This is a genomic window from Flavobacterium plurextorum (assembly GCF_002217395.1).
In the GTDB taxonomy this organism is placed as follows: domain Bacteria; phylum Bacteroidota; class Bacteroidia; order Flavobacteriales; family Flavobacteriaceae; genus Flavobacterium; species Flavobacterium plurextorum.
The window spans coordinates 1-42,554 of record NZ_MUHD01000050.1 but is presented as its reverse complement, the minus strand read 5'-3'; the positions used below and the strand labels follow the sequence as shown (position 1 = coordinate 42,554).

At 34.0% G+C, this 42,554-nt stretch carries 28 protein-coding genes; 24 read left to right on the top strand and 4 right to left on the bottom strand.

From position 1 onward, the window contains the following. Positions 1-501: 501 nt before the first annotated feature. The 8 genes from B0A81_RS20915 to B0A81_RS20880 all read left to right on the top strand — a co-directional run bounded on the left by B0A81_RS20915 (position 502) and on the right by B0A81_RS20880 (position 13,976). Positions 502-3,687 carry a SusC/RagA family TonB-linked outer membrane protein gene (locus B0A81_RS20915; protein WP_089059811.1) on the top strand — a complete coding sequence of 1,062 codons (3,186 nt, stop codon included), beginning with the start codon at positions 502-504 and terminating at the stop codon, positions 3,685-3,687. A 34-nt stretch (positions 3,688-3,721) separates the two neighbouring features. Beyond that, positions 3,722-5,194 (top strand): RagB/SusD family nutrient uptake outer membrane protein, encoded by a 1,473-nt coding sequence (locus B0A81_RS20910; RefSeq protein ID WP_089059810.1) that lies wholly within the window; start codon positions 3,722-3,724, stop codon positions 5,192-5,194. A 201-nt stretch (positions 5,195-5,395) separates the two neighbouring features. Beyond that, positions 5,396-7,096, top strand: coding sequence for an amidohydrolase (locus B0A81_RS20905; RefSeq protein WP_089059809.1), 1,701 nt, complete (start codon positions 5,396-5,398; stop codon positions 7,094-7,096). 173 nt (positions 7,097-7,269) lie between these two features. Further along, complete coding sequence (locus tag B0A81_RS20900; RefSeq protein WP_089059808.1) at positions 7,270-8,436, top strand: LLM class flavin-dependent oxidoreductase; 1,167 nt, start codon at positions 7,270-7,272, stop codon at positions 8,434-8,436. A gap of 20 nt (positions 8,437-8,456) precedes the next feature. Continuing rightward, positions 8,457-9,890, top strand: coding sequence for an APC family permease (locus B0A81_RS20895; protein ID WP_089059807.1), 1,434 nt, complete (start codon positions 8,457-8,459; stop codon positions 9,888-9,890). Between the two features lie 252 nt (positions 9,891-10,142). Beyond that, the gene (epsC, locus tag B0A81_RS20890) at positions 10,143-10,955 is read left to right on the top strand and encodes a serine O-acetyltransferase EpsC (RefSeq protein ID WP_089059806.1); all 813 of its coding nucleotides are present in this window, start codon (positions 10,143-10,145) and stop codon (positions 10,953-10,955) included. 182 nt (positions 10,956-11,137) lie between these two features. Continuing rightward, a complete protein-coding gene (locus tag B0A81_RS20885; RefSeq protein ID WP_089059805.1) occupies positions 11,138-12,058 on the top strand; it encodes a family 2A encapsulin nanocompartment shell protein in 921 nt (306 codons plus the stop codon). After that, complete coding sequence (locus tag B0A81_RS20880; protein WP_089059804.1) at positions 12,042-13,976, top strand: family 2A encapsulin nanocompartment cargo protein cysteine desulfurase; 1,935 nt, start codon at positions 12,042-12,044, stop codon at positions 13,974-13,976. Before B0A81_RS20885 ends, B0A81_RS20880 begins: the two co-directional genes overlap by 17 nt. Before the next feature lie 337 nt (positions 13,977-14,313). On the opposite strand, the gene rocD is transcribed toward B0A81_RS20880, so the two are convergent. Continuing rightward, positions 14,314-15,564 carry an ornithine--oxo-acid transaminase gene (gene rocD, locus B0A81_RS20875; protein WP_089059803.1) on the bottom strand — a complete coding sequence of 417 codons (1,251 nt, stop codon included), beginning with the start codon at positions 15,562-15,564 and terminating at the stop codon, positions 14,314-14,316. A 194-nt stretch (positions 15,565-15,758) separates the two neighbouring features. Between rocD and B0A81_RS20870 the strand changes: the two genes are divergently transcribed. The 5 genes from B0A81_RS20870 (at position 15,759) to B0A81_RS20850 (ending at position 21,436) form a co-directional block, all read left to right on the top strand. Next, complete coding sequence (locus B0A81_RS20870; protein WP_089059802.1) at positions 15,759-16,211, top strand: Lrp/AsnC family transcriptional regulator; 453 nt, start codon at positions 15,759-15,761, stop codon at positions 16,209-16,211. Then, entirely contained in the window at positions 16,198-18,423 is a 2,226-nt protein-coding gene (locus tag B0A81_RS20865) for a penicillin acylase family protein (RefSeq protein ID WP_244281448.1), read from the top strand. Before B0A81_RS20870 ends, B0A81_RS20865 begins: the two co-directional genes overlap by 14 nt. A gap of 101 nt (positions 18,424-18,524) precedes the next feature. After that, positions 18,525-19,298, top strand: coding sequence for a dienelactone hydrolase family protein (locus B0A81_RS20860; RefSeq protein ID WP_089059801.1), 774 nt, complete (start codon positions 18,525-18,527; stop codon positions 19,296-19,298). A 50-nt stretch (positions 19,299-19,348) separates the two neighbouring features. Next, on the top strand, positions 19,349-20,413 hold the full coding sequence (locus B0A81_RS20855) for a DUF3667 domain-containing protein (protein WP_089059800.1): 1,065 nt from the start codon (positions 19,349-19,351) through the stop codon (positions 20,411-20,413). A gap of 6 nt (positions 20,414-20,419) precedes the next feature. After that, positions 20,420-21,436 carry a M28 family peptidase gene (locus tag B0A81_RS20850; protein WP_089059799.1) on the top strand — a complete coding sequence of 339 codons (1,017 nt, stop codon included), beginning with the start codon at positions 20,420-20,422 and terminating at the stop codon, positions 21,434-21,436. Between the two features lie 241 nt (positions 21,437-21,677). On the opposite strand, the gene rho is transcribed toward B0A81_RS20850, so the two are convergent. After that, positions 21,678-23,516, bottom strand: coding sequence for a transcription termination factor Rho (rho, locus tag B0A81_RS20845; RefSeq protein WP_089059798.1), 1,839 nt, complete (start codon positions 23,514-23,516; stop codon positions 21,678-21,680). A 183-nt stretch (positions 23,517-23,699) separates the two neighbouring features. Here rho and B0A81_RS20840 point away from each other — a divergent pair, with 183 nt between their 5' ends. The 3 genes from B0A81_RS20840 to B0A81_RS20830 all read left to right on the top strand — a co-directional run bounded on the left by B0A81_RS20840 (position 23,700) and on the right by B0A81_RS20830 (position 25,895). Beyond that, entirely contained in the window at positions 23,700-24,116 is a 417-nt protein-coding gene (locus tag B0A81_RS20840) for a DUF4293 domain-containing protein (RefSeq protein WP_089053251.1), read from the top strand. Between the two features lie 163 nt (positions 24,117-24,279). Then, on the top strand, positions 24,280-24,942 hold the full coding sequence (locus B0A81_RS20835; RefSeq protein ID WP_089059797.1) for a response regulator: 663 nt from the start codon (positions 24,280-24,282) through the stop codon (positions 24,940-24,942). A gap of 35 nt (positions 24,943-24,977) precedes the next feature. Further along, the gene (locus tag B0A81_RS20830) at positions 24,978-25,895 is read left to right on the top strand and encodes a sensor histidine kinase (RefSeq protein ID WP_089059796.1); all 918 of its coding nucleotides are present in this window, start codon (positions 24,978-24,980) and stop codon (positions 25,893-25,895) included. Positions 25,896-25,900: 5 nt separating this feature from the next. Here the strand turns inward: B0A81_RS20830 and B0A81_RS20825 are convergent, their stop codons facing one another. Both B0A81_RS20825 and B0A81_RS20820 read right to left on the bottom strand, forming a co-directional pair. Next, on the bottom strand, positions 25,901-26,395 hold the full coding sequence (locus tag B0A81_RS20825; RefSeq protein WP_089059795.1) for a metallophosphoesterase family protein: 495 nt from the start codon (positions 26,393-26,395) through the stop codon (positions 25,901-25,903). A 228-nt stretch (positions 26,396-26,623) separates the two neighbouring features. Continuing rightward, positions 26,624-28,546 (bottom strand): SPFH domain-containing protein, encoded by a 1,923-nt coding sequence (locus B0A81_RS20820; protein WP_089059794.1) that lies wholly within the window; start codon positions 28,544-28,546, stop codon positions 26,624-26,626. A gap of 510 nt (positions 28,547-29,056) precedes the next feature. On the opposite strand from B0A81_RS20820, the gene truA reads away from it, so the two are divergent. From truA to B0A81_RS20780, 8 genes are all read left to right on the top strand, one after another. After that, positions 29,057-29,791 carry a tRNA pseudouridine(38-40) synthase TruA gene (gene truA / locus B0A81_RS20815; protein ID WP_089059793.1) on the top strand — a complete coding sequence of 245 codons (735 nt, stop codon included), beginning with the start codon at positions 29,057-29,059 and terminating at the stop codon, positions 29,789-29,791. Between the two features lie 81 nt (positions 29,792-29,872). After that, positions 29,873-31,627, top strand: a complete 1,755-nt coding sequence (locus B0A81_RS20810) for an ABC transporter ATP-binding protein (protein WP_089059792.1) — start codon at positions 29,873-29,875, stop codon at positions 31,625-31,627. Positions 31,628-31,854: 227 nt separating this feature from the next. Continuing rightward, the gene (locus B0A81_RS20805) at positions 31,855-33,420 is read left to right on the top strand and encodes a sensor histidine kinase (RefSeq protein WP_089059791.1); all 1,566 of its coding nucleotides are present in this window, start codon (positions 31,855-31,857) and stop codon (positions 33,418-33,420) included. A gap of 86 nt (positions 33,421-33,506) precedes the next feature. Then, a complete protein-coding gene (locus B0A81_RS20800) occupies positions 33,507-36,101 on the top strand; it encodes a zinc-dependent metalloprotease (protein ID WP_089059790.1) in 2,595 nt (864 codons plus the stop codon). 16 nt (positions 36,102-36,117) lie between these two features. Next, positions 36,118-39,456, top strand: a complete 3,339-nt coding sequence (locus tag B0A81_RS20795) for a SusC/RagA family TonB-linked outer membrane protein (RefSeq protein WP_089059789.1) — start codon at positions 36,118-36,120, stop codon at positions 39,454-39,456. Between the two features lie 12 nt (positions 39,457-39,468). Next, complete coding sequence (locus B0A81_RS20790) at positions 39,469-40,788, top strand: RagB/SusD family nutrient uptake outer membrane protein (protein WP_089059788.1); 1,320 nt, start codon at positions 39,469-39,471, stop codon at positions 40,786-40,788. A gap of 139 nt (positions 40,789-40,927) precedes the next feature. After that, positions 40,928-41,692, top strand: a complete 765-nt coding sequence (locus B0A81_RS20785) for a LytR/AlgR family response regulator transcription factor (protein ID WP_089059787.1) — start codon at positions 40,928-40,930, stop codon at positions 41,690-41,692. 236 nt (positions 41,693-41,928) lie between these two features. Then, positions 41,929-42,513, top strand: coding sequence for an NUMOD4 domain-containing protein (locus B0A81_RS20780; RefSeq protein WP_089059786.1), 585 nt, complete (start codon positions 41,929-41,931; stop codon positions 42,511-42,513). Positions 42,514-42,554: the final 41 nt, after the last annotated feature.

The following is a 42,554-nucleotide window of genomic DNA, read 5'->3' as shown; positions in this document are numbered from 1 at the left end:
TTTTGGTTTTTATTATATTAAATTTAACTTTGTCTATAGAATTAGTAGAGTTTAAAACTATAAACAACTGTATTTTGAAAACAACCGTTAGCATATCATCTTTTATTCTTCCTAAAAAGTATACCTATAACACTTTTCGTTATATGTGCTTCTGTTGTTAATTCTTCATAAACATTTCGTTTTCAATTGTTTTTTCCACAAAACCTTAAAAACGATTTTCTTAAAACCTTAGGTTTCTTGCTGACATAATTTAATCGCTTTGATTCAATTTTTTTTGCATCAATAAGGATTACTGTATCATAACCATAAATCATCAAAATAATAACTAACACCAACAAACATGACGAAAAACAACCATTTCAACTACACGTAAACACGTTTCTGCGGCAACAGAAATGAGACGGAATTAAAGAATATTTATCACTAAAATAAAAGAATGAAAACAAGGGTTTAAACGAACCTCTTTGTGCATTTTTTAATTACAAAAACCTATTACCAAGAATGAAAAAAAGTACAAAACTTATTTTATGGATTAGCATTTTGTTTATCTCAGTTGGAATTAAAGCTCAAAACACAGAGCCTACAATTCAATCTAAACTAAATGGAACCATAGTAGATCAAATAACCAATCAGCCTGTTATAGGTGCTTCTGTAAACATTAAAGGAACCACTCACAGCGTAGAAACAGATTTAGACGGAAAATTTTATTTTCAAACAGGTCAAAAATTTCCTTACACATTACAAATCAGCTATATCGGATATCTTTCTAAAGAAGTTGTAGTAGACGGAAGTCCAATTGTAATCAAACTGACGGAACAAGTCGAGAAATTAGACGAAATTGTTGTTGTAGGATATGGAACTTCGGCAAAAAAAACCTTTACAGGTTCTACTGCAAAAATCGACGCCAAACAAATAGCAAATCGTCCTGCACAAAGTTTTGACCAGTTATTGGGCGGTCAAGCATCTGGACTAAATATTGTACAGCCAAGCGGTTCGTTAAACAATACTCCAGTTATTAGAATTCGAGGAATAAACTCTATAACCAGTTCGTTGTATCCGCTTATTATTGTTGATGGAGTAACTGTATTTACAGGAACTGCAGGCGGAGCAATTGGCAATAATCCATTGTCAGATATTAATCCGAATGATATTGAATCTATCGATGTTTTAAAAGACGCATCGGCGGCGGCAGTTTATGGTTCGCGTGCAGCAAATGGAGTTATTGTAATTACTACTAAAAAAGGAAAGAAAGGAAAAGTAAATATCAATTATGATGTTTGGGTAAGCTGGAATAAGGCCAATAATTTACCAAAACTTTTAAATGCTCAGGATTATGTAACCATCAAAAATGAAGCTAGAACAAATGCGGGACTTACACCTGGTTTTGCTCTAGGACAAAATGCGGATGGATCTACGCAAGAAACCAATTGGTATGATGTTGCTTATCATACAGGAGTTTCTCAAAACCACAACTTAAGTTTTTCTGGTGCTACAAATTCTACCAACTATTTTGTATCGGCTAACTATTCCGATCAAAATGGTATTTTGAAAACAAACGAATTTAAGAGACAGGGAATTCGACTAAACTTTGAACAAAAGGTAACTAATTCGTTTATTGTAGGAACTAATTTCTCGTATAACAACACCCTGAACTCAGGACCAAATTCTGGTTCTTCGACTCCTAATTCTGTTGCTTCTTCATCGGGAAATAGTGTTAATACACAATACATAGGATTACAGCCGCTTGGAAGACTTACTTATATTTTGCCATCAAACGTTTCAGTTTATAATGCTGAAGGTTCATACAATATAAATCCAGCCAACGGAAATATTGGATACGGTCCAAATAGTCCTTCATTAGGCGTTTTTAATGCTTACAACCTGCAGACGATTTTAGATTTAGACAAAAATACTTCTGAGAACAATACTTTTATCGGAAGTGTTTATGCGGAACTTGAAATCCTTAAAAACTTAAAATTTAAGACTGTTTACGGCATTAATAATTTTGTTGTCGAAAACAAAGAATTTAGAAACCCTTACAGCGGTGACGGTTTTTCAACCAAAGGAGGAGCTACCAATTCGAACACAAAATACCAAAGATCAAACTGGACAAATACGCTTACCTACTCTATTGTATTTAACGAAAAACATAATTTAAAAGCGCTTTTAGGACAGGAAAAAAATGTTAGAACAATTGATGGATGGGGAGCAATAAAAACAGGACTTACAGATCCGTTTTTTACGAGTTTTCAAGGCGGATTTACAACTATAACCCCAGGCGTTTCTGTTCAAACTGAAAATGTACTGCTTTCTTATTTCAGCAGTATTGCTTACGATTATGACAAAAAATATTTATTGAATCTTAACTTCAGAAGAGACGGATTATCAGCATTGGCAAGCGGCAATAAATGGGGGAATTTTGGAGGTGCTTCTGTGGGATGGAATATATCTGAAGAAGATTTTTATAAAAACTCGTCTATCAAAGAAGTGCTGAATGCGTTTAAAGTGCGTGCCAGCTACGGAATTGTGGGTAACAGCGAATTGAACGATTATGCTTCGCTATCACAATATACAGCAGGAACTTATGCAGGAGTGCCTACTCTTAACTTCTCTCAATCTGGAAATTCTAACTTAAAGTGGGAAACCAGCAAAAAGTTTGATTTTGGAGTTAATTTGGCTTTATTCAATAATCGTATTACTATTGAAGCAGATTATTATAAAAACAATATCAACGATTTAATTTTAAATGCTCCTCAAGCGTTATCACAAGGAATCCCAAATAACTCTATTGCTGCAAACGTAGGTTCTCTTTACAATAAAGGTTTTGAACTTACTGTGAATGCGAATATTATTGATGATAATGATTTTCAATGGAATGCGAGTTTGAATTTATCTACGATCAAAAACAAAGTTACTTCTCTTGGAGGATACGGTGATATTTATCCGACAGCTTTAAGCACTTTCGGAATCCAGAATATTACTAGAGAAGGTTATTCTGTAGGTTCTATTTTTGCGGTTCCAACAACTGGCGTAAATCCTGAAAACGGAAACCGAGTTTATGTAAATGCAAATAATGAAGAGGTGCAATACAATGCACTTACAAAGGCTTTTACCTATTTAAACGGCACTGCAGCTCCTGCAATCGACAACTATCGTGACGGCCGCATTCAAGGCCCGTCTTTGCCAACTTATTATGGTGGTTTGAACAATAATTTGTCTTATCGAAATTTCGATTTAACGATTGGACTTACTTTTTCTGGAGGAAACAAATTGTACAACGGTACACGATCTACTTTATCAGATCAGCGCTTTTTTAACAACGGAACTTTCATAAAAGACCGCTGGACAACACCAGGACAAGTTACCGATGTTCCAAAGTTAGTGTATGGCGACAGTTTTTCTGGAGGTTTCTCATCAAGCAACTCAGCTTATGTTGAAGACGGATCGTATTTAAAACTTAAAAATATCATTTTAAGTTACAGAATTCCAGTTAAAAATGAATTGATTAATAAATACATCTCATCTGCAAAAGTATATGCTCAAGGATCAAATTTACTGACTTGGACTAAATACAGAGGTTCAGATCCTGAGATTTCAATAAACGGAAATTCAATTAATTCTGGAAAAGATCAAAACGTGCCAGCCAACTCATCTGTGTTTACATTAGGTCTTAATGTAGGTTTCTAGGCGCTAATTAATTATACCATTAAATAAAAACATCATGAATTTCAATTATAAAAATTATAGAAAAAGCATCACAAAAGCCTTTATTATTACTCCATTTATAGCCCTATTATTGGCAGGATGCAGTGATGATTCTTTAGATACGGTGCCGGAAACAAGTATTTCTACGGAAACTGCTTTTAGCACGCCTGCAAAAATTTTAGCACAGGTAAATGGACTTTATGCGCAATTCAGCAATCCGTCATTGTATGGCGGCCGATTCATTATTTTTAATGAGCAGCGAGGAAATGAATTTAGCCAAAATGACGGAAACAACTCAACTGGTGCCAATGTTTGGAATCAGTCTATAACCTCATCGGGAGATTTTGTAAACTCTGTTTGGAGTGTTGCTTATACGGCGATTAATTTTTCGAATATTCTAATCGATAATTTAGCAAATACAACTGTTGTTACCGATGATTTACGCAAAAATTATATTGCTGAGGCCAAGTTTATCAGAGCCATTTCGTACTTGAGTTTAGTGCAGACTTATGCAAAACCTTACGCTCAAAATAGTGCTGCGCCAGCGCTTCCGCTGCGCTTAAAAGGAAACACATCTGGCGGACTTAATGACTTTGCTTTTAGCTCGGTTTCCGATGTTTACACTCAAATACTAAAAGATCTTGACGAAGCCGAAGCCGATTTGCCAGAAAGTTATTCAACCGCAATTCTTAACGCTTCGAGAGCACATAAAGCCACAGCGATCGCCTTAAAAACAAGAGCCTATTTAAGCAAAGGCGATTATGCAAAAGTAGTTTCGGAAGCAAGTAAAATTGTACCGCAATCGGCACCATTTCAATATGTATCAGGAAGTTTAACGCATCGCTTAGAACCCAATATTGCAACTGTTTTTGGAGGTCTTTACGTAGGCAGCGAAGCCCTATTTACCATTCCGTTTACAACTGCCGCAGAAGCACCGGGTTTACAAAGTGCTCTTGGACCAAATTATTTAACTCCAGTTCTTTATTTTAATAGTGCAGGAATTATTGCAAATGATGTTTTTGCCTCACCAACCTCAACAGATGCAAGAAAAGCTCTAGTAATTACCAATTCAACTGGTCAGAAACTGCTAAACAAATTCAAGAAAAACAGCGCTCCTTTTACTGATTTTGTACCTGTTATTAGATACGCCGAAATCATATTAAACTATGCCGAAGCCGCGGCGCAGAATAACAATCTTCCTTTGGCTAGAACTTTATTATCTGCTGTACGAAATCGTTCTGATGCTTCTTATGTTTTTACAACTGGTGTTACGACAAAAGACGAATTGATTGCTACTATTTTAACGGAAAGAAGAATAGAATTAGTTGGCGAAGGATTCCGTACACCAGACTTATTACGACGTGTACAGACTCTTCCAGGAAAAACAGGAAATGCAGGTGTAGCTCCAGAAGTGCTGCCAACAGCAGGCAATTATGTTTGGGCAATTCCTAGTAACGAATTGGCTTATAATAAACTGGCGCCGAGATAAAATAGTACAACCGCTAAGTACAATTAAAAAAAAAATTAACACATAGAAACATAGCATCAAACTTTTAGATAAGGGAACAAAAAGAAGTGAAATGCCAATTTCAACAGAGCAAAATCTATATTTCTATGTGTTAAAAAATATTTGAAGTCAGCAGATTACTATTGACTTTATCAAAAAAATAAAAACATAAAAAATAACGAAATGAAAAATAATTTTAAATATCTGGCTTTAATCTTCGCTTCGACGATTATTACCGCTCAACAAAAAAATACCGCTGATAAGGTTTTTATCAATGGAAATATAATCACTGTTGACGCCAAAAACAGCACAGCACAAGCCGTTGCAGTAAGTAATGGAAAAATTCTGGCAGTTGGCAGCAATAGCGCAATTGAGAAACTGAAAGACAAAAAAACAATTGTTGTTGATTTAAAAGGCAAAACTGTGGTTCCCGGGTTTATTGACGGACACAGCCATTTTATGGGATTGTCAAGATCGACAACCGTAAATGTAGGTTCACCGCCAATGGGTACAGTTAAAAACATTGCCGATTTGGTAAGTCGTATTCAGGATTTTCAGAAGCAAAAAAATATCGCTCCAGGCGAATGGATTGATGCCTACGGATACGATCAAGATCAATTAGAAGAAAAAAGACATCCCAATAAAGAAGATCTTGATGCTGCTTTTCCTAATAATCCCGTAACGATCACAAATATCAACGGGCATATGTCTGTTTCAAATTCTTATGCTTTAAAAATTTCAGGAATTGATGCAAGTACTCCAAACCCAGCCGGCGGTGCCATCGAAAGAAAAAAAGGCACTAACGAACCTACAGGTTTATTACAAGAAAATGCCAGCAGATTATTAAAGAGACCTGCAAAACCAGCACCATCTTTAGAGGAGCAGATAAAAAGCTTAAATGAACAGCAATTATTTTATGCAAGTAACGGTATTACCACAGCTCAGGACGGATATACAAGTTATGAGTCACTGCAATTATTGCATAAAGCAGCCGAAAAAAATGCTTTGTTTATTGATATTGAAGCTTTGCCCGGTTATCCAACTTTAGAAAAGGTACTAGAAAATCCTGATTTTAAGTTTGGTGTACTAAAAAATCACTTAAAACTAGCAGGAACAAAAATGATTGCCGATGGTTCTCCTCAAGGTAAAACAGCTTTTTTTAGTAAATCATATTTAGTAGAAGTGCCAGGTTGTAATCATGATCAATGTACAGGTTTCCCAAACATTACACAAGATCAATTTAATGACCTTGTAATTAAAGCTTTTCAAAACAATGTTCGTCCGTTTGTGCATTGCAACGGAGATGCGACCATAGATATGTATTTAAAAGCAATCGAAAATGCCAATAAATCTTTAAATACAAACAGTAATGATCGCAGACCCGTAACTATTCACTCACAATTTGTACGTCCAGATCAATTAGACAGCTACAAAAAACTGGGTATAATTGCCGCTTTATTTAGTAATCACGCCTTTTTTTGGGGAGACGTACACGTTCGCAACTTAGGTCCAGAAAGAGCAAACTTCTTAAGCCCATTAAAAACAGCAATTAAAAAAGGAGTTGTCGCTACAAACCATACTGATTATCCTGTTACACCGCTAAACCAATTGTTTTTGTTATGGACTTCTGTAGAAAGAAAATCACGTTCTGGACAAGTTATTGGTCCTGACGAACGCCTTACTCCTATCGAAGGTTTACGCGCTATTACTATAAACGGAGCATATCAATATTTTGAAGAAAACAGCAAAGGTTCTATCGAAACTGGAAAACTAGCCGATTTAGTAGTTCTTTCTGATGATTTAACAAAAGTTGAGCCTTCTAAAATAAAAGACATAATTGTTTTGGAAACGATTAAGGAAGGAAAAACAGTTTTTAAAAAATAACCATTTAAAGCTTAAAAAAATGAATCAGATCAACATTAATCCTGCGCCAGCTGTATCAATGAGAACACCAAAAAAGTCTTCTGAATTTTTCTGGTTTAGTGAAACTGATACAGTAAACTCACAAGATAAAAAGAATACAAAAATAAAAAAGGGCTTAAAAAAGAAGAAAAAAAATGATTGAGGGAAAAATTGAAACTGTCGCTATAAGAACACCCGAAAGAGTCGCAGAGATTTCTTGGTTTAATGATATTATTGGCGGTGATACAGAATATTTAGGCGTTCTAGACAATGATCGTCGAAGCAGCTACGAGCATTGCCGTGACATTACGCTGGAAGCAGAAAAATTAGGTTTTAGCAATATTTTATATCCATCTGCTTATACTGTAGGTCAAGACGGATTGGCTTTTGCGGCAAGTGTTGCGCCCGAAACCAACAAGATTACATTTTTGCTCGCAATTCGTACCGGCGAAGTACATCCACCTATGTTAGCGCGAGCCATTTCTTCGCTGGATCATATGCTGAAAGGAAGATTGATTTTGAATATCATAAATTCTGATTTACCTGGAACACGCGAAGATCCTAATGTAAGATACCAAAGATGTTCTGAAGTAATTCAGATTTTACAGCAAGGCTGGACACAAGACCGAATCTCTCACAAAGGCGAAATTTATCAGTTTGATCTGCCTTCTGATCCTGTAAAATCATATCAGCAAAATGGTGGTCCGTTATTGTATTTTGGAGGAACTTCACCTGGTTCCAGAGCTGTTTGCGCCAAACATTGCGATGTGTTTTTGACTTGGCCGGAATCTGAAGAATCGATGTATGCCACTCTTAAGGAAATGAGCGAACGCGCTGCTGCCGAAGGAAGAACTATTGATTTTGGATTAAGAATACATGTAATTGTTCGCGAAACACAAGAAGAAGCAAGAGCTTACGCGAAAAAACTGATTTCAAAGTTTGACGAAAAACGAGGTTTAGAAATTAGAAGCCGCGGTGAAGATTCACGTTCTCTAGGCGTTTTAAAACAAGACGAATTAAGAGAAACGGCTGACGACGATGGTTATGTAGAGGATATTTTATGGACAGATATTGGTAAAGTTTTTTCCGGCTGCGGAAGCGGTCTCGTAGGAAGTGCTGATCAAATTATAGAAAAACTAAATCGCTATATGGATATGGGTTTTCGCTCTTTTATTTTCTCAGGATTTCCTTTAATTGAAGAAGCCAATTATTTTGCAAAACTAGTTTTACCACGTTTACCAAATGCCTCTTTACCGCATTTGCAAGGAAGAATTCCGCAAGAAACACCTACAACACCTTTAACCAATGCTGAATTGGTTTAGTTATAAAAATAAAATTTAGAATGTCTGAAATAGAAAAAAAACAAGAATACAAAAGAGAACTCGGTCTTGCCGATGCAGCCTTATTGGTTGCCAGCGGAATGATTGGTTCTGGAATTTTTATTGTAAGTGCTGATGTTACCCGAAACGTGGGATCAGCAGGATGGCTTATTTTAGTTTGGCTCATTGGCGGTTTCATGACTTTGATCGCTGCGGTAAGTTATGGAGAATTAAGCGGTATGTTTCCTAAATCAGGAGGTCAATATGTTTACTTAAAAGAAGCCTACAATCCGCTTGTGGCATTTGTTTACGGCTGGAGTTTATTTACGGTTATTCAAACAGGAACAATTGCCGCGGTTTGCGTTTCGTTCTTTAAATTTCTGGCTTACTTTTTTCCGTTTTTTAGTGAAGATTTGATTGCTTTTAGAATTGGAGAATCATTTACAGTATCTCCGGCACAGCTCTCCTCTATTGTCTTGTTATTTATTCTGACTTACATAAATACCAAAGGTGTAAAACTTGGAAAAGTGATTCAGAAGTTTTTTACGGGAACTAAGTTAATCAGCTTATTAGTATTGATTATTTTCGGATTTATATTTTTCAAACCCGAAATCTGGCAGGCAAACTGGACAAATCCGTTTCATTTACAAAAGCTAAATCCTGATGGTACTTTTTTACAATATACGAATACACCAGCTTTTTGGGGCGCAATAGCTTCGGCATTAGTGGGAACCGTAATTAGTTACGACGCATGGAACAATGTAACTTTTGTATCTGACGAAATAAAAAATCCAAAACGCAATATTGGTTTGAGTTTACTTCTAGGAACTGCAGTTGTAACCCTAATTTATGTTTCATTAAATGTAATGTTTACCGCAGTTTTACCTGTTGAAGCCATTGGAACGCCAGAAAAAGACCGCGTTGGAATTGCTGCGGCGCAGGCTATTTTTGGTTCAAGCGGTACTTCGATTATTGCCTTAATGATTTTAATTGCTTCGTTTGGTTGTGCTAACGGAATGATTTTATCGGGCGCAAGAGTTTATCAAAGTATGGCAAAAGACGGTTTGTTCTTCAAAAAAACAGCGATTTTAAACAAACATTCGGTTCCTGCAAATGCACTTTGGATCCAGTTTTTTATGGCAGTAATTTTGAGTTTAAGCGGACGTTACGGCAATTTATTGGACATGATTTCTTTTGTTGTGGTTTTGTTTTACGTTATCACTATTGCTGGAATTTTTGTGCTGCGTATTAACAAACCTAAACACGAACGTCCTTATAAAGCTTTTGGATATCCGTTTTTGCCCGCCATTTATATTCTTTTAGGATCAGCTTTTTGCATTTTATTAATCATTTACAAACCTACTTACACTTGGCCTGGATTGATCATTGCAGGAATTGGAATACCTGTTTATTATATAAGAGAGAAATTTTCGACACCAAAAAAAACAACGCTTTAACCGTTGGATGTAATTATTTTAAAACATAAAAACATAGATTTTATGCCTAGCGAAGGAGACAAAAAAGAAATACATTTCTTTTACATAACTCCTTATGTTTATTTTAAATAAATGAAACACTTTTTTTAATCTATGCTTCTATGTGTTTTAGAATTTTTATAACAACAGATTAATTTAAAATGTTTTAAAAGTACAAATTCAGATTAGTTGATTTCTCGTAAATGTTAGTTACTAACCAAAAAACACTTTATTATGAATTCATTTTATCAAGAAATAGCAAAACAGCATCAGGAATTACTAATACTTCCAGAGAAGAAATTAATACATCTATTTATTGATGACTTATTTGTCATTTTGTTTTCAAATACGTCAAAATCACACGAATCTGAAGCTACAATTAAATACAAATTCAATCAGCTTAAAAAGCGTTTTGATGAATTGGTTCAAGATTTTTCGCAAAAAAAAGATCATGATAAAGAGCAGACACTGACTTTTTTTAATGCCATACCGCATTTGCATAAAAAGACGATAAACGATGCTTTAAGCATTTTTACAAAAGATCCAGCCGCAAAATCGCTGGAAGAGGTATTGTATTCTTATCCCGGTTTTTTTGCTATTGCGATATACCGCTTTTCACATCAATTATGGAAACAGGATTTAAAACTTTTGGCGAGAACTATTTCAGAATATGCGCATATTAAAACCAGTATAGAAATTCATCCAGGCGCACAAATAGGAAATGATTTTGCAATTGACCACGGAACTGGAATTGTTATTGGCGAAACCACAATTATCGGCGATAATGTGCAGCTGTTTCAAGGTGTTACGCTGGGCGCTTTGAGTGTAAAAAAAGAAGATGCTTTTATTAAAAGACATCCAACTATTGAGGATAATGTCATTATATATTCGAATAGCACCATTTTGGGCGGACAAACTGTTGTAGGAAGCGATTCGATCATTGGCGGGAATGTCTGGCTTACTTATACTGTCCCGTCAAATTCAATAGTATATCACAAAAATGAAATTAAAATAAAAGACAACAATGCGATCGTATTTAGTGAGTAATCGATTCATAAACACTGTATATCAATAATTTAAAAACAACTTTACTATAAATTAAATCCAATTTACTTTGAGTGTTTTTATTTTTAATCTAAATTTATATATCAAATTAAAAAAAGGCTTCTAAATATCTAGTAATAAGCACTTTTAATCAAAAACAAATTAACCTTTTAAACCTTTAAATCATGGCGGAATCAAAACAACAGCAGACCGCATTAGGAGATGTAGCTGCAAGACAATTAGCAATAGCAACCCGTACGGTTCCACAAATAGGAACTATCAGTCCGCGCTGGCTGACACATCTTTTACATTGGACACCTGTAGAATCAGGAGTATTTCGTTTGAATAAAGTAAAAGATGCCAATCATATACAAGTAGACTGCTCTGCGCGAGACGAAAGAGTTTTACCAAATACTTTTGTTGATTATATCGATAATCCTAGAGAATATAATCTTGCTGCTGTACAAACAATTGTCGAAGTACATACTCGTGTTTCTGACTTGTACAGCAAGCCTTATAATCAAATTTCAGAACAGCTGCGACTGGCAATAGAAACCATTAAAGAACGTCAGGAAAGCGAATTAATCAACAATAAAGATTATGGTTTATTGAGTAATGTTGCACCCTCTCAAATTATAAAAACCAGAACCGGCGCGCCAACTCCAGATGATCTAGATGAGTTATTGACCAAAGTATGGAAAGAACCTGGATTTTTCCTGCTGCATCCCTTAGCCATTGCAGCATTTGGCCGTGAATGTACACGCCGCGGTGTACCGCCGCCAACGACGTCTTTATTTGGATCTCAATTTTTAACTTGGAGAGGTATTCCGCTGATTCCATCAGATAAACTGCCAATTAAAAACGGAAAATCAAAAATCATTTTATTGCGTACCGGCGAAAGTCGTCAAGGTGTTATCGGTCTTATTCAACCGGGACTGCAAGGCGAGCAGTCTCCAGGATTATCAGTTCGTTTTATGGGGATAAACGAAAAAGCAATTGCCTCTTATTTGGTATCTCTTTATTGTTCATTAGCCATTTTAGTAGATGATGCAATCGCGGTTTTAGAAGATGTAGAAATAGGCAAATATCATGAGTACAAATACTAACGATAACGGTTTACCAAACATTGACGATTTGCAGCTTTTAGCTAACGAATTGTTCAAGACGCTGCCTAACGAATTTCCTAAAGAAATCTCGTTAAGTCCAGATCGTAATGAACATCCTCGTGCCGCAAAAGTTGCAGAAACGTTCTTGCAAACTGGAAATTTAGGCAGCAGCGACACTCCTATTTCATCACAAAATGCAGTAAATACGCCTTCGTCTTTACCAGCGTTTAGTGGTTTAGGAGCTTCTCCTACAGTTGCAAATTATGGTTCAGGAGCTTCTGCATTATATCCTAATGCTGGAGCGGGATTTGATCCTAAAAGCGGCGTTACAACATCGGGCATTCAGGAAGATTATAATCTAAACCTTAACAATCCGCATACTGGTTTTTATGATACTAATTTAAAAAACGCCGCTACCCCGCAATTAAACGAAGAGAGTTTTTTTTCTCAATTACTCTTAAACAATGAATATCTGCCATTTCAAACAGAGAATTCTTCTTTTGAGACTGAGTTAAAAGCAGCTTTAGCATTTGTTGATACACAATTTACAAAACGTGAAGCTTTCCCTTTGAATGGAAATGATGCTGCAAACTCGTATTACTTTTTAGATCAAAATCCGTTTGCTTTTGATAAAAGAAATACAAATGCAATTGTTGGAAACACTTTTGACTCCAAAGAAATAAGCGGTTTTACAACTTCTCATTTTGATGCCAATCTAATCAAAAAAGATTTCCCAATTTTAAGCGAAACAGTAAACGGAAAGCCATTAGTTTGGTTGGATAATGCCGCTACCACTCAAAAACCAAAATCGGTAATTGAGCGTATTGCTTATTTCTATGAACATGAAAATTCAAACATTCATCGTGCAGCACATGAGTTAGCCGCTAGAGCTTCTGATGCTTATGAAGCAGCTCGTGAAAAGGTAAAAACTTTCTTGAATGCATCTTCGGTAAACGAAATTGTTTTTGTGCGAGGCGCAACAGAAGGAATTAATTTAGTAGCGTGCACTTGGGGTGATCAAAATTTAAATGCCGGCGATGAAATTATCGTAAGTAATTTAGAACATCACGCCAATATAGTTCCGTGGAAACGACTAGCAGACAAAAAAGGCTTAAAACTTCGAGTAATTCCTGTTGATGACGATGGTCAGATTTTACTGGATGAATATGCAAAACTGCTCAACTCAAAAACACGTTTGGTTGCTTTTACACAAGTTTCGAACGCACTTGGTACCGTAACTCCTGCTAAAAGAATTACTGAAATGGCGCATGCAGTTGGTGCCAAAGTTCTAATAGACGGCGCACAATCCGTTTCGCACATGAAAGTTGATGTACAAGATTTAAATCCAGATTGGCTGGTATTTTCTGGACATAAGCTTTTTGGTCCAACCGGAATTGGCGCTTTGTATGGTAAAGAAGATTTATTAAATGAAATGCCTCCGTATCAATCTGGTGGAAACATGATTCAGGATGTAACTTTTGAGGAAATAAAATACCACAAAGCTCCTAATCGTTTTGAAGCTGGAACAGGAAATATTGCAGATGCTATTGGTCTTGGCGCAGCAATCGACTATGTTACCAAATTAGGTATCGATGCAATCGGACAATACGAGCATTATTTGCTGGACTACGCAACAAATCTTTTAAAAGAAATTCCGGGCGTGCGATTGATTGGAACTGCAAAAGATAAGGCGAGTGTATTGTCTTTTAACTTGCAAGGTTACAGCAATGATCAGGTTGGACAAGCTTTGAATAAAGAAGGTGTTGCGGTACGTACCGGTCATCATTGTGCACAGCCTATTTTGCGACGAATGGGAGTTGAAACTACAGTTCGTCCTTCATTGGCTTTTTACAATACCACACAAGACGTTGATACTTTTATCAAAACATTGTGGGAACTTAAAAAAGTAAGATTTTAATATAAATTATCATTGTGCTTAATTAAACACATAGGAACATAGTGTTTATTGAGAGTCTAAGAAGCGTTTAACTTGCATATATATAGCTATGTTTAGAAACTAGTGTCTTTTTACATTCTTTAATATCCCTGGAACCTATGTTTCTATGTGTTTAAAAACATTCCTATTTCGAGGAAAAAAATAATGAAACAAGCACAATCAATGAGTTAATTAAGAGTAAATGTCTCACACATCTATTCGAAGAGATAATTACTTTTTTTGATATTTTAAGTAATTATAAACAAAAGGCGTTCGTCGCGGCGAACGCCTTTTTATATAATAAAGTAAGCTGAATTAATTACTTAAATTCATTCAATGATTTTTCGATTATAACCAGACATTCTTGTATTTGAGTTTCTGTTATTACCAAAGGCGGTGCTAATCTAATTTTATTACCATGAGTTGGTTTTGCAAGCAGTCCGTTATCTCTAAATTTTAGACAAATCTGCCAAGCTAAATCAGAATCTTCATCACAGTTAATAACAATAGCATTCAAAAGTCCTTTACCTCGAACCAGTGTGATTAAATTATTTCTTTCAGCGATTTCGTTTAATCCCTTTCTTAAAATAACACCTAAACGTTCGGCATTTTCAGCAAGATTTTCTTCTTTTACAACTTCCAAAGCCGCAATTGCAACGGCAGCTGCAACAGGATTTCCTCCAAAAGTAGATCCATGCTGACCCGGTTTAATGACATTCATAATTTCGTCATTACATAAAACAGCTGAAACTGGATAAACTCCGCCCGAAATTGCTTTACCTAAAATCAAAATATCAGGTTGTACATTTTCATGGTGAACCGCTAGTAATTTTCCAGTACGAGCAATTCCAGTTTGAACCTCATCGGCAATAAATAAAACATTATGTTTTTCACACAATGCTTTTGCTTTTACTAAATATCCTTCAGACGGTACATAAACACCGGCTTCACCTTGAATTGGCTCTACTAAAAATCCTGCAATAGTTTTTGATGATTCTAAAGCTTTTTCAAGTGCTTCAAGATTATCATATTCAATTTTTATAAATCCATCTGTAAACGGTCCAAAGTTTTTACGAGCCGATTCATCATTAGAAAACGAAATAATTGTAGTCGTTCTTCCGTGAAAATTATTCTCGCAAACAATGATCTGCGCTTGATTTTCTGGAATACCTTTTACTTCATAAGCCCATTTACGACATACTTTAAGAGCTGTTTCAACAGCTTCGGCACCAGTATTCATTGGTAAAACTTTATCAAAACCAAAATACTTCGTTACAAACTCTTCGTAGTTTCCTAATTTATCATTGTAAAAAGCACGTGAAGTAAGCGTCAATTTTTGAGCTTGATCAACCATTGCTTTCACAATTTTAGGATGACAATGCCCTTGATTTACTGCTGAATATGCTGATAAAAAATCATAATACTTTTTACCGTCAACATCCCATACATAAACGCCTTCTCCTTTTTCTAAAACCACAGGAAGCGGATGGTAATTGTGGGCTCCGTATTTGTTTTCTTTCTCGATTAAAATTTCAGATTTTGCCGAAAGTATTTCTTGAGTATTTGCCATCATAATTTCTTTTTTACTTCTGCAAAAGTATAAAAATTATTTATTTTAAATCAAAAAGAAGACAATTTAACTTAAAAATAGCTTTTAAAAAACCAAAACATCAATTTTAAAACACATATTAAGTCATTTTGTTTTTATAATTATCCACACGAATCAGACTTATTTTTATCTTTACAGAAAATAAAAATTTTCGCATGGATATTTTAGATGAGTTTGACGTAAAAATTATCAAAGAATTAGAAAAAGATGGCAGAATAGCTTATTCGACGATTGCTTCTAATTTGAAGATTTCGAATACAATGGTGCATCAACGTATTAATCGTTTATTTGAACAAGGCATAATTACAGGCATCAAACCTATTTTAAATGAAAAGCAAATTGGCTATGACTGGGCTTCTTTTACCGGAATTACGCTCAATAAAGATTCTGATTCTGAAAGAATTATTGAAGCTTTAAAAGCAATTCCAGAGATTACAGAATGTTATTTTGTTACAGGATCTTTTACGCTTTACCTTAAGATTACGGCAAAAAACCACGAACACATGCGAAAAATATTATACGAAAAAATCGATAATATCCCTGGAATTGCAAAAACAGATTCGATGGTTGAATTAGGATGTGCCTTTAAACGAAATGTATCCTTGTAAAAAAAACAATATGATTTATTCTGCTAAATTATTACAAACAACACTTCTTTTTTGCTGCATTTCTATTTTTGCTTTTTCTCAAAACCTAAGTAAAAAAGACATTGCAAAATTGGAAGAAACGGCACAAAAAGTAACCATAATTCGTGATAATTGGGGAATTCCTCATATTTATGGAAAAACGGATGCTGCGGCTGTTTTTGGTTTAATGTATGCACAATGCGAAGACGATTTTAAACGTGTTGAAATGAATTATATAGAAAAACTAGGCCGTCTTTCTGAAATAAAAGGACAATCAGTTCTATATAATGATTTAGAAATAAAACTTTTAATAGATATCAACGAAGCTAAAACCGATTATAAAAATGCCGCTCCATGGCTAAAAAAACTATTGGATAGTTATGCTGACGGAATCAATTTTTACTTATACAAACATCCTGAAGTAAAACCTCTTTTACTAACTCATTTCGAACCTTGGTTTCCGTTACTTTGGACAGACGGCAGTATTGGTGCGATTAGTACAGCCGATCTTTCAGTAGGAGAATTAAAAGCTTTTTACTCGGGCAGCAATGAAAAAACAGCTTACGTAGAAAGAGAAAAAAATGTACAGACCGGCTCAAATGGATTCGCTTTTGCTCCTTCAAAAACGGCTTCTGGAAATGCTATTCTTTATATTAATCCGCATACTACTTTTTATTTCAGACCCGAAGTTCAAGTTTCGAGTGAAGAAGGTTTAAATGCATATGGCGCCGTTACCTGGGGACAATTTTTTATCTATCAAGGATTTAATGAAAACTGCGGCTGGATGCACACTTCTTCAAATGTGGATGTTGCCGATATGTATGCTGAAAAAATTGTATTGAAAAAAAATAAACTGTTCTACGAATACGACAAGAAATTAATTCCTGTAATTGAGAAAGAAATCATAATTAAGTATTTAGAAGATGGAAAACTAGTTCCTAAAAAATTTAAAACTTATTTCACCAATAATGGTCCAATAATGGCCAAACGAGACGGAAAATGGATAAGCTTAAAGTCTAATAACCGTTCAATGAATAGCTTAATTCAAAGCTGGGTTAGAACTAAATCAAAAGATTTTAACGACTATAAGAAAGCAATGGATTTGAAAGCCAATACTTCCAACAATACTGTTTATGCGGACAGTAAAGGGAATATTGCTTATTGGCATGGAAACTTTATTCCGGTAAGAGATAAAAATCTCAATTGGTCAAAAGTAGTTGACGGATCGATTTCTGCTACGCAATGGAAAGGACTGCACGAAGTAAATGAAACGGTTCATTTGTATAATCCAACAAACGGATGGCTTCAAAACTGTAATTCAACACCATACACTGCAGCAGGAACTAATAGTCCAAAAAAGGAAGATTATCCCGCATATATGGCTCCCGATGGAGAAAATTTTAGAGGTATAAACGCTGTTCGTATTTTTAGTCAAGACAAAAAATACACTTTAGACAAAGTTATTGCTGACGGTTACGATTCTAAACTATCTATTTTTGAAATCTTAATTCCCGCTTTGACAGAAGTTTTCGAAAAAAACATAAAACCAACTGATGCAGCCTATATTGAACTTGCTGAACCCATTTCTGATTTAAAAAACTGGGATTATTATGCCAAAGAAAATTCTATAGCAACAACTCTTGCAGTCGAATGGGCATACAAACTAGATCCTATCATTCAAAAGGCTTATGTTAATGAAGGAGAAACTGATCAGGTCGAAAACACTAAAAAATTTGCTAAAAATGCGACTGCAGACCAATTAGTTCCACAACTGCAGGCAGTAGTAAAAGACCTAAAAGCAAAATGGGGAACATGGCAGATTCCGTGGGGAGAAATTAATCGTTTTCAACGTTCTAATGGTGATATTAATTTAAAATATGACGATACGAAACCAAGTTTACCAATTGCTTATGGCCCTGGTTCTTGGGGAAGTCTTCCTTCTTTTAAAAGCAGTTACCAAAATGGTTCTAAAAAACGTTACGGCTACAATGGTAATAGTTTTGTATGCGCCGTTGAATTTGGGTCAAAGATAAAAGCGAAATCATTATTAGCGGGCGGAAATAGCGGCGACATAAACTCAAAACATTTTTTTGATCAAGCCCAAATGTATCAAAATGGACAATTTAAAGATGTTTTATTTTACAAAGATGATGTCGAAAAAAATGCAGAACGCACTTATCATCCAGGAGAATAACCTCTAAAGCCAGCTTTAAATAAACAAACCTCAGAAGAAATGTCTTTTGAGGTTTTTTTTTATTGTAATATTCCTCATATTTGTCTTAAAAATATCATTTTATGAAAATCATACAGCTATTTGTTTTAGGAATTTTACTAAATACTACTCTAATGAATGCACAATTGAAACCAATAAAATATTCTGACGGCAGGCAGGTTTTGAATGGCTTATATATAAAAGCTGCTGAAAAAAGCTCCGAAAATCCAAGTATCTTAATGCTTCCAGCATGGCTTGGAATTGATAATGCTTCTAAAGGAATTGCCGAAAATTTAGCAAAACTGGGTTATAATGTTTTTATAGCTGATATTTATGGCGAAGGAAATGTTCCTAAAAATACTTCTGAAGCTGGAAAACAAGCTGGTTATTATAAAACAAATTATGAAGCGTACCAAAAAAGAATTGATATTGCACTTTATGAATTAATAAAATTAGGCGCAAACAAAGACAATATTGCCGCTATTGGGTATTGTTTTGGAGGAACAGGAGTTTTAGAAGCCGCTCGAGGTGGTTTAAAACTTAAAGGCGTTGCTTCGTTTCATGGAGGTTTAGGAAAAGATGCTTCTAGAAAAATAGAACCTATTACTGCGAAAGTTCTAGTATGTCATGGCGCTGATGATCCGTATGTATCAAAAGAAGAAGTCGCATCTTTTCAACAAGAACTGCGCGATTCTAAGGCCGATTGGCAGATGATTTATTATGCAAATGCGGTACATTCTTTTACAAATCCTGAAGCTGGAAATGACAATTCAAAAGGTGCTGCCTATAATCCTGTTGCAGCAAAAAGAGCTTTTGAGCATTTACAGCTTTTTCTAAATGAAGTTCTTAAAAAATAAACCTTAAAATACCAATCAAAAAACCAAAATCAAAAACAATCAATACACCAATGTCACACAACAAAATTAGAGAAGACAAAACCTGCTTGAACTGCAGACATGTTGTTGAGCAAAAGTTCTGTCCTAACTGCGGACAAGAAAACAGTGATTCCCGTAAAACTTTCCATCATTTATTTATTCATTTCATTGAAGATCTGACGCATTATGAAAATGCATTTTGGAAAACAATAAAAAACCTTCTTTTAAAACCTTCAACTTTAACGAAAGAGTATCTTTCTGGCAGACGATTATCTTATTTGGCGCCTGTTAGACTCTATATTTTTATAAGTTTTGTAACCTTTCTGTTAATCGCAATGTTTCCTATTCATGTAGAAGAAGATACAAACGAACCTACGAAATCAGAAAACATTAAAAAACAAATTTCAAAACAGACTAGTACATTAAAAGAAAATGAAAACGTAAAGGCCTTACTAAATTCTGATTCTGTATCGCCAGAAGATAAAAAAGCGATTCAGGATATGTTAGACAATCCAAAATCAAGTGACGATAGTCTTATAAATTTAGGATACAAATCTGTTAAACAAATCGACTCTATTCAAAAATACGGCTCAAAATCTGAAAAGCTTTCTGATTTTAGTTATTGGATAAATAGAAAAATACAAATCATAAAAGATAAAAATACGAATCAAGAACTTTTCAATAAATTCATAGAGTCTTTTATACATAACTTACCCAAAGTTTTGTTTATTATCATGCCGTTTTTCGCTTTCTTTTTATGGATTTTCCATAATAAAAAGCGCTGGTATTACTTTGATCACGGCATATTTACGCTGCATTATTTTTCGTTTTTACTGCTGATTTTTTTAGTTCTTTTCTCCGTTGGAAAAATAGGAACCTTAATAAACCATCCTATTATTTCTATAGTAATTGACTTTTTCACATTTGTAGGAATTGTGTGGGCATTTTATTATTTTTTCCCAGCTCATCATAGATTTTACGGAGAGTCTAGAATTGTATCCTTTACTAAAAGTGTAGTGTTATTTTTCATAAACTCATTTTTTATTTTATTTTTACTAATTGCTTTTGCCTTTTACACATTTATCAATTTACACTAATACCAAATGAAAAAAATTGTAGTTTTATTATTAATTGCCTCGGCGTTTTCGTGTAAAAACACACAGTCCGCCGCATCAAAAGACAACTCAGATCCAACGAAATACATAAAATCGATTTCTGAAAAAGACCTAAAAAAAATGCTGTATGTTGTTGCATCAGATGAAATGCAAGGACGCGAAACAGGTTCAGCCGGACAAAAAAAGGCGGGATTGTATATGATTGAGCAATACAAAAAAAGCGGTGTTTCGTTCCCAAAAGGAGCAAAAGACTATTATCAGCATATACCAGCATCTTTCTTAAATGCAAGACGCAATGAAAACTTACCAGATTCTGAAAACATCTGGGCATACATTGAAGGATCTGAAAAGCCAAATGAAGTTTTAGTAATTTCAGCGCATTACGATCACGTAGGAGTTAAAGGTCAAGACATCTATAATGGTGCCGATGATGATGGTTCTGGAACAGTTGCTGTTATAGAAATGGCTAAAGCATTTGCAAAAGCAAAAAAACAAGGGCACGGACCAAAACGTTCAATTTTATTCCTTCACGTAACTGGCGAAGAACATGGCTTACATGGCTCACGTTATTACTCTGAAAATCCTTTGTTTCCAATTGCTAATACTATTGCCGATATCAATATTGATATGATTGGCCGTCGTGACGTAGAACATGCTAAAACAAATAATTATGTTTATGTAATTGGAGCTGATAGATTATCATCTGATTTGCACAATGCGGTAGTATCTCAAAATGAAAAATACACTAAAGTAGATTTAGATTTTAAATTCAATGATCCAAAAGATCCAAATCATTTTTATGAGCGTTCTGACCATTATAACTTTGCTAAACATGGTATTCCTTCTGTTTTCTTCTTCAACGGAGTTCACGAAGATTACCACGGAAAAGATGATAATCCTGAAAAAATTGAATACGATGCATTAACTAAAAGAACTAAATTAGCTTTTGTTGTTGCTTGGGATTTAGCAAATAGAGAAAATAGACCTGTAGTTGATAAAAAATAAGGTTCTTATTTTTAGGCATAAAGTTGCAAAGGTTCTGAGGTTCTGAGGTTCTGAGGTTCTGAGGTTCTGAGGTTCTGAGGTTCTGAGGTTCTGAGGTTCTGAGGTTCTGAGGTTCTGAGGTTCTGAGGTTCACAAAAAAAGGGATGAGTTTAAAAACTCATCCCTTTTTTGTATAATAGATATAGAATACTAAAAGAAAAACCTTAGCTACTCAGAACCTTAGTCCCTCAGCACCTTTCCTCTAGTCATTCATAGAAATCAAAAACTCTTCGTTGTTTCTGGTTTTTTTGAAACGATCATTTACAAAATCCATAGATTCTACTGGGTTCATATCTGAAAGATATTTACGCATAATCCACATTCTTTGTAACGTTTTCTCGTCTAATAATAAATCATCACGACGCGTGCTTGATGAAGTAAGATCAATTGCAGGGAAAATACGTTTGTTTGCAATTTTACGATCTAATTGAAGCTCCATGTTACCAGTTCCTTTGAATTCTTCAAAGATAACTTCATCCATTTTAGAACCTGTTTCTGTCAATGCAGTTGCGATGATACTTAATGAACCACCATTTTCAACATTTCTAGCTGCTCCAAAGAAACGTTTTGGTTTTTGTAATGCATTTGCATCTACACCACCACTTAACACTTTTCCAGATGCTGGCTGAACTGTATTATAAGCTCTTGCTAAACGTGTAATCGAATCTAATAAAATCACTACATCGTGACCACATTCTACTAAACGTTTTGCTTTTTCTAGTACGATATTAGCAATTTTTACGTGTTCTTGCGGCTCTCTGTCAAAAGTTGAAGCAATTACTTCTCCACGAACACTTCTTTGCATATCTGTAACCTCTTCAGGACGCTCATCAATCAAAAGAACGATCAAATATACCTCAGGATGATTTGCAGCAATCGCATTTGCAATGTCTTTTAACAACATTGTTTTACCCGTTTTTGGTTGTGCGACTATCATACCACGTTGTCCTTTTCCTATTGGAGAGAACAAATCGATGATACGAGTTGAAACTGAACTTCCTTTTTCGGCCAATTTAAATTTTTCTGAAGGGAAAACCGGCGTCAAATGTTCAAAAGAAACTCTATCACGAACAACTTGCGGATCGTGACCGTTAATTTTAAGAACACGAACTAAAGGGAAAAATTTTTCTCCTTCTTTTGGAGGACGAACCACTCCTTTTACAGTATCTCCTGTTTTTAAACCAAACAATCTAATTTGTGAAGTTGATAAATAAATATCATCAGGAGAAGCTAAATAATTATAATCTGATGAACGCAAAAATCCGTAACCGTCAGGCATCATTTCAAGAACACCTTCACTTTCAATAATTCCGTCAAATTCAAAATCTGAATCTCTGAAATTATTCTTTTTATTTTTATGATTTTGGTTTGGATTCTGATTTGGATTCTGGTTTCCGTTATTCCCGTTTCCATTCCCACTTTGGTTTGGGTTTTGAGCTGGACTTTGATTTGGGTTGGAATTTTGGTTTTTATTCTGATTAGGAACAATCTTTTTAGCTGGAGCAGGAGTTTCAGATTTCTCTGTATTTGCAGCTATTACAGGAGTTTCAGATGTCTCAGATGTTTCTTCGTTTGAAACTATTTCTTTTGCTGCTTCTTTTTCTTTTTGCAGGGCAACCTTTTTTTCGTAAGCTGATTTATTAAACTTGACTATTTTAGGTGCTTTCTTTTCTGCTGTTTTATTCTCTGCCGTTTTACTTTCTGCTTTTTCTTGAACTTGTACAGTTTCCTTATTTTCTACAGCCGCTGGAGTTTCTATTTCCTTTGGAGCTTCCTCAATCTTATCAAATTCTAAAACTGGAGCATTTTTACTGACAATTTTCTTTGTCGGAGCAATTCTGGCTCTTTTTGGTTTATCATCAGTTATTTCCTTTTCTACAATAGTTGGTTCCGGCGCCGCTGAAGCCGCCTCTTGGTGCGCTAATATCTGAGTAATCAGAGTATCTTTTTTAACGCCATTAAACTTTATTGTTTTAGCTAACTTAGCTATTTCTTGAAGCTCAGAAAGCTTCATTTCTTTTAATGCAGAAATATCAAACATGAATGTTCTATGAATTTAATTATTTTAAAGGAAAAACTGTAAAAGAATAGGTAGATATATTTAATTCAATTGACCGCAGTATGAAGTGCTTACGGTATTATGATGCAATAATACGAATAAAATTTAATCATACAATAGTATTTTAAAAAAAGAAAATATATTTTTGTAAAACAATTTTAGATCATGATACAACGAATTCAAACCGTATATTTAATTCTTACCTTTTTAGTAACAGGGGTTTTAATGTTTTTTACGCCGCTTTGGACATTAAATACTGGTAAAGCATTTTACTTTATGCAAGATCAACTTTACACGGTTTTATTAGGACTAAGCACAATGCTTAGCATCGTTAGTATCATTTCATACAAGAAAAGACAAAATCAATTTGTAATGGGCAGATTGAACATAATATTAAATTTAATTTTATTAGGATTATTTGTATATCGTTCTCTAAATTTATCTGGAGAGACAGTAAATGCTGTTTCAGAGAAAGGTATTGGGATGTTTCTTCCTATTGTTGCTATCGTGTTATTAGTTTTAGCTAATAAAGCCATCAAAAAGGACGAAGATCTTGTAAAATCTGTAGATCGTTTGAGATAAACCTATAAACTTAATTTTTATGTGCGAAGAGAACCCGAAATTTTATTTCGGGTTTTTTTGTGCTTTTTTTTTCCTATTGAACTGATAATCTTAAAACGAGGGCCAAAAACAAAATTGTAAGATATTTTTTTCATAAATTTACACCTCTGTTCCAAAAACGATTATGACAAATAAAATAAGGATTCATCTTGCCGACGATCATCAAGTGCTTATTGATGGGCTCACCAATTTACTTCAGACTGTTTCAAATTTTGAAGTTGTCGGCAGTTCATTGAATGGCAATACCATTTATGAAGATATCATACTCGACAAACCTGACATCTTAATTCTTGATATCAGTATGCCTGGAAAAGATGGTGTTGAAGTTTTAAAAGAATTTAGTCAAAAAGGATTTCCCGCAAAAGTAATTATCTTATCAAGTTATGATGATTTAAAAATCATAAAAGAAGTAATGAAATTAGGCGCTAACGGATATTTGACAAAGAAATGTGCAGGTCAAAATATAATCGAAGCAATTGAAGCCGTTTATCAAGGACAAGAATATTTTTGTGATGCTGTAAGAGAAAAAATATTCAACATTTTTTTTCAAAACAATCCAAAAGTAAACAAGGATGTTTATATCGAGAATCCTATTTTAAGTCCGCGTGAAATTGAAATCATAACTTTGATATGTCTAGAATACAGTGGAAAAGAAATAAGCGAACAGCTTTTTATCAGCACAAATACTGTTGAAACACATCGAAAGAATATCATGAAAAAACTGCAGATAAAAAACACCATTGGATTGGTAAAATATGCTTTAAAGAACAATTTAATTAATTCGTAATTCAACAAAGACAACAAGTAACTAGTAGAAATTTTATGGTGTTTATTCGAATTTTCATAGTAACACTTTTCTTTATTTCCAATGGAAACAAAGTCTACGGTCAACAAAATGTTCTTTCTAAAAAAACGAATACTGAATTACAGAATGCCTCTGACAAAAATACTGTTTCTCCGCAGGTCAAACTTGAGCAGTTAAGAAATAAAAAAGTAGTCAGCCTATTTATTGTTCTTATTATAATCCTTTCGCTCTTATTTTATTTTGTTTACCAAAACAATAAACTCAAACAAAAAATCAGAAGAAAAGACATTAAACAAAAGATACTGCTTAATGTTATTAATGCAGGAATTGATAGTCAGGAAAATGAGCAAAAAAAAATCGCATCGTTTTTACACGACAATATCAATTCACTATTAACCTCGGCTTCATTGCATTTAAACGTTTACACTGCTAAACATAATACAACATCAGAAGAAATTAGTAAATCAAAAATGATACTGGCAGAAGCTCACGATTTATTACGTGATATGTCTCATGACCTTGTTCCTACCCTTTTAGTGCGATTTGGATTAATTTATGCTTTAGAAGATTTATGCGAAAAAAACACTACATCAAATATACGTTTTGAGTTTTCGAGTTCAATTCCGACAGAAAAAAGATATTCCGAGAAATTTGAAATGAAGCTTTACTTCATTGTAACTGAATTGTTCAATAATATCATTAAACACAGCGACGCACAAAAAGCTCAAATTTCATTGCAAGAAAAAAACGAGCATTTTATAATAATTATTCATGATAACGGCAAAGGCTTTAAAACACTTAAGTTAAACCAAATAGAAGGTTTTGGACTTAACCGCATTAGAGCTAGAATCAAAAAATACAAAGGAAGTTTTTCTATCACTTCAAAAGAGAATAATGGAACCACAATTAAAATACAAATTCCTTTGTCTCATTAAAAAAATTACTTTTTACCAATCTCTATAATCTCAAGATCCTTTATTTTGTCATCATCGATTACGAAACGAAGCATTGTTCTCATTTGATGAAATCCACTTTTCCCAGCAGCACCGGGATTCATATGCAGTAAATTGTTCTTTTTATCAAACATTACTTTTAAGATATGAGAATGTCCGCAAATAAATAATTTTGGCGGATTTGAAGCCATTTCTTCCCGAATACTAGGATTGTACTTTCCGGGATAACCGCCAATATGAGTTATCCAAACAGAAACGTTTTCACACAAAAACCGATTATGAAGCGGAAATTCTAATCTTGCTTTTGCATCATCAATATTACCATACACACAGCGAAGAGGTTTTAACTTTTTTATCGTGTCGGTCACATTCAAATCTCCAATATCTCCAGCGTGCCACACTTCGTCAGCCTGAGAGACATATTTTAAAATTGTTTCATCGATATGACTGTGAGTATCTGAAAGCAGGAGGATTTTTTTCATTTTTTTTTAAAGAGGCACAAAGGTTCTGAGGCGCAAAGGTACAAAGGTTTTTTTGTAGAGGCGCACAACAGTGCGCCTTTCATATGGTTTTCTTTTATTTTAAAACATAAAAAAACCGATCTGCATAACAGATCGGTTTTTAAACTTTGTGTTAGACGCACTGCTGTGCGCCTCTACGTTATACGACGCGCCTACATTAGACATCGAACGTTTTACATTTTACAACAATTACTGTTTTTTAGGATTTTGATTTTTCACATCCTTTGCCTCTTTCGTATCCATCATTTCCATTAGTTTTAAACCTAACAAACCACTGATAGATCCATCAGAACCAGCATTTCCTGAAATCAAAACATCTGGGATTACTTTTATATTTCCTTTACCAATTTCCTCAGTTACCTTATAGCGGGTAAAATTATCTCCACCCATTGCGGTAACTTGTAATTGATAAGATTCTGCAGTCGATTTACCAATTGCCATGATTTTTTCTGCTTCTGCAAGACCGGTTTTTGAAATTCGCTCTGCCTCTGCACTTGCGTTTAACTTAGTTGCTTCTGCCTGTGCTCCTGCTCTGGCTTTGGTTGCTTCCGCTTCAGCATTTGCACGCATTTTTGTAGCTTCGGCTTCAGCATTTACATTCAATTTCAAACTGGTTGCATCACCTTCTGCTTTCTTTACAGTTGCATCGGCAGTACGTTGTGCAATTTCAACACTTTGAGATGCTCTAACAATTTCTTTCTGCATATCAGCAATTGCAGTTTCTTTTTCCATTCCCTGACGTTGTTCTTGCGCCATTCTTTGGGTTTGATATGTTTTTTGCTCTTCTTCTGCCAGTTTTCTATCTGTTAAAGTCTTCATTAACGAATCTGGCGGAACAATATCTCCAATCAAAGTATCAACCGCATTTACGTTGTATTCATCAAGTACTAACTTAATATGATTTTTAGCTGATTCCTGACGCTCTTTTCTAGTTGTTAAAAACGAAATCACATCGCTGTCCTGCGCCGAGTTTCTAAAATAGTTACCAATTGTAGGTTCTAAAACCTGAGAAACTAAGTTATTCATACTTCCAAATCTTGCGATTACTTTTGGAGCTTCGGCTGCGGGAACGTGAATAATTTGTGCCACATCCAAATTAAAAGGGAAACCATCTTTTGAACGAACTGTAATTGTCGATAAATTTTTATCTAAATCGTGCGATTCACTACGCGCGTTTGCCCAGTTTAATACCAAATTCGTTGTTGGAACTGGTTCTAGTTTGGTCGTATATTTATTCAGTGCATATTTTCCAGGTCCAAAAGGCTCCATCCACACACCTCTTTGCCCTTTTGAAACAATATTTCCATGTTTAAAAGTATCGCCTGTAACGTCTTGTCCATCTTCTCCAATATAAGAAATCACAACTCCAACATATCCAATTGGCACATCGGTCATAGGATTTTGTTCTATCAAAATTCCCCATGTATTAATATAATACGAACCTGCCAGCATAACTTGAGGCTGTAGACCACGATTTCCGCCATGCTCTAAAAACTTATCAAAATCCTGAAAATTATTATGATCACTGACAAATTTACCTGCAATTTGTCCTTGCGGAATAGGCTCTCCATCAAGTGCCGTTACAATACCAATCATATTTTCGTAAATCTTGATTTGATCAGCAATAACAATTTCAAATAAAAATGTATTAATACGATACGATCCCGTCGTAATAAAAGCTGTTTGACGCCCTTTTTGTCCGCCATTATTCAAGAATGCCGTTGCATCTTGAAAATTATCACTTTCGACTTTTCTGGCTAAGATTCTTCCGGTTGGAATTTCTTTTCCATCTTTACTGAAAACTAAACCAATTTTTCCTTCGGGAATAATTGTAAACCCAGTCATATCTATTGAATACTGCCAGATCCACATTCCCCAGTACAAACCTGGAGCTAATGTTTGTGCTTGATAACCAGCCTCCCCTTTTGTAGCGATAATTCGACTGTCTGGTAATGATTTGTCTGCGCCAAACAAAACAAATTTTTTGGTTACTAAACCAATTTTATCTTCGGGAACAATCACCATTCCGAAGAAAACGCGTAAAATAAATTTGTAAAATACGATGGCGAATAAGATTAAAATTATCCACCAATAAGAAGTAATTTCATTCATAGTTTTTTGATATTTAGACTACAAACATAAGAGAAATATTTCCTGTTAAAATCAAATATTTTCAAAAATTAACATTTAGTTATTTCATCTAAAAAACTCGTAAAAAAAGACTTTTTTAAATCGTTGGAATTATCAATTTCTGACACAATTTTTCACCAAACAAACTATGATTGGTATTTTTGGGTTTAACGCTTTTTAACAAGTTCAAAACGACAAAGAAACAAAGATTCAGAGGTTTTTAACTGCTGATTTTTTTATTATACCGCCGTTAACAAATTTTCAGATATATAACATACATTTTTCAAATCTAGCACTAGATGCACAGCAATGCATCTCTACAGAAAAAACTCACTCCGTTAGCTATCAGGATTACTTCTTTGAGCCTCTTAACCTTAACAACTTATAAAAAAAACTTAGTCCCGATAGCTATCGGGAGAGCTCCTTAGCACCTTAGCCACTTTTTTCATACCTTTGCACCTCAGTCCAGAAACTTCGGGACTGCACCTTAAAATGAGATATTTTATTCAATTTGCTTATAACGGAACACATTATCATGGCTGGCAAATTCAGCCCAACGCCTCATCTGTTCAAGAAACTTTAAACAAAGCGCTTTCAGTTTTACTGAATTCGCCTATAATTTTAATGGGCGCTGGACGAACTGATACTGGTGTTCATGCAGAGGAAATGTATGCGCATTTTGATTATGATTCTGATATCGACAGTAAAACTCTGGTTCATAAACTTAATTCATATTTGCCAAAAGACATTGCTATTTTTAATCTGATTAAAGTTCACGATGATGCGCATTGCAGATTTGATGCTACAAAAAGAACGTATGAATATCATATCAATACTTTTAAGAATCCATTTTTGCAGGATTTGAGCTGGTATTTTAATCAAAAATTAGATGTAGCTTTGATGAATGAGGCGGCGAAAATTTTATTGCAGCATACCGATTTTCAATGTTTCTCGAAAGTACATACAGATGTAAACACATTTGACTGCACGATTTTTGAGGCGTATTGGAAAGTTGAAAACAACAAATTAATTTTTACAATATCGGCCAATCGTTTTTTACGCAATATGGTTCGCGCAATCGTGGGAACTTTAGTCAATATTGGTTTACAAAAAATTACACTGGCAGATCTTGAAAATATTATTGCCAGTAAAAACAGAGAAAAAGCAGGTTTTTCAGTTCCTGCGCACGGTTTATATTTAACCAAAATTTATTACAATTACATATAGCTATAAGCTGAAGGCTCTAGACATTAAGTTTTAAACTTGATGCCTAGAGCTTAAGGCCTAAAGCTTAAAGCTTAAGAATAAATGAAAGCAAAAGCATTTGATACCGGATTATTTAAACGAATTTTAAAATATACCAAGCCTTATAAATGGCGCTATTACGGCGTTATTATTTTTGCAATTTCATTATCGATTTTTGCAGCGCTGCGACCTTATTTATTAAAACAAACGGTCGACGGCTATATCGCGACTCATGACAAGCAAGGTTTACTGTTATATATTATTTTAATGGGAGTGGTTTTACTGATGGAAGTTTTCTCTCAGTTTTACTTTGTGTATTGGGCCAACTGGCTTGGACAGGATATTGTAAAAGACATTCGTACGAAACTTTTCAAACACATTTTGAGCTTTAGAATGAAGTATTTCGATTTGGTTCCAGTAGGACAATTGGTTACCAGATCTGTTTCTGACATTGAATCGATTGCTCGAATTTTCAGCCAAGGTTTGTTTATGATTATAAGCGATTTGATGAAAATGCTGGTAGTTTTGATTTTTATGTTTTACATGAACTGGAAACTAACTTGGATTGTTGTTGTAGCAATGCCTATTCTTGTTTACATCACTAGAATTTTTCAGCGTAAAATGCAGGTTGCTTTTGAGGAAGTGCGTACGCAAATTGCAAACATGAACTCATTTGTTCAAGAACGCGTTACGGGAATGAAAATCGTACAGCTTTTTAACCGTGAAAAAATCGAAGCCGAAAATTTTAAAGAAATCAACAATAAACATAGAGTTGCTTGGATTAAAACCATTTTGTACAACTCGATATTTTTTCCAATTGCCGATATTATATCATCAATTACTTTAGGTTTAGTGGTCGTTTACGGCGGTTTTAAAATTTTAAACGGAGATCATTTCACGACGTTTGGAGATTTATTTTCGTACACTATGTTTATCGGAATGCTGTTTAATCCGTTGAGACAGATTGCTGATAAATTTAATGAAATGCAATTAGGAATGATTGCTGCCAATCGTGTTTTTGATGTTATTGACACGCAAGATCACATTCAAGATACAGGAACTCTTGAAGCTCCAGTTTTTGAAGGAAGCATCGAATTCAAACAGGTTCGTTTTAGTTATATTCCAGAGGAAGAAGTTATTAAAGGAATTGACTTATCTGTCAATGCGGGACAAACAATTGCTATTGTTGGTTCTACAGGTGCAGGAAAATCGACTATTATTAATTTACTGAATCGCTTTTATGAAATTAACAGCGGCAGCATTTTTATTGACGGTCACAATATCGAAAATTATACGCTTGCTTCATTACGAAAACAAATCGCAGTTGTACTGCAGGATGTCTTTTTGTTTGCCGATACGATTTACAATAATATTACACTGCATAATCCAGAAATCACACGTGAACAGGTTTTGGAGGCCGCAAAAAAAATTGGCGTTCATGACTTTATTATGAGTCTGCCTGACAATTATGATTTTGATGTTAAAGAACGAGGCGTAATGCTTTCGTCTGGACAAAGACAGCTTATTGCTTTTTTACGTTCGTACGTGAGCAACCCAAGTATTTTGATTTTAGATGAAGCAACTTCATCAATAGATACTTATTCAGAAGAATTAATTCAGCGCGCTACAGAAACGATTACGAAAGGAAGAACTTCTATTATTATCGCACACCGATTGGCAACAATTGTTAATGCAGATAAAATTGTCGTTATGGATAAAGGATTAATCGTAGAACAAGGAACACATCAAGAATTACTCACCAAAACCGATGGATATTATAAAAACTTATATGACTCACAATTTGCAGTTGCAAATTAGGTTTTAAACAATAAAATGCTCCATTGAGTTTAATTAATTTAACATATAGAAACATAGATTTCAAGCTGTTTAAAAAAGGCGTTTCACTTTTTTTCAAACACACAAAGTTGACTATGTGAAAGCAACATGTTTCTTTTTTATATCTTTTTTACATTTAAAAACTATGTTTCTATGTGTTGGATAAATAATAATTAATTTTCTTCAATGGATTAATAAAATATTTTTTTTTGAAATTTAAATACAATACCACTTCACGCCGTGCTTTTTTAATTTATGTAATTATCTCTATACTAATTACTGTAACTTCTGTTTACATACTTAGCAAATTAATTACAGATCTTACGGAACAAGCAAGTGAAGATATGGCGCAGCGCAGCTTTTATAAAAAGCAGGAATTCATGTCGCAGGAATTTTCAAAATTTCTAGAACAGGAAAACCAAATAAAACATATTCTCAACATTAGTAATTCTAGTAATTTATCGACAAACTTAAAAGTTTTGTCTTCATTGCAGGCCACAAATACAATGATTACGAACAACTGGTTTCAAATAAATGATGACAAAATTCAATTTGGGATTACTTTCCCTTCTGATTTAAGGAAGAAGGAAGCAGCTGATTTTATTCTTAAAAACAAAGATGCAAATCATGTAAGCACAGTTATATTTCAAAATAAACAATGGCTTTGGAGAATTTATTTCAAACTAACTTCAAAAAATACAGTTGTTCGTTATGGGTATGACATTAATTTAAAGAACCTTCACGGCTACTTGTCTACTATGGACAAAACGGTTTCTAACTATGCTTTTGTATTTGATAAAACCGGCGCTTGTATTTTTCACCCAGACTTAAAATTTGTTGGAAAAAATATATTTGACATTTCTTCTATTAAACCTTCAGATACTATTTTCAGTAAGAAAAAAGATTACGTAAAAAGAATTACAATGTCTGAGTTTTTAAAACTTGATGTAATCCGATTTACCAAAAAACTAGATATTAAAGGTTCTCGATGGTTTGTATCTGTTAATTCTCCTAAAATTTTTGAAGGCGAAAATGTATCACTAATCAAAAAATACTCGACTTGGATTTATACGATTACAACGGTAACATTACTTTTGATCTTTTCGATCTTCTCTTATGCAAATAGACGTGCTTTTAGAGAGAAAGAAATTGTAGAGAATGAAAAAAACAAACTGCTTGTCGAGAATGAAAAAATCATAAAAGAAAAAGCGCTTATTCAATTACAACAATTAAAGGAACAGATAAATCCGCATTTCTTGTTCAATTCGCTCAATTCACTTTATATGTTAATTGGCAGCGATGTTAAAACCGCACAAAAGTTTACACTAAACTTATCGCGTATTTATCGTTATTTAATAGATCCGCCGCAAAAAAACATTGTGCCATTAAAGCAGGAATTGTTATTTATCGAAAAATATATCTTTTTACAACAAACCCGTTTTAAGGAAGAATTGTTCTTTTCTATCCAAATTGAAGATCAAGAAGCCTTAGAAAAATTCATTCCGTATTTGGCTCTTCAAGTTGTAATTGAGAATGCGATTAAGCACAATAAAGCGACGCAGGAAACTCCGTTAACAACTCAAATTTTAATTCAGAAAGATCAAGTTATTATTACGAATAATCTCCAAAAAAAGGCTGACAGCGAGCCTGGCACCAAGTTTGGGCTAAATTATCTGAACAGTATTTATCAATTTTACTCGAAAACCAATTTTGAAACCTCAGAAAAAGAGGGCAATTTTGTTTGTATCCTGCCATTAATACCCATTCACTCCTAAAATAAAGCCACTCACTCCCTTTTGTTTTTTTTTCGAGCTAAAATCAAATAGCTTCGGCGCAAAATTAACTTAAACTTAACATCAAAATGAAGGAAAAGGCATTCCTGCATAATTTAAAATTATTCTGCTTACTAGTTCTGCTCTTATTTGTTCCCGTTACTGTTCTTGCTCAGAAGAAAAAGAAAAAAGAAACGGATACTGAAATTGTAAAAGATTCTACTGATTCTAAAAAAGTTAAAAAATACGGTGACCTTATAAAAAAGGGAACACTAAAAAAAGGACTTTTTAATATCATTCAGGTTAAAACTGATGTTTATTTTGAAATTCAGGATAGTTTATTTAAAAGAGAATTTCTTGTTGTAAACAAATTATCTCAAGTTCCATTTCAGGTTAATGAAGCTGGACTAAATAAAGGGATGAATTATGAAAACAAAATAATTACTTTTTATAAAGATACAATTGCAAAGAAGGTTTGGGTAAAATCATACGTACCAAAAGTTTCTTCTCCTAAAGAAGATGCTATTACAGCATCAGTAATCGACAATTTCTCTGAATCAATTATTGAAGTTTTTGATATTGAAACTAAAAACAACGATTCGACTGCTGTTGTAATTAAGGTAAACAAGATTTTTGACGGTAAGCAAAAAAGTTTCAATGATGTTTTGAGCAATATAGGTTTTGGAGGTTCTGTAAAATCTGATTTATCTTATATTGAAAGTTTAAAATCTTTTCCTAAAAACATTGTTGTAAAATCACAGTTAACGACTTCTGTAAGCGAAGGCGGACCAGCTTTGTCTGTAACTCTTGGTGTAACAAGCAATATTGTTTTACTTGATAAAACACCTATGAAACCGCGTTTTTCTGATAAAAGAGTTGGTTATTTTACGGAAAAACATTGGTACTTTGCTGACGATCAACAGGCAATGTTAGAGAAAGAGCTTATTACACGCTGGCGTTTAGAACCTAAAAAAGAAGATGAAGAACGATATTTGAAAGGTGAACTAGTTGAACCTAAAAAACAAATTGTTTATTATATCGATCCTTCGACTCCAAAACAATGGAGAAACTATATTATTGATGGTGTTCACGATTGGCAGATTGCTTTTGAAAAAGCTGGATTTAAAAATGCTATTATTGCTAAAGAACCAACAGAAAAGGATTTAGATTTTGATGTAGATGATGTTCGTTATTCTGTAATTACATATGCTGCTTCTCCAAAATCAAATGCAATGGGACCATCTGTTGTTGACCCAAGAAGCGGTGAAATTCTGGAAGCTGATATTATTTGGTGGCATAATGTAATGACGTCTTTACAAAGCTGGATGCGTATACAAACTGGTCCAATCGACCCAAAAGCCAGAGCAAACAAATTTAGCGATGAACTTATGGGAGAAGCTATTCGATTTGTTTCATCACATGAAGTTGGTCATACTTTTGGACTTAAACATAATATGGGATCTTCTTTTGCTTATGATGTTGAATCTTTACGTTCTAAAGATTTTACTGCAAAAATGGGCGGCACTGCACCATCTATTATGGATTATGCTCGTTATAATTATGTGGCACAGCCAGAAGATAATGTTACTGTAATTACTCCAAAAATTGGAGAATATGATAAATACGCAATCGAATGGGGTTACAGATGGTACAATGTGAATGAAAATGAAACCTTAAAATTAAACGAGTTAATTGCCAAACATCAAAATGATCCGATTTATTTTTATGGTGAACAGCAAGAAAATATAATCGATCCGCGTTCTCAATCTGAAGACTTAGGAAACGACGCTGTAAAAGCGAGCGAATATGGTTTAAAAAATCTAAAACGTGTTGTAGATAATATCTTAAACTGGACGTACGACAAAGACCGCACGTATTATGAAACTGGCAAACTTTATATAGGAACTATTGGTCAATGGCAATTGTACAATCGCCATGTATTGAATAATATTGGCGGAGTTTATTTAAATGAAACCGTTCACGGAGATAACAAACAAAGCTACATTCCAGTTTCGCCTGCAATGCAAAAAAGAGCGGCAGATTATTTAATCAAAAATGTACTTACAATTCCGCAATGGTTATTCTTTAACGACATTTTAGACAAAACAAATCCGCTTAAAGATTCTCCTGTAGGACCTTACGAATACACGCCTTATACTTTATCAAGAGAATTACAGTACGGTATTTTATACGATTTGTTTAGCGATGATCGTTTACTTCGAATAACAGAAAACGAATTATACCAACGTAATAAAACCAATGAAAAGGTATTTACCGTAAATGATTTATTCAAAAAAATGCATCAAAGTGTATTTTCAGGAACAATACAAGGTAAATCGCTGACAATTCTAGAGCGTATGACGCAAAAGAATTATGTTGATGTTTTGATCGTTTCAACAAATAAAATATTTGAAAAAACAGATGGTAAAAAAATAATCGACATTCAGGAAACACTAAAAATGCCGCATTTATGCAACTATTTAGAAGATTCAAAAATGGCGAGAAATATCAATCAAACTTCTTTAAAAAGAGTTACAGAAATTACCTCTGATAAAAAAGGAGAATTGAGTACAGTCTTGAGATTAATAAAATTGAAAAAGAATACTGGAGATCAATCGACCCAAAATCATTATACCGATTTAATTCAAAGAATCGAGAAAGCACTAAACAACACAGTCAATTAATATACAATACAAAAACATGAAAAAATTTCTAAATGTCTTACTGCTTCTCCTAGCCATTGCAGGATACTCGCAGGAAAACAGAACCATTACCGGAATCATTCTTGACGAAGCTGACCAGTCTCCTATACCTGGTGCGTCAGTTTTTGTAGAGAACAATTCAATTTCAAATAAAACTTCATTAGCAGGAATTATACACAGTGAAGCCATTGGAACAACAAGTGATTTTGATGGTAAATTTCAATTAAAAATTGGTAAAGATGTTACTTCTTTAAGAGTTACTTTTATGGGATATAAACCATATACTCTTGAAATAACTTCTCAAAAAGAATACACAATCCGTTTAAAATCTGATGTTGCACAGCTTCAAGAAGTGGTTTTAACGGGATACCAAAAAATCGAAAAAAGAAAACTGACTTCGGCTATTACTAAGGTTGACATGGCTTCGATTCAGCAATCTGGAGTTTCTGGTGTCGATCAATTATTAATGGGACAAGTTGCGGGTGTTGCCGTTACAACTCCATCTGGAGCGCCGGGAGCGCCAGCCAAAATTAGAATTAGAGGTACAGCATCTCTTAATGGTACACAAGATCCTTTATGGGTACTTGACGGATTACCATTAGAAAATAATGATGTTCCTAAAAATTATGACAAAGAAAATATCGATCAACTTGCAAACTATTCTATTGCAGGTTTAAATCCAGACGATATTAAAGATATTACGATATTAAAAGATGCTGCGGCAACTGCCATTTATGGTGCTCGTGCTGCAAATGGTGTAATTGTAGTAACTACAAAAAAAGGACGCAGAGGTAAAATGGTTGTAAACTTCAACACAAATACCTTTATTACTCAAAGACCTGATTTTGACAAATTGAACTTATTAAATTCAAGTCAAAAAGTTGATTTAGAACTTAACATGGCAAGTCGCGCAGATTTGACATATAGAGACACCGGTGGTGAAGTTGCTCGTATCTTAAACGGAGCGAATGAATTAGATGCCTTCAGAACCGGTGGTTTCTCTTCTTTAAGTGCAGGAACACAGCAATCAATCAATAACTTAAGAAAGCAAAATACAAATTGGGGTAACTTATTGTATCAAGATGCAGTTAACACACAGCATGGTTTAAGTTTATCTGGCGGTGGCGAAAAATCTGATTACTACTTCTCTCTAGGATATTATGACGAAAACGGAGCTACTGTTGGTACAGGTTTCAAACGTTACAACTTAACATTGAAAAACAACTACGAGATTACTGATAAATTTAAAGTTGGTATTGGAATTTTTGGTGCCGAAAATAAAACGACATCTTACTTAACAGATCTTGATGGATTTACAAATCCAGCAAATTACTCAAGAAACGTAAATCCATATTTAACTCCGTACAATGCAGACGGAAGCTATAAATATGACCCGGATATCGCGTCATACTCTGATATTAAACTTCCTTTTAATTTCTTAGAAGAGAGAAACAATACTTCATACGATTTAAAAACGAGAGCAATAAAAGCATTGTTTGATGCTGAATATAAAATCACTAAAGATCTAAGAGTAACAAGCCAGTTAGGTTTACAGTTTGATAACTCTTCTAGCGAAAAATACGCTGGTCAGGAAACTTTTTACACTAGAAGACAAAGAGAAAGATCAAGCTATTTTGCTGATAATACGCAAAAATACTTCTTACCTGATGGTGGAATTATTCAAAACACAAACACAGACTTTTTTCAGTACAACTTAAAAACAATGGTGAATTACTCTAAAACTTTAGGGGAAAATCACGAAATTGAAGTAATGGCTGGTAATGAATTAAGAAGAAATAAAACTACTTCTATAGCAACTAAAGGTTTTGGTTTTGACGAAAAAACTTTGACTACACAGCAAATTATTTTCCCAAATTCAACTTTTGCTAAAGAGTCATTTTACAAAACATATGTAAAAAATGAATACGAAAATGCTTTTGTTTCATTCTTTGCAACAGCATCTTATACTTACAAAAGAAAATACAGTTTCTACGGAAGTGTTCGTTATGATGGTTCAGATTTATTTGGTGTAGATCCTAAATACAAATACTTGCCACTTTGGTCAGCATCTGGATCCTGGTTAGTTTCTCAAGAAAATTTCTTAAAAGACAGTAAAGTAATTTCTAACTTAAGACTTCGTGCTTCTTACGGTTTACAAGGAAATATTGATAAAAACACTTCGCCTTACGTAGTTGGAAGTAACCAAACAACTACTATCCTTCCTGGACAATCAGAATCTACAATTGTGGTATTAAGTCCGCCAAACAGCAAATTGCGTTGGGAAAAAACTCAAAACACAAACTTTGGTTTTGACCTTGGTGTGCTTAACAACCGTATTACTCTTGTAACAGATATTTACGGAAGAAAAAGTACCGATTTAATTGGCTTAAAAGCATTACCATTAGAAAATGGTTTTGAATTTACAAACATGAACTGGGCACAGGTAAGCAACAAAGGTTTTGAAATCGCTTTATCTACAAAAAACATAGACCGTCCAAATTTTAAATGGAACACCAATTTTAACTTTGCACATAACAAAAGTAAAGTTGATCGTTTAGAAATAAGAGATAATAGTTATTTACCAAACCAAGAAGGACATGCTGTAAATGCTGTATTTGGTTTCAAAACAAACGGAATTGACGAAAACGGTTACCCGTTATTTGTTAATAAAAAAGGAGAAACTGTAAATGCACAGACTTTCTTTGGTTTATATGATCCACTTGCTGGTGTTTTTCCAGGTATGTTCTCGCAATCAGATTTAAGTGCTGCAGAGTTTAGAGATTTATTTACTTACTTGGGAGATAAAGATCCAAAATTTACGGGAGGTTTAATCAATACTTTTAAAGTAAGCAATTTTGATCTTACTATAGCAGCTTCGTTTAACATCAAACAAACTGTTACAAGAACTCCTCCATACAACGGAACACTTGTAGATAGAGGACAAAACTATACGACTGATATTTTAAACGCTTGGTCACCAAATAACACTTCTTCAAACTTACCTGGAATTACAAGTAAAGATTCTGGTACAGGAGATTCATGGATGGCTTACAATTGGTTCTCTGGCGGTAACCCAATTAATACTTATAACTATTTAGACACATGGGTCAGCGAAATGAGTTATATGAGATTAAGCAGTGTTCGTTTTGGATATACTTTTCCAAAAACGTTCTTAGACAAAATCGACATTCAAAGTATTAGAGTAAATATTGAAGCAAGAAACTTGTTCGTAATAAGCTCAGACTACAAAGGTTATTTTGACCCTGAAACTTTCGGAAACATTTACGCACAGCCAGTTCCTAGATCGTTGACTTTAGGATTTAATGTAACTTTCTAAAAATTAAAAAAGATGAAAAAATTCTCAAAATATATAACACTTTTCGTTGCTGCTATTGCACTTAGCAGCTGCGATGACTATTTGGATATTACTCCGGTAGGAAAAGTAATTCCAGAATCGTTAGCTGAATTTCGTGCGGTTTTAACAACAGCATATGCGCTGTACCCAGAACACAAATCATTGAGTGCCGCTCGTACAGATGAACTAATCCTGAATGAAGATAACAGCGAAACTGCTATTTACAAAGATGTACATATCTGGAAAGATCTAAATCCGGATCGAAATACGCTAAATTTTCATTATCAAGGTTTATATAATGTAATTTTTTATACGAACGTAGTTATCAACGAAGCGTCTAATAAAGTAGCAGCATCTGAAGAAAGAGATCAATTAATTGGAGAAGCTTATGCTTTGAGAGCAATGGCAAATTTTGATTTAATAAATCTTTTTGGAAAACCTTATAATCCTGCAACTGCAGCTTCAGACAAAGGAGTTCCATTAGCTTTAGAGATTGATTTGGAGCAAGTATTTATTCCGCAGAGTGTAGACGTTATTTACAATCAAGTTATTTCTGATACTAAAGAAGCTGAAAAATTAATTAATTTAAGTACACAGCCAAAAGGTTTAAATTACCGTTTCTCAAAAGTGGCGCTATACAGTTTAGAAAGCCGTTTGTATTTGTATCAACAGCAATGGCAAAAATCACTTGATGCTGCCAATAAAGCTTTAGAAATCAAAAACACCTTAATTGACTTAAAAGCAACGCCGGTTTTAGCTACAAAATACGATGGAAAAGAATCTATTTTAGCACTTGAAGATGGTTATATTGTTGGTCTAAAAAGAGCTTCTTTTGCATCTGCTGATTTAATTGCAGCTTACAATAGAACAACTGACTTACGTTTCCCACTTTACTTTGGAGCAAGCGGAAGCCGTTTTAGAATTTTAAAAGGCGGAAATGACGATCAAAAATCATCTTTCAGATCTTCAGAGTTATATTTAACAAAAGCTGAAACTTTATTGAAATTGGACAATATTAACGATTCTAAAGCAACAGTTTTAAGTTTCATTAAAAACAGATATACACAAGCAGGATATGATCAGCTGGCAAGCAGCATTAATACAATGAATGCGATTGATCTAACTAACTTCATTTTTGAAGAAAGACGCAGAGAATTTCCTGTAGAAGGTCACCGCTGGTTTGATTTAAGAAGAAGTACTCAAAAACAAATTGTTCATAAATTCATGAATGTAGAGTACACTTTACTACAAAACGATCCGCGTTACACTATTATTTATCCAGCAGATGCGAGATTAAATAATCCGAATTTATAAGTTCATTCAAAATCAGAAAAAAAGGTCCAGTTCAAAAAACTGGACCTTTTTGCTTTTAAAAACGTTGTAAAAAAAACAGAGTGAACTATCTTTGCAAAATCAACCTTAGAATTTCGATTCTATAAACGAAATATTAAAAATGAAAATTGCCATTGTTGAAGACGAATATCTTGCTTCAAGTTATCTGAAATCAATTTTAGAACAGCAGGACATTTTACAAATAGCCGAAATTGCAGTTTTAAAATCTGTAAAAGAAGCTGTTGCCTTTTTTTCAGAAAACAATGTTGACTTGGTTTTTATGGATATTCATTTAGGCGACGGAAAAAGTCTTGAGATTTTTGAAAAAACAACGATCTCCTGCCCTGTCATTTTTGTTACTGCCTACGACTCTTACGCCATTACTGTTTTCAAACACTTTACGATCGATTATCTTTTAAAACCTTTTGAAGAACAAGAATTATTTGAAGCCTTAATCAAATTCAAAAAAATAAAGGAAACTTTTAACAGCGATGGAGCACTGCAATCATTAGTTGTAATCGAAAACCCCGAAACAAGCAAAATACAGCGTCATTTTTTAGTCAACCACGGTTATAAGCTTATCTCTATAAACGAAGCCGAAATCACCTATTTTGCCGCATCTGGAAAGCATTTGTTTATATATGTAAATTCTGGAAACAGTTTTTTATACAATAGTACTTTAACAGATATTATAAATAACCTCGATCCATTTACATTTTTTAAGATAAATCGTAAATACATTGTAAATCGAAGTACAATAAAAGAAGTCGTAAAACACTCTAACCAAAAAATCGAACTGATTCTTACCGTTCCTCCTATTGAAAATGATGCTATAATTTTGAGCAAAAAAGAAATCACTAATTTCAAAAACTGGCTGGATCAATAAAATTCAGACATTTTTTTGAGTTCTAAAGTGTCGTTTTACTATAAGGTTAAAAATCAAAAAAGTGTATCATTCGCATTTTTTCATCGTGAAGGACTTTGCAAATTGCCAAAAAAAATTAGAAAACGTTAAATTAGCGTTATAAGAATCATAAAACTGATGCTTCATAACCAGCACGATAGCGATCATTTTTGATCAATTCTTTATCTTTGAGATTCAAAAATCAAATGTAAACGAAAATGCCACAACACAGATTTTACCCTGACGAAAAATTCAAAGAAATAGAAATAAATGCCTCATTACAACTTAAATACGCCATTTCAAACAGAGGCCGATTAATAAGCTTCACAGATGAAATTGAAAATGGACGTCTTTTAAAAGGCGGTTTAAGCGATGGTTATCCTACTTTCAGATTTAAGGTAAAAAAAGACGATCAAATCGTTAACAAATACCTTTTTTTATACAAATTAGTTGCCCATTATTTTATTCCTAAAGAATCAGAAGAACAGACTTATGTACTTCACTTAGACTACAATCGAAGCAATGACGATGTGCACAATTTATGCTGGGCCACAAAAGCCGAAATGATGGCGCATAGTCGTAAAAGTCCGAGAGTAATTCAAGCTAAGAAAAACCTGATCGAGCACAACTTGAAAGCTGACGGAAGAAAATTGACTACAACAAAAGTCATGTTAATCAAGAAAATATTAGCAAGACCAGAACAAAAAACACGTCTAAAAATGATCGCCAAACAATTTGGCGTAAGCGAAATGCAGATACGCAGAATTGCAAGCGGTGAAAATTGGGGACACGTGAAAGTATAATTATTATTGTTGAAAAATATGAAAGGTAAAATGTGAAATGT

What these genes read in the sequence shown, in the direction of transcription:
- B0A81_RS20855 (WP_089059800.1), top strand. Translation starts at nt 19,349, where the DNA reads ATGTCACACAACAAAATTAGAGAAGACAAAACCTGCTTGAACTGCAGA.
- B0A81_RS20840 (WP_089053251.1), top strand. Translation starts at nt 23,700, where the DNA reads ATGATACAACGAATTCAAACCGTATATTTAATTCTTACCTTTTTAGTA.
- rocD (WP_089059803.1), bottom strand. Translation starts at nt 15,564, where the DNA reads ATGGCAAATACTCAAGAAATACTTTCGGCAAAATCTGAAATTTTAATC.
- B0A81_RS20860 (WP_089059801.1), top strand. Translation starts at nt 18,525, where the DNA reads ATGAAAATCATACAGCTATTTGTTTTAGGAATTTTACTAAATACTACT.
- B0A81_RS20870 (WP_089059802.1), top strand. Translation starts at nt 15,759, where the DNA reads ATGGATATTTTAGATGAGTTTGACGTAAAAATTATCAAAGAATTAGAA.
- B0A81_RS20835 (WP_089059797.1), top strand. Translation starts at nt 24,280, where the DNA reads ATGACAAATAAAATAAGGATTCATCTTGCCGACGATCATCAAGTGCTT.
- B0A81_RS20905 (WP_089059809.1), top strand. Translation starts at nt 5,396, where the DNA reads ATGAAAAATAATTTTAAATATCTGGCTTTAATCTTCGCTTCGACGATT.
- B0A81_RS20885 (WP_089059805.1), top strand. Translation starts at nt 11,138, where the DNA reads ATGGCGGAATCAAAACAACAGCAGACCGCATTAGGAGATGTAGCTGCA.
- B0A81_RS20800 (WP_089059790.1), top strand. Translation starts at nt 33,507, where the DNA reads ATGAAGGAAAAGGCATTCCTGCATAATTTAAAATTATTCTGCTTACTA.
- B0A81_RS20795 (WP_089059789.1), top strand. Translation starts at nt 36,118, where the DNA reads ATGAAAAAATTTCTAAATGTCTTACTGCTTCTCCTAGCCATTGCAGGA.
- epsC (WP_089059806.1), top strand. Translation starts at nt 10,143, where the DNA reads ATGAATTCATTTTATCAAGAAATAGCAAAACAGCATCAGGAATTACTA.
- B0A81_RS20895 (WP_089059807.1), top strand. Translation starts at nt 8,457, where the DNA reads ATGTCTGAAATAGAAAAAAAACAAGAATACAAAAGAGAACTCGGTCTT.
- truA (WP_089059793.1), top strand. Translation starts at nt 29,057, where the DNA reads ATGAGATATTTTATTCAATTTGCTTATAACGGAACACATTATCATGGC.
- B0A81_RS20900 (WP_089059808.1), top strand. Translation starts at nt 7,270, where the DNA reads ATGATTGAGGGAAAAATTGAAACTGTCGCTATAAGAACACCCGAAAGA.
- B0A81_RS20785 (WP_089059787.1), top strand. Translation starts at nt 40,928, where the DNA reads ATGAAAATTGCCATTGTTGAAGACGAATATCTTGCTTCAAGTTATCTG.
- rho (WP_089059798.1), bottom strand. Translation starts at nt 23,516, where the DNA reads ATGTTTGATATTTCTGCATTAAAAGAAATGAAGCTTTCTGAGCTTCAA.
- B0A81_RS20780 (WP_089059786.1), top strand. Translation starts at nt 41,929, where the DNA reads ATGCCACAACACAGATTTTACCCTGACGAAAAATTCAAAGAAATAGAA.
- B0A81_RS20790 (WP_089059788.1), top strand. Translation starts at nt 39,469, where the DNA reads ATGAAAAAATTCTCAAAATATATAACACTTTTCGTTGCTGCTATTGCA.
- B0A81_RS20915 (WP_089059811.1), top strand. Translation starts at nt 502, where the DNA reads ATGAAAAAAAGTACAAAACTTATTTTATGGATTAGCATTTTGTTTATC.
- B0A81_RS20820 (WP_089059794.1), bottom strand. Translation starts at nt 28,546, where the DNA reads ATGAATGAAATTACTTCTTATTGGTGGATAATTTTAATCTTATTCGCC.
- B0A81_RS20825 (WP_089059795.1), bottom strand. Translation starts at nt 26,395, where the DNA reads ATGAAAAAAATCCTCCTGCTTTCAGATACTCACAGTCATATCGATGAA.
- B0A81_RS20865 (WP_244281448.1), top strand. Translation starts at nt 16,198, where the DNA reads ATGTATCCTTGTAAAAAAAACAATATGATTTATTCTGCTAAATTATTA.
- B0A81_RS20850 (WP_089059799.1), top strand. Translation starts at nt 20,420, where the DNA reads ATGAAAAAAATTGTAGTTTTATTATTAATTGCCTCGGCGTTTTCGTGT.
- B0A81_RS20810 (WP_089059792.1), top strand. Translation starts at nt 29,873, where the DNA reads ATGAAAGCAAAAGCATTTGATACCGGATTATTTAAACGAATTTTAAAA.
- B0A81_RS20830 (WP_089059796.1), top strand. Translation starts at nt 24,978, where the DNA reads ATGGTGTTTATTCGAATTTTCATAGTAACACTTTTCTTTATTTCCAAT.
- B0A81_RS20880 (WP_089059804.1), top strand. Translation starts at nt 12,042, where the DNA reads ATGAGTACAAATACTAACGATAACGGTTTACCAAACATTGACGATTTG.
- B0A81_RS20910 (WP_089059810.1), top strand. Translation starts at nt 3,722, where the DNA reads ATGAATTTCAATTATAAAAATTATAGAAAAAGCATCACAAAAGCCTTT.